A 57,671-nucleotide genomic window follows, 5' to 3' on the forward strand; every position below is an offset into this window, starting at 1 on the left:
TCGTCAAGATTAAATTCCGAAACCCCAATTGCGAAAGCAGTTGGGGTTTTGTTTTGCCCGCAGGAAAGTTCGTACAGCATTCACGGACGCCGTCCGGCTGTCATACCCTGCCGACAATGCTAAGGTTCTGCCTGGCTTTTGTACTTCTCCAAGGAAACCCTTATGCCGGACGCCCAGTCCCTCAACGCTGCATTCATGGTGGTCCAGAGCAATAGCCTGGACGAACTGCGCAGCCTTGTGATCAGCATAATGCGGCGCTACCCACTGGCACCGCTGGAGAACGAAATCGCTCTGGTGCAGAGCAACGGCATTGCTCAATGGCTCAAATTGGCTCTGGCTGAAGATCCAGAGGACGACGACCTCGGAGGTTGCGGCATCGCGGCAGCAATTGATGTGCAACTGCCAGGCAGTTTCATGTGGCAGCTATACCGCATGGTGCTGGGCCGAGATGAAATTCCTCCCAAATCCCTGCTCGATAAGGCCCCGCTGACCTGGCGCCTTATGCGCCTGCTCCCTCAGGTCATTGATCGTCCGCATTTCGAGCCGTTGCAACGTTTCCTCACCCACGACGCCGACCTGCGCAAGCGCTACCAATTGTCCGAACGCTTGGCGGATCTGTTCGACCAATATCAGGTGTACCGGGCCGACTGGCTTGAAGACTGGGCAGAAGGCCGGCATCAATTACGCAATGTGAGGGGGGAAGTAAAACCATTGCCGGCGACCAGTTGCTGGCAGGCAGAATTGTGGCGAGCGCTGCTGGATGACGTGGGCGAACAAGGTATGGCGCAGAGTCGTGCCGGCGTTCATCAACGGTTTATCGAGCGCATTAACAACCTCACCGAAGCGCCTGCGGGATTGCCATCGCGAGTGATCGTTTTCGGGATTTCTTCGCTGCCAGCCCAAGTGCTTGAGGCGCTGGCCGGGCTTGCGCGTTTCAGTCAGGTCCTGCTGTGTGTACACAACCCGTGCCGCCACCACTGGGCCGACATTGTCGCCGACAAGGATCTGCTGCGGCATCAATACAAACGGCAATCGCGCAAGACTGGAATGCCCGCAGTACTGGACCCTGAAACACTGCATCAACATGCCCATCCACTGTTGGCTGCATGGGGCAAACAAGGCCGGGACTACATCAACCTGCTCGACAGTTACGACGATCCCAATAGCTATCGGGCGGCTTTTCGCGATGGCCGCATAGATCTGTTCAGCGAAACTCAACCACGCAATCTGCTCAATCAACTACAGGACGATATCCTGGAGTTGCGTCCACTCAATGAAACACGTGAACACTGGCCCGCCGTCGATCTGGCACAGGATGAGTCGATCCGTTTTCATATTGCCCACAGCGCTCAACGTGAAGTCGAAATACTGCACGACCAGCTCCTGGCACGCTTCAGTGCCAATCCGGATCTGCGTCCCCGCGATGTGATCGTGATGGTGCCTGACGTCGATAGCTACGCGCCGCATATCCGCGCGGTTTTTGGTCAGCTTGATCGCCATGATTCGCGGTTTATCCCCTTCACATTGGCAGACCAGGGACAACGTGGCCGTGATCCACTGCTGATCGCGGTCGAACACCTGCTCAAGCTTCCTGACAGTCGTTTCCCGGTCAGTGAAATTCTCGACCTGCTCGATGTTCCTGCACTCCGCGCTCGCTTTGGTGTAGAGGAGCGCGACCTGCCAACACTGCACCGCTGGATCGAAGGCGCGGGCGTGCGCTGGGGCATGAATGCCGAGCAACGTGCGGGCCTGGGGTTACCCGACGAACTAGAGCAAAACAGCTGGCATTTCGGTCTGCGCCGCATGCTTCTCGGTTACGCCGTTGGCAGCGCCAATGCGTGTGAAGGGATTGAACCCTACGATGAAATCGGCGGACTCGACGCCGCACTGATCGGGCCGTTGGTGGCTCTGCTCGATGCCCTGGAGCTCGCCCACCAGCAGCTCACCCAACCGGCCCAACCCAAGGAATGGGGATACCGGTTGCAGGCGCTGATGCAACTGTTCTTCAAGGCCAGTAACGAGCATGACGACTACCTGTTGACCCAGCTCGAAGAGCTGCGCGAAACCTGGCTGGAAACCTGTGACGCTGTAGGTCTGGCGGATGAGCTACCGCTGACAGTGGTTCGTGAAGCCTGGCTCGCCGGTCTGGACCAGGGGCGTTTGTCTCAGCGTTTTCTGGCCGGTGCCGTGAATTTCTGTACGCTGATGCCCATGCGTGCCATTCCATTCAAACTGGTCTGCCTGCTGGGGATGAACGACGGGGATTATCCCCGCGCGCAGCCGCCGCTGGACTTCGACCTCATGGGCAGCGATTACCGTCCGGGAGATCGCTCGCGGCGTGAAGACGACCGGTATCTTTTACTCGAGGCACTTTTGTCGGCACGCAATCAGCTGTACATCAGCTGGGTGGGGCGCAGCATCCGCGACAACAGTGAGCGACCGGCTTCAGTGTTGATTGGCCAACTGCGCGATCATTTAGCTAGCGGTTGGCGATTACTTGATGAAAACCGCGATCTGCTGAGTGCCATGACCCAAGAGCACCCGCTGCAACCGTTCAGCGCGCGTTATTTTCATGAGGGCGATCAACTCTTCAGCTATGCCAGCGAATGGCAGGTTCTGCATCAACAGCATGAGCCTCAAAACGAAGCGCAGTTACTCACCCCTTATGTGCAAGAAGAGCCGTTGAGTCTGGCGTTGTTGCAGGACTTTTTGCGCAATCCGGTTCGGCACTTTTTCACCCAGCGTCTCAAGGTGTACTTCGAGGCCGCCGAAGCACCGCTGGCTGATGAAGAACCCTTCGTGCTTGACGCATTGCAGCGTTACACGCTCAGCGACAGCCTGCTTGAAGCCGCTCTCAGGCAACCCGAAAATGTCGAACAGGCGCTGACTGCCCAGGCCCGACGTCTGCAGAACAGCGGCCTGTTGCCAATGGCCGGGTTTGGCGAGTGCCTGCAACGAGAGTTGATCGAACCCCTGCCGGATCTGCTGCAGCGTTATCAACAACTGCTGACACTGTGGCCGACCCCGTTGAGCAGTGCGACGCCGATCAACCTTGAGTTGCAGGGCTTGCGCCTTGAAGGCTGGCTCGCCGGTTTGCATCAGCGTGCCGACGGTGGTCTGTTGTCTATCACGACCATTCCCAACAGCATTGGCTCGATCAAAAGCCGTAAATGGCATCGCCTGACCAAACCTTGGGTCAATCATCTGGTGGCCTGCGCCAGCGGACTTTCCCTGAGCACCGCGTTGGTGGCCAGCGATGACACGCTGCTGCTTGAACCGATGGAGCAAGATCGAGCGATACGTTTCCTCAGTGATTTGCTCCTCGCCTGGCAGGCGGGTATGCGCCAGCCACTGCCGATCGCAGTCAAAACCGCCTTTGCGTGGCTCTCTCAGAGCGACCCGCTGAAGGCCGACGCGGCGGCGCGTAAAGCCTATGAAGGTGACGGGCAGACCAGCGAAGGTGAGCGCCGTGAGAGTCCCGCATTGTCGCGGCAATTTGCCGACTTCGAGGCATTGCTCGCCGACGAGACGTTCTCCGGTTGGTGTGACGCTTTGTATCGCCCGTTGTATGAAGCATCTTGGCGTTCGCTGTCCACCGAGGGGGCTCGGGCATGAGTACACAGACACCCCTGGCACTGGCATTCCCGCTACAGGGTAGCCAGTTGATCGAAGCCAGTGCCGGTACCGGTAAAACGTTCACCATCTCGGCTTTGTATCTGCGGCTTATCCTTGGGCACGGTGACGAGGAGAGTGGATTCGGCCGTGAATTGCTGCCACCACAGATTCTCGTGGTGACCTTCACCGATGCCGCGACCAAGGAACTGCGTGAGCGCATACGCACGCGTCTGGCTGAGGCCGCTCGATTTTTTCGTGACGAAACGCCTGCGCCCGATGCACTGATCGCCGAATTACGTGGTCAATTCGACCCCCAACAATGGCCCGGTTGCGCCAACCGCCTCGATGTCGCTGCGCAATGGATGGACGAGGCTGCCGTTTCGACCATCCACAGTTGGTGTCAGCGCATGCTGCGCGAGCACGCGTTCGACAGTGGCAGCTTGTTCACCCAATCCCTGGAAACTGACCACAGCGATTTGCTCGGCGAAGTGCTGCGCGATTACTGGCGACTGTTCTGTTACCCGATGCAGGGCGATGCCTTGAATTGGGTTCGCAGCAATTGGGGGGGGCCGGCGGCGTTGTTGCCTCGTGTGCGCGGCCTGTTCGCCAGTGAGCGTGACAGCGACGAGGGCAAAGCGCCCGCGGAGCTGATCGATGAGTGCCTGCAAGAACGCCGCGCGGCGTTGATCGAACTGAAAATGCCTTGGCGCCAGTGGGCAGACGAGTTGCTCGCCATCTGCCAACAAGGCGTTGCGAGCAAAACCGTCGACGGGCGAAAAATGCAGGCGCGTTACTTCGAACCGTGGTTCGAAAAGCTCAAGGCATGGGCCGAAGACGAGACCCTGGAGCAACTGGATATCGGCACCGGTTTCACCCGACTGACCCCCGACGGTATGGCCGAAGCGTGGAAAGGCCAGGCGCCAGGTCACCCCGGCCTGGACGCGATGCCGAAGCTCAAGTCGAGCCTCGATGCATTGCCGACCCCCGATGCCGCTGTGCTGCAACATGCCGCCAAATGGGTAGGCGCTCGCTTTGAAGAAGAGAAGCGGCGTCGCGCCGAGATGGGCTTCGACGACATGTTGTTGCGCCTGGATGCCGCACTGCAATCCGACGGAGGCGAACGTCTTGCGACGTTGATTCGCGAGCAGTTCCCGGTCGCGCTGATCGATGAGTTTCAGGACACCGACCCGGTGCAGTATCGAATTTTCGAAAGCATCTATCGCATTGAGGAAAACAGTCCCGAGACCGGCCTGTTTCTGATCGGTGATCCGAAGCAGGCGATCTACGCTTTCCGCGGTGCAGACATCTACACCTATCTGCGCGCGCGTCAGGCTACCACTGGCCGACTGCATACGCTGGGCACCAACTTCCGTTCCAGCCACGGCATGGTCAACGCGGTCAATCATGTATTCGCACGCGCCGAGTCCCGAGAGCAGGGCCGCGGCGCGTTTTTGTTCCGCGAGAAAAACGGCGAAAACCCGGTGCCGTTCCTCCCCGTCGAATCCCAGGGGCGCAAGGAACAGCTGCAGGTTTGCGGGCAAGCAGTCGCGGCGTTGAATGTCTGGCACTTGTCCACCGACCAGCCGCTATCGGGCGCGGTCTATCGCCAACAGTTGGCAGCCGCGTGCGCCAGCGAAATCACCGCGTTGCTCAATGGCGGGCAAAACGCTAGCGCAGGTTTCACTCAGGACGGCAAAGACTTCAAAGGCCTGAGGCCGTCCGACATCGCGATTCTCGTGCGCGACGGCAAAGAGGCCCAGGCCGTACGCGGTGAACTCGCCGCCCGTGGCGTGCGCAGCGTTTACCTGTCGGACAAGGATTCGGTATTCGCGGCGCAAGAGGCTCACGACCTGTTGTCCTGGCTCAAGGCCTGTGCCGAGCCGGATGTCGAGCGCTCCCTGAAAGCCGCATTGGCCTGTATCACTCTGAACCTGCCATTGGCCGAACTGGAGCGTCTGAACCAGGATGAACTGGTCTGGGAAACCCGGGTCATGCAGTTCCGTGGCTATCGCGAGCTATGGCGCAAGCAAGGCGTGCTGCCGATGTTGCGCCGCCTGCTGCACGACTTCCATCTGCCGCAAACCTTGATGACACGCACCGATGGCGAGCGTGTCCTGACCAACCTTTTGCACCTGTCGGAATTGATGCAGCAAGCAGCAGCGGAGCTGGACGGTGAACAAGCGCTGATTCGCCATCTGGCTGAACTGCTGGCAGTGTCTGGCCAGGCTGGCGAAGAGCAGATTCTGCGTCTGGAAAGTGATGAGCAACTGGTCAAGGTCGTGACTATCCACAAGTCCAAAGGCCTGGAATATCCATTGGTGTTCTTGCCGTTCATTTGCTCGGCAAAACCCGTGGATGGCAGTCGCTTGCCACTGCATTATCACGACGCCGAGGGCAAGGCTCAGGTGAGCCTGAAGCCAACCGCCGAGCTGATTGAGCAGGCGGATGATGAGCGTCTGGCCGAAGACCTGCGCTTGCTCTACGTTGCGTTGACCCGCGCGCAGCATGCCTGCTGGTTGGGCGTGACGGATCTCAAACGGGGCAATAACAACAGCTCGGTGCTGCACCTTTCGGCGCTGGGCTATCTGCTCGGCGGTGGCGCATCGCTGGGCGAGTCCAGCGAACTGAAACGCTGGCTGCAAGACCTGCAACAAGACTGCCCGGCCATCCACATCGATGAAATGCCCCAACCCACCGACGAGCATTACCAGCCGCCACGCAATGACGCCGTGCTGAGCGCCACACTGTTGCCCAAGCGCAAGGCCAGCGAAAACTGGTGGATCGCCTCCTACAGCGCTCTGCGTATCAGCGACGTATTGAGTGTCGGCAGCGATGAAGCGCCGGACAGCCCGCAAGCGCAAAAGCTGTTTGATGACGAACGCCTCGACCCCGATGCGCCACGGGAAATCATTGCCGGCGGTGCCGATATTCACCGCTTTCCGCGCGGTCCCAATCCCGGAACGTTTCTCCACGGTTTGCTGGAATGGGCCGGTGATGATGGCTTTGCCGTTTCCCGCGAGGCGCTGGAGGATGCGATTGCCCGGCGCTGCAACCTGCGCGGCTGGGAAGGCTGGATCACCACCCTGAGCGATTGGTTGCAGCATCTGCTCACATCGCCATTGCCGATCGCTGGCGGGCAACCGCCGGTTGTTCTTGAGCAACTGAAGCAATATCGGGTCGAGATGGAATTCTGGTTCGCCAGCCATAAAGTCGATGTACTCAAACTCGACGAACTGGTGCGTCAGCACACTCACCGGGGTGTAGCCCGCGTGGCGGCAGAAGCGGTGCAACTCAACGGCATGTTCAAAGGCTTCATCGACCTGACCTTTGAGCACGATGGCCGTTATTACGTGGCGGACTACAAATCCAATTGGCTTGGCGTAGATGACCTGGCCTATACCGAGCAGGCCATGGAGCAGTCGATCCTCGACAACCGTTATGACCTGCAATACGTGTTGTACCTGTTGGCGCTGCATCGCCAGCTCAAGGCACGACTGCCGGATTACGATTACGACCGGCATGTTGGCGGCGCGTTGTACCTGTTCCTGCGCGGCACCCGCGCTGACAGTCGCGGGGTATATTTCGCCCGTCCACCCCGTGAACTGATCGAGCGTCTCGACCGTATGTTTCAAGGAAAACCCGAGCCCAAGTCCGAACCCGCCTGGGAACAGGGAGTCCTGTTATGAGCCGTACCTTTGCCGATCTGCTCCCTACACCGCTGGCAGCCGACAGCCTGTCGAGGCTTGCGCCGCTGACCCGCGCCGATGATCTGTTGATATTGCTCACTCGTTGGGTCGAGCGTGGTTGGTTACGTGCCCTGGACAAAGCATTCGTCGCGTTCCTGCACGAACTTGAGCGTGATACGGATCCGCTGGTGCTGCTCGCTGCCGCCCTGACCAGCCATCAATTGGGCCACGGTCATGTCTGTCTTGATCTGTACGAAACCCTGAAAGCTCCCGACTTCGCGCTGTCGCTGCCCCCTGAAGGTGACGTGCAAGGTGGTGTGCTGTTGCTGCCTTCGCAATTGCTTGAGGCGCTCGACGGTGCTCACTGGTGCAAAGTGCTGGCGGGCAGTTCACTGGTCGCACTCGCGGCGGATACCAGCGATAGCGCACAGCAACGCCCGCTGGTGTTGTCGGGCAAACGCCTCTATCTGCGACGCTACTGGGCCTACGAACGGCGTATTGATACGGCGTTGCGCCAGCGCCTGCAGCAAGTCGAACCAACACCGGACGATCTGCCGCAGCGCTTGAATGAACTGTTCGGATCAGCCAAGGCGGGGGAAGTCATCGACTGGCAGAAACTCGCCTGCGCCCTTGCCACTCGCGGCGCCTTCAGCATCGTCACCGGCGGTCCGGGTACCGGCAAGACCACCACAGTGGTGCGTTTGCTGGCCCTGCTTCAGGCACCTGCAGTCGCTGCCGGTCATCCGCTGCGGATTCGTCTGGCGGCACCGACAGGCAAGGCTGCGGCGCGGTTAACCGAGTCCATCAGCCAGCAAGTGCAGTCGCTGAAAGTTACCGAAGAGGTGCGGGCGAAGATTCCTTGTGACGTCACCACCGTGCATCGCCTGCTGGGCAGCCGACCCGGCACCCGCCATTTCCGCCACCACGCCGGCAATCGCTTGCCACTGGATGTATTGGTGGTCGACGAAGCCTCGATGATCGACCTGGAAATGATGGCCAATCTGCTTGATGCCTTGCCACCCCATGCACGCCTGGTCTTGTTGGGCGACAAGGATCAACTGGCCTCTGTGGAGGCCGGTGCGGTGCTGGGGGATTTGTGTCGTGACGCCGAGGGTGGCTGGTACAGCCCACACACCCGCCAATGGCTGGAGTCGGTCAGCGGTGAGTCGTTGCAGGACAGCGGCTTGCATGCGGACGTCGATGGCGCTCACCCGCTGGCCCAGCAAGTGGTCATGCTGCGTCACTCCCGGCGCTTCGGCGAGGGCAGCGGGATCGGTCAGCTCGCACGTCGGGTCAACCAACAGTTGCCGGATGAGGCGCGCCAGTTACTCACCGCCGGACACTATGACGATGTGTATTCGTTGCCGCTCAAGGGCGAACAGGATCACAAGCTGGAGCGTCTGTTGCTGGAGGGGCATGGCGATGGCCCACAGGGTTACCGGCATTATCTGAGTGTGCTGCGAGATCAGCGTCCACCCTCGGGCCGACCACTCGAGCATCCGGACTGGGTTACTTGGGCCCGCGAAGTCTTGCAGGCATTTGACACTTTCCAGTTGCTGTGCGCCGTGCGCAAGGGGCCTTGGGGTGTCGAAGGCCTGAATCAGCGGATCACCGCCGCATTGCTCAAGGCGCGTCTGATTGAAAACGATCAGCAATGGTACGAAGGCCGTCCTGTCCTGATGACTCGTAACGATTACGGTCTGGGCTTGATGAACGGCGACATCGGGATCGCCCTCAAGCTGCCCGAGCGCGAAGGTCCGGATGCGGGCAAACCGGTATTGCGCGTGGCGTTCCCGCGCAACGATGGCCGGGGCGGCGTGCGCTTCGTATTGCCGAGCCGCCTCAACGACGTCGAAACCGTCTACGCCATGACGGTGCACAAGTCCCAGGGCTCGGAATTTGCCCACACGGCGCTGATTCTGCCGGATGCCTTGAATCCGGTGCTGACCAAAGAATTGATCTACACCGGCATCACCCGGGCCAAGCATTGGTTCACCCTGATTGAATCCCGACCGGGGGTGTTCGAGGAGGCGGTGCAGCGCAAGGTCAAACGCCTGAGCGGGCTGATGCTGGAACTGGAGGAGGGGAGCGCGTCTGCGAGGTGAGAATCCCGACGATTGACGGTGATTACTGACCGACCGGTCAGATGACGCTGTATCGCTGGCGTATCAACGCTGTGCTATCGTTGCGGCATCACTTCGGTACGATCCAAGAGAATCCCTGCATGAAGGTGTCTGTCTGGGCGACAGGGCGCGTAGTTGTCTGCAAGCACGCGTTGCTTGTCGGTCTGCTCTGGTTGTTGACGGGCGCGGCTGTCGCGCAGTCGCAAGCGCCGACGGGCATGGCCGAACAACGGGCCAAATCTGTCACTCAGGTCGTTCTGGGTATTCTCAGCTACGCGCGCTGGCCGGTGGAACCCGCGCAATTGCGTCTGTGCATCGTCGGCCCCACTGAGTACACCGACGATCTGGTCAAAGGCACCACTCAAGCCAGCGGCCGGCCGGTGGCCGTACGCCGTCTGCTGGCCGACAACCCGGCCATCGTCGGCGAGTGCGATGCGGTGTACATCGGCAAGCTCACGGCGGATGAACGCGCTCGCTTGTTCGCTTCGCTGATCGGTCATCCGGTGCTGAGCATCAGCGAAGGTGGCGATCAGTGCACCGTCGGCAGTCTGTTTTGCCTGCGCGTTGGCGATGAGCAAGTGTCCTTTGAAGTCAACCTCGACTCCGTTGCCCGCAGCGGCGTGCGCATTCACCCGAGCGTGCTGCAACTGTCGCGTCGCAAACCGGCGGCGCCATGAAACTGTTCCCAGCGAAAAACCGCCCAACCCTGGGCTCGGTCATTGGTCGAGGGCATTTGACGGTCGCGCTGGTAGGCGTGGCGATGGCCAGTGTTTCGCTGACGTTGCTCGGTGTATTGGCGCTGCGGGTTTATGCCGATCACAACCTGCATTTGATCGCCCGCTCGATCAGCTACACCGTGGAAGCTGCGGTGGTTTTCAACGATAAGACGGCCGCCAACGAATCGCTGGCGCTGATTGCTTCCGCCGAAGAAGTCGCTGATGCCCAGGTGCTGGACAGCCAGGGAAAACTGCTCGCGCATTGGCAACGCCCGGAAAACGGCTTGTTCTCTGAGCTGGAAATGCAGATCACCCGCGCCGTCCTGGAAAAACCCATCAGCCTGCCGATCGAGCATCAGGACCGTGAAATCGGTCGCGTGCTGCTCACCGGCCATGGCGGCAGCCTGATGCGTTTTCTGCTCAGCGGTCTGGCAGGGATCATCCTCTGTACCGCAATCAGCGCCTGGGTCGCGCTCTACCTGGCGCGGCGCCAGCTACGCGGCATCACCGGCCCCCTGCGCAGCCTGGCCGCCGTGGCCCACGCCGCACGCAGCGAACGCGCGCTGGACCGCCGCGTGCCGCCGGCGCAGATCGCCGAACTCGACAACCTCGGCAATGACTTTAACGCCTTGCTCGACGAACTGGAGTCGTGGCAAACCCATCTGCAAAACGAAAACGAAACCCTCGCTCACCAAGCGACTCACGACAGCCTCACCGGTCTGCCAAATCGCGCCTTTTTCGAAGGACGGTTGATCCGCGCGTTGCGCAATGCCGGCAAACACGATGAGCGCGTGGCCGTGTTGTTTCTCGACAGTGATCGCTTCAAAGGCATCAACGACAACTTTGGTCATGCCGCCGGTGATGCGGTGCTGGTGGCCGTGGCCAACCGCGTCCGTGCGCAATTGCGCGAAGAGGATCTGGTGGCGCGGCTGGGCGGTGACGAGTTCGCGGTTCTGCTCACGCCGCTGCACAAGGTCGAAGATGCCGAGCGGATTGCCGACAAGATCCTCGCCAGCATGGACATGCCCATCGCGTTGCCGGGCGACACCAGTGTGGTGACCTCGCTCAGTATCGGCATTGCGGTGTTTCCCGATCATGGTGTCACGCCAGGGGCCTTGCTCGATGCCGCCGACGCGGCGATGTATCAAGCCAAGCGTCTGTCGCGCGGCGCTCAATTCACGGCCGGGGCGGAGCACTCGGTCGATTCCGTTCAAACCAGGAGCTGACTCTCGTGTCCACACTGACCATTCGATCTTTTTACGCTGTGCTGTTGATGGCCGTTCTGGCCCTGACAGGTTGCCAGACCACGCCGCAAAAAGGCCTGAGCCCGGCGCAAGTCGCAGTCCTCAAACAACAGGGCTTTGAGCTGACAGACGAGGGCTGGGAGTTTGGCCTGTCCGGCAAAGTACTGTTTGGCAGCGACGTCGAAAGCCTGAACACGCAAAGCACCGAGATCGTCGAGCGCATCGGCAAGGCATTGCTGGGTGTCGGCATCGAGCGCGTGCGGGTCGATGGTCACACCGATGCATCGGGCAAGGAAACCTACAACCAGCAATTGTCGTTGCGCCGTGCGAAAAGTGTCGCCAACGTCCTGCGCACGGTCGGCATGAAGGACGAGAACATCCAACTGCAGGGTCTGGGCAGCAAAGAGCCGGTGGCGTCCAACGATACGGCGGCCGGTCGCACGGAAAACCGCCGTGTGTCGATTGTGGTCAGCGCCGACTAATCGGCGAACTGCATGTCGCGGGTCTGCCCCATCAACAGACCCTGATTACGCTCGGTCACCTCACGGATGTAATCCCACAACAGGGTGATCCGCTTGAGCTTGCGCAGGTCCTCCCGGCAGTACATCCAGAACTGCCGGGTGATGTCGATGTCCTCCGGCAACACCGGCAGCAGGCGTGGATCCTGCGCGGCGAGGAAGCACGGCAGAATCGCCAGAGAACGCCCTTGCTGCGCCGCGACGAACTGCGCAATCACGCTGGTGCTGCGCAGATGCGCGTTAGCGCCGGGCAGCACGTTCGCCAGGTACAGCAGCTCCGAGCTGAACGCCAGGTCATCCACATAACTGATGAATTGATGCTTGCTCAAATCGGCCGGGCGGCGGATCGGTGGGTGTTTGTCCAGATAGTCCTGGGTCGCGTAGAGCTGCAAACGGTAGTCGCAGAGTTTGCAGCAGACGTACGGCCCATGCTCCGGGCGTTCCAGGGCAATGACGATATCGGCCTCGCGCTTGGACAGGCTGATGAAGTGTGGCAGCGGCAGGATGTCCACCGAGATCGCCGGGTAGGCGTCGACGAAATGGCTCAACTGCGGGGTGATGAAAAAACTGCCGAAGCCTTCGGTGCAGCCCATGCGCACATGCCCGGAGAGTGCCACGCCGGAGCCGGAGACCTGCTCGCAGGCCATGTGCAGCGTGCTTTCGATCGACTCGGCATAACCGAGCAGGCGCTGGCCTTCGCTGGTCAGGACAAAACCACTGGTGCGCGACTTTTCGAACAACAACGTGCCGAGTGCCGCCTCCAGCGAACTGATACGCCGCGACACGGTTGTGTAGTCGACAGCCAGCCGTTTGGCGGCGGTGCTGGCCTTGCGGGTACGGGCGACTTCGAGAAAAAACTTGAGGTCGTCCCAGTTCAGCGAGCCTAGAGAGGTGATGTTTTTTTGCATGATGGACGGGCTTATATGTGCGTTCTTATTAGAAGTTTGCACATCTATACTCCAAAAACAGTCCGACAACCAATTCGTGACACACGCCTCATCTCAAGGCGAACCTTTCGCCTTGGCTCCTACGATAAAAACAAGTTTCGGAGACCAGCATGAACGCATCGCTTACGCCCAACGACACCACGCTGCAAAAGGTCAAACTGTTGATCGACGGCGAATGGGTCGAGTCGCAGACCGCCGAGTGGCACGACATCGTCAACCCGGCGACCCAGCAAGTGCTGGCCAAAGTCCCGTTTGCCACCGCCGCTGAAGTCGATGCCGCCGTCAGCGCCGCCCAGCGCGCTTTCCAGACCTGGAAACTGACTCCGATCGGCGCGCGCATGCGCATCATGCTCAAGCTGCAAGCGCTGATCCGCGAGCACTCCAAACGCATCGCCGTCGTCCTGAGCGCCGAGCAGGGCAAAACCATTGCCGACGCCGAGGGCGATATTTTCCGTGGTCTGGAAGTGGTCGAGCACGCGTGCTCCATCGGCAGCCTGCAAATGGGCGAGTTCGCCGAGAACGTCGCCGGCGGCGTTGATACCTACACCCTGCGTCAGCCAATCGGCGTGTGCGCCGGCATCACCCCGTTCAACTTCCCGGCGATGATTCCGCTGTGGATGTTCCCAATGGCCATCGCTTGCGGCAACACCTTTGTCTTGAAGCCTTCGGAACAGGATCCGCTGTCGACCATGCTGTTGGTCGAGTTGGCAATCGAGGCTGGCGTACCGGCGGGCGTGTTGAACGTGGTTCACGGCGGTAAAGACGTGGTCGATGGCCTGTGCACGCACAAGGACATCAAAGCGGTGTCGTTCGTCGGTTCGACCGCAGTGGGCACTCACGTTTACGACTTGGCTGGTAAACACGGCAAGCGCGTGCAATCGATGATGGGCGCCAAGAACCACGCCGTGGTGCTGCCAGATGCCAATCGCGAGCAAGCGCTGAATGCGCTGGTCGGCGCCGGGTTTGGTGCGGCCGGGCAACGTTGCATGGCCACCTCGGTGGTGGTGCTGGTCGGTGCGGCGAAACAATGGCTGCCGGACCTGAAAGCGCTGGCGCAGAAACTCACCGTCAACGCCGGTAACGAGCCGGGTACCGATGTCGGCCCGGTGATCTCGAAGAAAGCCAAGGCGCGCATTCTCGAGCTGATCGAAAGCGGCATCAAGGAAGGCGCCAAGCTGGAACTGGACGGCCGCGACATCAAGGTGCCGGGCTACGAGCAAGGCAACTTTGTCGGCCCGACCCTGTTCTCGGGCGTGACCACCGACATGCAGATTTACACCCAGGAAATATTCGGCCCGGTGCTGGTGGTGCTGGAAGTCGACACCCTTGATCAGGCAATTGCGCTGGTCAACGCCAACCCGTTCGGCAACGGCACCGGCCTGTTCACCCAGAGCGGTGCGGCGGCGCGTAAATTCCAGACGGAAATCGACGTCGGCCAGGTCGGCATCAACATCCCGATCCCCGTACCGGTACCGTTCTTCAGCTTCACCGGCTCGCGCGGTTCGAAACTCGGCGACCTCGGCCCGTACGGCAAGCAAGTGGTGCAGTTCTACACGCAGACCAAAACGGTCACGGCGCGCTGGTTCGATGACGACAGCGTCAATGACGGCGTAAACACCACCATCAACCTGCGCTGAGGAACTGCCATGAAAATCGCATTTATCGGTCTGGGCAACATGGGCGCGCCGATGGCGCGCAACCTGATCAAGGCCGGCCATTCGCTGAGTCTGGTCGACCTGAACAAAACCGTGCTGGCGGAGCTGGAGCAACTGGGCGGCAGCATTCGTGCTTCGGCGCGTGAGGCTGCCGAGGATGCCGAACTGGTGATCACCATGCTGCCGGCGGCGGTGCATGTGCGCAGCGTCTGGCTCGGTGAGGACGGTGTGTTGGCTGGCATTCGCCAAGGTGTGCCGGCAGTGGATTGCAGCACCATTGATCCGCAGACGGCCCGCGATGTGGCAGCGGCTGCGGCGAAACAAGGCGTGGCCATGGCCGATGCGCCGGTGTCCGGTGGCACTGGCGGTGCAACGGCGGGGACGCTGACCTTCATGGTCGGCGCCACCCCGGAACTGTTCGCCACCCTGCAACCGGTGCTGGCGCAAATGGGCCGCAACATTGTGCATTGCGGTGAAGTCGGCACCGGGCAGATCGCCAAGATCTGCAACAACCTGCTGCTGGCCATCTCGATGGTTGGCGTCAGCGAGGCGATGGCGCTGGGCGATGCACTGGGCATCGACACGACTGTGCTGGCCGGGATTATCAACAGTTCAACCGGGCGCTGCTGGAGTTCGGAGATGTACAACCCGTGGCCGGGCATCGTCGAAACGGCGCCGGCCTCGCGCGGTTATACCGGCGGGTTCGGCGCGGAACTCATGCTGAAGGATTTGGGGCTGGCGACAGAAGCGGCGCGTCAGGCGCACCAACCGGTGGTGCTCGGCGCGGTGGCGCAGCAGTTGTATCAGGCGATGAGCCAGCGCGGCGACGGCGGGAAAGACTTCTCGGCAATCATCAACAGCTATCGCAAGCCTGCAATAGAAGGGCAGCGCTGAACAAACTGTGGGAGCGAGCCTGCTCGCGATGACGGCGGTTGTTTCAACAAGGAAGTGACTGACCGTCCGCTTTCGCGAGCAGGCTCGCTCCCACAGGAGGATTGCGTATATCAGACATTGTTTGCCGGGAAATCACGTCGGGTGATCTCCCGGCTTTTTTGCATCAGGCAAACACGAAATATTTACGCACGGTCTCGACCACTTCCCACGTGCCTTTCATCCCCGGCTCAACCACGAAGATGTCGCCAGCACGCAGGTGGATCGGCGCCATGCCGTCCGGAGTTATCACGCAGTAGCCTTCCTGGAAATGGCAGTACTCCCACTTCACATAATCGACGCGCCATTTGCCCGGTGTGCAGATCCACGTACCCATGATCTTGCTGCCGTCTTCGCTGGTGTAGGCGTTGAGGTTGACGGTGTGCGGGTCGCCTTCGAGTTTTTCCCATTTGCAGGCATCGAGTACCGGCAGCGGATGGGTGTCGCGTAGAACGGTGATAGGGGCGGTCATGTGTCGGCTCCAGACAAGGCGATCAAACGGAAGCTGCACCCTATAGCGCCGTGCTTCTGCCCAGATGTCTGTGCTCGACATGCAGATATCCATAAACGCTGCCAAGTTTTATGGATGGAGGCGTAAACCTTCCAGCAAAATCAATTAACGGCAGTATTGATCTAAAACAAAGGTTATGAAGTTATAACTATTTTACTTGTCTGGTTTTTGCTTTTAGTACGTCGGTTCCGTTGCGTCCTTAGTTACTTCGATAGTCAGCCTGCCTGATAGCGCGGGCGCCCCACCATACCCCGTCTTTGTTAAGTAAATAAGTCGTTCACCGCACCAGGGAGGTGCGGTGTCTGTGGGGTTTTGCAGACTTTTTTCGACTTGTAAAAAAACCTTGAATAGTTCGTTGACTCTCCCCTTAAGGGCAGAGTTTAGATTCCCGCCGCGTAAGAAGTTGCTGTGGGAAAAGTTACTTTTCATAAGCCGAAATCATGAAGTAGTCACGACATATAGGGAGATAGAAATGAACAATCCATTGGACTTGGAACATGTCGTTGCCAGCACTCGCGAAATCCTCGCACAGCTGTTGGTGATGGATGCGAATGACATCGAAGAAAACAGCAGCATCGTCGAAGACCTCGGTGCCGACTCGCTGGACATCGTCGACCTGAGCTTCCAGCTGGGCCGCCAATATGGCTGCACACTGCCGAAAACCAGCGTGCTTGACCACGCGGTGGCGGTTTGCGGTGATGCCAGCGAGTTTCTCGCCAACGGGCGCATCACCGAAAGCGGCAAGCACCTGCTTGAGCAAAGCCTCAGTGCCTACACCCCGGATCAACTGAAGGCGGGCATGCAGCCGGCGCAAGTGTTCGCCGCGACCAGCGTGCTGAACTGGGCCAACCAGTGCCGTAATCTCTTCAACTACCTGCCGGCCACGTGCCCGGATTGCAACGCTCACCAGGCGATTCTGAACGAGCGCCAGCAAGTGGTCTGCGGCGCGTGCAGTGCGCGTCTGGTGCCGACGGATGGTGATGAAGTTTCCCGTCAATTGGTTGAGCAGTTTGTCACCACTCACGCCAAAGAAGCGGTGTAGGAGTTCTCATGCGGGCACGAGAAGTCTATGTGAGCGGGTTCGGTCTGGTGGCGCCCATGGCGCTGGACGCTGCCACGTTGTTCGAGCGGATTTGCCGGAAGCAATCCTGTGTCCGCGAACATCCTCGGTTCAAGGCGCTGGGATTCAACAACAGCGCCGCCGGTTTTATCGATGATACGCAGTGGCAGCGGATCGGGGCCGGTTTCGGTGGCAACGCGGCGCTGCACCCACGGCAAAGTGTGCTGGCCGAATACGTTGCCCGGCAGGCGCTGGAGCACGCCGGTCTGACGCCAGCAGACTTTGCCCACAATCGCAGCGGTCTGTTTCTGGGCGCCAACAAGTACTGTGCCGACAGCCACGACCTGCAGCGACTCAGCCGTTGCATGGATGAGGCCGGACGCGTCGACCTTGATCGTCTGCTGGACAGTCCGGCAGCGTCCAGCGCGCCCTTTGTCCGGCGGGTCGATCAACAGACGCAACACCTGGCCGATCGGCTTGGTATCCGCGATCACATCTCGACCCATTCCGATGCCTGTGCCGCCGGCACCATGGCCATCGGCAGTGCTTACAGGGCCATCGAGCGCGGAGAGATCGATCTGGCTATCTGCGGCGCCGTCGAACTGATGGCCAACGAACTGCCTTATTACATGTTCAACAGCCTCGGCGCGCTCTCTCAGGCCGACTTGCCGGCGAGTGAGCAGAGCCGTCCGTTCATGCCTGACCGTAGCGGTTTTGTCCTCAGCGAAGGTTCGGCGATGATCATTCTCGAATCCGCTGAACACGCCCAGCGCCGCAAGGCTGCGCCACTGGGCCGGGTGTTGGGTTACGCGAATGTCTGCGAGGCGCAGAAAATGACCTCCAGCAGCCGCGACGGCAGTAAATACGAGGAATGCATGGAAGCAGCAATCGAAGATGCCGGGCTGCTGCGCAGCGCAGTGCAACACGTCAACACCCACGGCACCTCCACGCAGGCCAATGACAGTTGTGAAGCGTTGGCACTGCAGCGTCTGTTCGGCGGGTGCCAGGACTTCATGACCTTCACCGCCAACAAGTCCGCCATCGGTCATTCGCTGGCCGGCAGTGGCGCGATCGAAGCGGTGCTGTCGCTGATGAGCCTGCGTGACGGTGTGCTGTTGCCCACCCTGAATTACGACCCCGAGCGTGCCGAATACCCTTCGCTGAAATTCTTGAGCGAGCCGGTGCGACAGCCCATCAGCGTGGTGATGTCCAACTCGTTCGGCTTCGGCGGCATCAACAGCTCGCTGGTTCTGGGGAGGGCATGACATGAACCGAGCCATCTATCTCAATGCCGCTGCGGTGCTGAATGTGGCGGGCAGTGAATGCGCTGACTTGCTCGGCACACCCTGCGCGGCGCAACCGCTGGCCTTTGACGCACAGCGTCAGGCGTTTGCCTTGCCGACGCCGCGACTGGCCAGTGACCTGTTTGATCGCAAGATCCAGCGCAGCGTCGAGCCGCAGGGCTTGCGCCTGTTGCATTGCGCCGCACGGCTGGCGCCAGCATTGGCGGCGCTGCAATTGCCGGCGTCACGCATTGCCCTGACAGCGGCCATTCCCGAAGTCGACGCGCCGAGTCCTTGCTGGGACGCGGTGCAGGCGATCATCGAATAGCCGCAAAAACAATTGGCGCAGTTATTGGCCAACACGCCGCCTCTGCATGCGCTGACCCTGCTCAACAGCAGCGTCATGGCCTATGTGGCTGAAGCATTGAATTGCCACGGGCCAATGGGTGGATTTTGTTCTCAGGACAACGCCGGGCTGGATGCGCTGATCGAAGCTTGCCAGCAGATTGGCGAGCGGCATGCCGACGCCGCGCTGGTGGTCAGCAGCAGCCCGAACCTGACCCCGGCCCTGTACCTGCGTGAACCCGATCAGGCGAGCGAACCGATTTTCGGTGAGGGCGCCGCCGCGCTGCTGCTGGCGTCGACACCAGCGCCGGGTGCGGCATACGCCGTGCGCATTGCCGGATTTGCCCGTGGTTACAGCACCGATCCGCAACGCTCTGTGGCGGTGGGTCGGCGCGTGATCGACCAGGTCCTGAGTGTGGACAAACTGCGGGTCGGTGACGTCGAGCATATCGTCGGCAATTGCGCTGACAGGCAAGTGATGAAGCTACTCGAAGCTTTCCCGCGCGAGATTCGCAGTACCCGCGCCATGACCGGCGAACTGGGCGCCAGCGGCTTGCTGACCGAGGTCGCACTGACCTTGCACCTGAGCCGTGAAGTAGCGGCGACGCCGGGCTACACGCTGCTCGTCAGCCACACGCGCGCCGGTCACTGGGGCGCATTGCTGTTGGCCAGTGAAACCATGGAGAAGCACGCATGAGTGCGACACGGATTGTGATCACCGGATTGGGCGCCGTTACCGGGTTCGGTTTCGAATGGCAGACCCTCTGGGAAAAAATGCTCGGCGCCGAACATTGTGTTCGACCGTGGCAACCCGACGACCTGCAAGAGGCGTCGTTCGCGGTGCGCTACGCGGCACCGGTCGACATGAGCCTGTTGCCGGAAAAACTGCACAACCATCCGGCATGGACGATGCCACTGGAAAAGCGCAGCCGCTTTGGCTGGGTGGCTGCCACGCAGGCAGTGGGTGACAGCGGCTTGCAGCCAGAACAGTTGCGAGGCGCGGCGGTGCTGTGTGCCTCGGGAGCACCGCAGCACATGCTCGCTGACATGCTGCTGACCGAAGCCCCGAATGGCGGCACCCCGAGCTGGTCCTACCTGATGTCGCGGGCCGGGCAAGTGAATGCCGATGGCTCGCTGCGTCAGAGCAACGACCGTCTGGCGCGGGTAATCGCCGACGACCTGGGCTGTGAAGGGCCGGTGATCAATATCAGCAGTGCCTGTGCCGGTGCTTCACAAGCCATTGGCAACGCCTTTCAGATGATTCGTCGCGGAGAAGTCAGCGTTGCGCTGGCGGGAGGCGCCGACTCGGTGCTCAACCTCGACACCATGGCCGCGTTGTATCTGTTGGGTGCCGCGTCGGGCGAGCAACGTTGGGGCGCGGATCTGTGCCGCCCGTTTGATCGTGACCGCAGCGGTCTGATTGCCGGTGAGGGCGGTGGTTTTGTCGTGCTGGAAAGCCTCGAACATGCCTTGGCCCGTGGCGCCACGCCATATGCCGAGGTGTTGGGTTTCGGCAGCAGTCTGGACGCCTACAAAGTCACCGCACCGCAACCGGAAGGACGCGGCGCGGCACTGGCTATGCAGGCCGCGCTGGACGACGCCGGGCTACGGCCGCAGCAGATCGATCTGATCAACGCCCACGGCACCTCTACGCCGCTCAACGACGTGGCCGAAACCCTGGCGATTAAAAGCGTGTTCGCCGAACACAAGCACTATCAAGCCTTGGCTGTCAGCGCCAACAAATCACAGTTCGGTCACCTGATCGCGGCCGCTGGCGCACCGGAATGCATCGTCACCGCGTTGGCCTGCCTCAACGATCTGGTCACGCCAACGGTGAACCTGCATGACGCTGACGAACAGTGCGATCTGGATTATTGCGCCGGGCAAGCGGTCAGCCGCCGAGTGGATTACGCGCTGAGCAATTCCTTCGGCTTCGGTGGCCTCAATACCTCGCTGGCCCTTGGCAAATATCGGGAGCAAGGACTATGACTGACACCTCTGTACGTGTCGCGATCGCCGGCAGCGGTTGTGTCTTGCCCACCGGCTGGGGCGTTGAGGGTTTCTGGTCGGCGGCCCGCGAAGGGCGCAGCGCAATCTCGCCTCTGAACTCATCGCAGTTCCACAGCGAGCGCGTCACCGCGTTCGGGCACATCGCTGATCGAGATCATCAACGTAGCCGTCAGGACGTTGCGCAAAACCTCCAGCGTTACTGCCCGCCGGCAGTGATCTGGGGCGTCAGTGCGGTGCGCCAGGCGCTGGCAGAAGCCGGGCTTGAGCCGGGTCGCGACAACGTGCGTTTTGGCCTGTATTGCTGCCAGGGCGGTTACACCCATCCCTCGCTCGCGTCTTACGGCGAACTGCTGCACGAATGTCAGACCGAGACAGGTGCCGACATGCAGCGTCTGGCCAAACGCGTGTTGCAGGAACGTGCACTCGACCCGTTTCTCGTGCTCAAGAGCCTGAGCAACGGTTTGCTCGGCGTCGTCAGTCTGGCTTTGAAGCTTGAGTGCGAATGCAACGCCTACATGCAAGGCGTGGCCGGTAATCTGGCGGCGCTGCGCGAAGCCTGCGCGGCGTTGCAGAGCGGTCGGATCGACGCGGCCATTGTGGTGGGCGCGGGCAGTGAACTGGATCCGCTGGCGCTCGCCGCACTGGCCGAGGCGGGGGTGATCAGCACCGAAGGGTCGCCAAGCCTGCGTGCCTTTGATCGCCAGGGCAGTGGCGGTATTGCCGGCGAAGGTGCGGCGGCGCTGGTGTTGCGCCGCGCCGATGACCTGCCAGCAGGCCCGCAAACCTGCCTGACCGCTCTGTTCGCACATCCGCGCCTGGACTCGCTGAACCTGCCGGACAAACAGGTGGATCTGCTGATCAGCAGCGCCACTGGCGAGCCGCAAAAAGATTCCGATCTGGCCCGCACGCTGGCACGAACCGGTGCCGCGCACATCACCAGCAGCACGCCGCTGACCGGCATTCTGAGTGGTGCACCGAGTCTGGTTGATCTGATCTTCGCCCGGCAGGCCTTGCAGGCGCAGAGCATCCCGCCGGTCGGTGGTCTGGAGCAACCGCTGGATGCGCACTTGCCGTTCGTGATCGGCGGGCTGCGCGATGCCGTGCTGCACGATTGCCTGGTGATCAACCGTGACGACAACGGTTTCAGCGCCGGTTACCACCTCGAATTTCACGCGGCCGACTGACCGTCGGCACGCAACGAAACGCATCTGATTTTTTACTCAAGGGATAGAACTGTCATGGATTACCGCGATTACGTACGGCCGAAATTCGTTGAATTGATGCAGGCCCTGGGCCTGGAGTGCCAGTTCCACAGAGCGCTGGGCAGTAAATTGTTTTACCGCGACCGCCAGGGTGAAGAGGTGACTGTCACTGACTTCCTCGGCGGTTACGGTGCCGCGCTGTATGGTCACAACGATCCGCAATTTGTCGATCAACTCGTCGACCTGCTGCGCGCCGATGTGCCGTTCAACGCGCAGATGTCGGTGCGCGGTGCGGCCGGTCAGTTGGGGCGTGAACTCAGTGAAGCGTTCAACCGTGAGCTGAACAACAGCGAACGCTACATTTCGACCTTCTCCAACAGCGGCGCCGAGTCGGTGGAAATCGCGGTCAAGCACGCCGAATACCGTCGTCAGAAAAATCTGCAAAAGCAATTCGACGAGCGCGATTTTGCCCTCGCCAATCTGGTTGCCAGCGACAAGGCATACGTCGAACTGGACATCGACGATCTCGATTTGCCCGCCGGTCTGCTGCCGCAGAATCTGTCCTGCGTCACCGTGCGCCAAGTGGCCGAAGCGGTGCGTCAGCACAACCTGGCGCAGTTGCATGTCGAGCCGGTGTTCCTGGCTGTGCGCGGCAGCTTCCACGGCAAACTGGTGAACACCGTTCAGTTGACCTACGGCAAGCAGTACCGCAAACCGTTCGCCCGTTTCGGCCTCAACGTCGAGTTCATCGACCCGCAGCAACCCCAGCAATTGCAAGAGTTGCCGGCCCGTCACGTGCGTCACTGGCTGAGTCTGGAATGGAGCGGCGAAACCCTGCAAGTGCGCCGCGAAGCATTCAGTGCGATCACCGCCGTTTTGCTCGAGCCGATTCAGGGCGAGGGCGGCATCAACGAGTTCGCCAATGAGTTCTATCTGGGCCTGCGGCGCCTGTGCAACGAGCAGCAATGCCCGCTGATCATCGATGAAGTGCAATCGGGTTTCGGCCGCACCGGCACCTTGCTCGGCGCCAGCCATTTCAACTTGCAGGGCGATTACTACTGCCTGTCGAAAGCCTTGGGCGGTGGCCTGATGAAGATTGCCGCGACGGTGATTCGTGCCAGCCACTACGAAAACGATTTCAGCTACATCCACAGTTCGACCTTTGCCGAAGATGATGCGTCCTGCCATATCGCCCTGTCGGCCTTGCGCCGTCTGTTCGAGAACGATAGCGCGATGCTCAAGGACGTGAACAAAAAGGGCGAGTACCTCAAGGCTTCGCTGCTGGAACTCAAGGCGGCCTATCCGGACGTGATCGCCGACGTGCGCGGGCGCGGCTTGCTGCTGGGCTTCGAACTGCACGACCTGACCGGCACCAGTTCACTGGTTCAGGCATCGGCGCAGTACAACGATGCGCTGGGCTACATCATCGCCGGCTACCTGCTGCAATTCGAATCGCTGCGTGTGGCGCCGTCGGGCAGCAACGCCAATGTGATCCGTCTGGAACCGCCGGTGTGCATCACCTTTGCGGAAATTGACGGGTTGATCGCTTCGCTGCAGAAAGTCTGCGACATGTTGCGCCGCCGCGATGCCTTCCCGCTGGCGGCTGGTGTGTGTGCCGACAGCATCGCGCAAGTGCCGGCCCGCGAGGTCAGCTTCAAGGAGGCCGAAACCCGCCCAAAGTCTGACGAGAACGTGCGCGTGGTCGCTCGCGTGGCGTTCATCAACCATCTGATTGATTCGGACATGCTCAGCGACGTCGATCCTTCACTGTCGACCCTGAGCGCTGAACAGAAACGCGAGTTCATCAAACGCATGGCCCCCGAGCGCCGTGCCGCGCCAATCGGCCCGGTGCAGATCCGCTCGAAACTCGGCACTGCCGTGGAGTTCACCTTGTACCCGCTGTGCATGGATTCCGATGCCATGGCGGCGTACATCGCCAGCGGCGATCTGCAAACCATCCGCGAAGAAGTCGGCAATCGCATCAAGGATGCTCGCGCTGATGGCTACACCGTCGCCGGGCTGGGCATGTACACCTCGATCGTCACCAACAACTGCCAGGCCTTGCAGATTCCTGACATGGCGCTGACCTCCGGTAACGCGCTGACCATCGGCATGGGCCTGGAAGCCATCGAGCAAGGCTGCAAGCAGCAAGGCCTGGAGCTGAGCGAGCAGACCGCTGCGGTGGTCGGTGCGGCGGGCAATATTGCCTCGACCTACGCCTCGCTGCTGTCGACCAGCGTCGAGCACCTGATCCTTATCGGTAGCGGCCGCGACGGTTCCTTGCGTCGTCTGGAAAAAACCGCGCAACAGATTTACGCCGAAGCCGCCCGCGCGATCCTCAAGGGTGTCGCCGAACACGATCGCCTCGCCCGTCGCCTGCAGCAAATTGATGGAATCGATGCGCTGTTGCAGGCCCACGGAAGCAGTGCCGATCTGGGGCTGCGCGTAGCGAAACTGGTCGAAGAACGCCTGGGCGCCAATGCCTTCATCACCGTCAGCAACGATCTTGAAGTGCTGAAACAGGCACGCATCGTGCTCTGCGCGGCGAACGCACCGCAGCCGTTTCTCTTTGCCGAGCACTTCGCCGAAAACAGCGTGATCTGCGACATCGCCGTGCCGCTGAACGTCGACCAGAACCTCGCCAGCCAACGCTCCGACGTGCTCTACATGCACGGCGGCATCGTGCAGACGCCGCTGGGCGATGGCCTGGTGAAAAACGTTCGGGCCTATCTCAAGCAAGGTCAGTTGTACGCGTGCATGGCCGAGTCGGTGCTGATGGGCCTGTCCGGTATGAAACAGCACTACTCCTACGGCGACATCAGCCGCGAGCAAGTGCAGCAGATTCGAGCACTGGCCGCGACCCACGGCTTCAGCCTCGCGCAATTCAAAACCGATAACTCGCTTTAAGGAACGGTCATGCCGAATAAAGTAGCAGTGGTGACCGGTGGCAGTCGTGGCATCGGTCGGGCGATTGTCCAGACCCTGGCCGGGGCGGGTTATCAGATCGCGTTCAGTTACGTACGCGATGAAGTCGCGGCGATGGCCTTGCGCGATGAGGTACAGGCGTCGGGGATCGATTGCCTGGCGTTGCAGTGCGATGTCAGCAGCGGCGACAGCATCAAGGCGTTTTTCGAGCGGGTCGATCAGCATTTTCAGCGTATCGATCTGTTGGTCAATAACGCCGGCATCACCCGCGATGGTTTGCTGGCGACGATGTCAGCGCGCGACCTGGTCGAGGTGATCCAGACCAACCTGATCGGCACGATGCTCTGCTGTCAGCAGGTGGTGCCGGGCATGTTGCGCCAGCGTAGCGGTTGCATCGTCAACATCAGTTCGGTGGCGGCACAGAAGCCCGGCAAAGGCCAAAGCAACTATGCCGCTGCCAAGGGCGGGGTCGAATCCTTGACCCGTGCCTTGGCGGTGGAGCTGGCGCCGCGCAACATTCGCGTCAACGCGGTCGCCCCGGGCATCGTCAAGACCGAGATGAGTACGGCGCTGATCGGCAGTCAGGAAGAAGAAATCCAGTCGCGTCTACTGATCAAACGCTACGCCGAACCGGAGGAAATTGCCGAAGCGGTGCTGTACCTCGCCGATCGCGGTTTGTACCTGACCGGGGAGGTCCTGTCGGTCAACGGCGGGTTGAAAATGCCATGAGCCGGACCATTCTGATCACCGGTGCGGCCAAAGGCATCGGCCGCGCGGTTGCCGAGAACTTTGCCGCCGACGCCGACAATCGCTTGATCCTGCTGGATCTCGATCTGGCCGAACTGCAGCGCTGGGTCGACGAGCGACAGGAGCAGATCAAGGCGCGGGTCGAAACCCATGCGGCGAACATTGCCGACCTGCCGGCCATGCAAGCGTTCTTTAAAACCCTCGGATCGCAAGTCGAATACGTCGATGTGCTGGTCAACAGCGCCGGCATCTGCAACGAGAACGAGCCGGAAGACCTGCACAACTGGCACAAGGTGATTTCGGTCAACCTCAACGGCACGTTCTACGTGACCTCGCTGTGTCTGGCGCTGATGCCGGACCGTGGGCGAATCATCAACATGTCGTCGATCCTCGGCCGTGCCGGCAAGGTGCGCAACACCGCGTATTGCGCCTCCAAGCACGGCATCGTCGGCATGACCAAGGCGCTGGCGCTGGATCTCGCTTCGCGGCAGATCACCGTCAATGCGATTCTGCCGGCGTGGATCGATACGCCGATGTTGCAGGGTGAACTGGCGACGCAAGCGGCAATTGCCGGTTTGACTCAGGAGCAGATCGTACGCAACGCGAAGAAGAAACTGCCGATGCGCCGTTTCATCCAGAGCGAAGAAGTGGCGGCGATGGTGCGTTACCTGGCCAGCCCCGAGGCTGGCGGAGTGACCGCCCAGAGTCTGGTGATTGATGGCGGTGTCGGGTTGGGAATGTAGCGATGCCTCGATTTCACAACAGTCACATCGTGGGTGCGGTGTGGGCGTGCATGGCTGCGCCCACCGCGATGGCCGAGTTTACCGTCGCTGATCTGAAGCCCGATTACGCCGACGGTGAAGTTGGCGTAGCCACGGCCGTTCGCCTGCATGGCGACGATCAGGTCACACAAAAAGCCGTGTATTTCAAAGCCAACCTGGAAGACAACTGGGAGGGCGGTTACTACAAGGCCAAGGGCCGCGTGCGTTACGACGCACGCTACGACGGCAACAATCCGTACAGCGAGCGGGCGCGGGACAAGTACCGTTTCGACGCCGATTGGCGGCACCTCTACGTCGGCCATTCGCTGGGTGACGGAGAGGTGACGGTGGGCTGGCAGCAAGTGGTCTGGGGCCGCGCGGATGAATTGCGCGTGCTCGATCAGATCAACCCGCTGGACTATCGCGACGGTTTGACGCCGCTGCTGGAAGACAGCCGCATCGCCGTGCCGATGGTGCGTTTTGCGCAACCGGTGGGCGAGTGGGAACTGGAGGCGCTGTGGATCACTGACTTCGTGAAAAACCGGGCGCCGGTAGAGGGCAGTGAATTTGCCGCGCCACTGTTTGCTACGCCGGACCCGCAGTATTTCCTGCTCGATTCCAAACCCGGCTATGACGGCGACAAAGGCTATTCCTATGGCCTGAGCGCCAACGGCCGGATCGGTGCGGTGGACACCAGTTTTGTTGCCTTGAGCGCCCGTCAGCAAGACCCGGTGTACGCGGTCGAAGGCCTCGCCGATGACGGCCGTACGCGGCTGGAACGGCAGTTTCCCCGTTACACCATGGGCGGTGCCGGGCTGGCGATCGACGCCGGGCACAGCATCGTCGTGCGCAGCGAGGTCGCGTATTTCGACAACTGGCGCGTGACTAATCCGACCCGCGCCCACGGCGCCGACAGCACGCCGATGGTCAAGTCGTTGCTGGGCGTCGACTACCTGTTGCGCGACTGGCTGATTTCCGCGCAGTGGCAGGAACAAGTGCTGCTCGACTGGCAGGACGGCATGTTGCAGGACAAACACGAACCGCTGTTCACCCTGTCGGCCGAAGGCACCCATTGGCAGGATCGGCTCAAGAGTCGTCTGGTGGTCGCTGGCTCACCGCCGTTTCAGGACGACGCCTTGCTGCAAGGCATCTTCACCTACAAGCCGGTCGACTACATCAAGCTCGGGCTGGAAGTCGACGTGTTCTTCGGCAAGCCCGAGAAGACTTTCGGCGAGTACAGCAAGCGCGATCAAGTGCGGCTGTCGGCCGGTTATCTGTTCTGACCCATCACGCCTGCCGCTTTCGTGCGCAGGTGCATTCATCCAACGAAAAGGAAGTTGTCATGTTGCCGTTTTTGAAAAGTCTGACCACCGCCGCATTGATCCTCGGCAGCGCCTGCGCCAGTGCCGCCGAGGCTGGCAATGCCGATGAGATCATCCGTCAGGTACGCGATCGCAATGACGGGAACAGCTTCATGTCCCAGGTTTCGCTGATCCTGCATGACAAGAAAGGCAATACCCGCGTTCGCGAGTTCACCTACCTGCAAAAGGATTACCCGGACAGCGACAAATTCAGCATGTACTTTTCCGCGCCGACTGACGTCCGTGACGTTGCCTTCCACATCGAAAACCCGCACGAAACTCTCGGCCTGGAAGACAGCCAGTGGATGTACTTGCCGGTCAGCCGCCAGACCCGCCGCATCTCCACCACCGACAAGCGCGGCTCGTTCATGGGCAGCGAGTACTCGTACGCCGATCTGGACAAGATCCGCGTTAAAGACTACTCGCAGAAACTCGTCGGCGAAGAACAGATCAAGGGCCGCGACTGCTACGTGATCGAGCGCGAACCGGCGTCTCCCGAGGTGCTGGCCAAGACCGGTTACAACAAGCTGAAGGTGTGGATCGACAAGCAGAATTTCCTGGTCATGCGTCAGGATTTCTTCGACGTCAAAGGCGTGTTGATCAAGCAGATGCGCACGCAGAAAGTCGCGACCATCGATTCGATCGACAGCATCGTGCTCAGTGAAACCGAGCACTTCATCGACGGCACGCGTTCGGAAATGCGCTTCAACCAGTTGCAGTACAACGTCTCTCTGGAAGACCGCCTCTTCACCCAGACCGCCATCAAGCGCGGGCTGAAAACCGGTGACCTGCCGGAATTTGCCGTGTCTGCCCGCTAAGCGCCGACCCCGACCACCTGGAACCGCATGATCATGGAAAGATATCTGAATTTCGTCGAGCGCTATGCGCGGGCGATTGTTTTCCTGCTGGTGGCGATTACGGCGTATTTCACCTATACGCTGGGCGCGCTGGTGTCCGACACCAACCCTTATCTGCTCAAGGAAAGCCACCCGGCGCGCAAGACCATCATCGATTTGCAGGGTGAGTTCACCGGCACGTTCGACTCGGTGATGGTGGCGCTGAACAACCCACAAACGGTGTTCAACAAATCGACGCTCAACGCGCTGTTTTCGATGTCGCAGTCGGTGCGCAAGATGATTCTGGCCAACGATACCGACAAGGAGCAATTGGCGCAGATCGTTGCCCGGCATGCAGACGACAGCCGTGCGCAGTTGTTGACCCGGGACATTCTTGAGGGCGGTTTTTCGCAGAACGATTACGCCAACGCCAAGGCATTGCGTGATCATGCCCAAAGCCAGAACTGGGACGCTCATGATCAGCTGTTCCTGACCTTTCTCGCCGAGCGGATCAACCCGATCCGCGAAATGGCCTCGATGGGCGACCTGGAAAATATCGTCCTGACCGACGACGGCGAATTGTTGATCCACAAAACCCTGAATGCCTATGACATGGACCCGGCGCTGGTCGAGTCGCAGATCATGGGCAACGAATTGATGGTCGACGGGGTGGTCTCCAAGGACAAGAAAGTCGCGATGCTGGTGGCCGAGCTTGGCACCAAGCAGGACGACGCCCAGGCGCAATTGCGCGCCTATCAGATTGTGCGCGGCATCGTCGCGCAATATCAGGCCGAGCATCCGGAGTACAAGGACGAAATCTTCATTGCCGGCATGCCGATCTTTATCGCCGCGCAGCAGGAGATCATCGATCACGACTTGGCCGTGCTGTTCCCGATCGTGTTTTTGCTGATTACCTTGCTGCTGATTTTCTTCTTCCGCAAACCACTGGGCGTGCTGTTGCCGCTGTTCAACATTCTGTTCTGCACCATCTGGACCTTGGGTCTGATGGCGCTGTTGCGGGTGCCGTTCGACCTGCTGACCAGTGTGCTACCGGTGTTCCTGTTCACCATTTGCTGCTCGGATGCGATCCACGTGATGGCTGAATATTACGAGCAGAAAAACGCGGGCAAGAGCAATCGCGAGGCCAACCGAGAAACCCAGCGCTTGATGGTGGTGCCGGTGGTGTTGACGACCGTGACGACCATCGCCACGTTCATGATTTCCACCACCAACAACATTGTCAGCATCCGCAATTTCGGCGTGTTCATGTCGATCGGCCTGACGGCGGCGCTGATTATTTCGCTGTTGCTGATTCCGGCGTGGATTTCCATCTGGGGCAAGGATCAGCCGCAGCAGGCCAAGGCTGAGGTGCACAAGGAATCGATCATCTCGCGGTATCTGGTCGCGTTCTGTGCCTGGATGATCCGCTTTCGCAAACCGATCCTGATGGTCATGCTGCCGCTGCTCGCGCTGGCCACCGTGTTTACCTTCCGCGTCGATATCGAAGACTCCGGCATTGCTTACTTCAAGCCTGAGAGCCACATTCGCGTGTCCGATCAGTTCATCAACCACGCCAAAGTGGCGGGCACGGCGCCGGGATGGATCGCGATCGACAGCAAAGAGCCGCGCGGCGTGCTGACCACCGAAGTGGTGCAGTTCATCGACAAACTCGACCACTTCATCAAGCAGCAACCGAACGTCAGTTACGGCTATTCGCTGGCCACTTACGTCAAGCGCATGAACCTGGTGCTCAATGACATGAACCCGGAGTATCTGCGGGTTCCGAATGCTCTGGAGAAAGTGACATCAGTCAATGACGACGGGCAGATCGAGCGTTTTGAGGTGCCGGGCAATTCGCTGATCGAGCAGCACGTGATGCTGTTCGAAAACGGTGGCGGCTCGGACCTGAACAACGTGCTCAATGCCGATTTTTCAAAAGCCTTGACCCTGTACACCATGACCTCGTCGGTCGCCAGCGACTATCAGGGCATGCTCGACCGCCTCGATGCCTGGCTGCTGGTGAACAAACCGGCCAACCTTGAGGTGACGCACGCTGGCACGCCGTTGATCTGGACGGGCGTGCTGCAGGAAATCACTCAGGGTCAGGTACTGAGTTTTTCCCTGGCCTTGCTGGTCGTTACGCTGATGATGATGTACTGGCTCAAATCGGTCCGCCTCGGTGTGCTCGGCATGTTGACCTTGCTGACCACCTCGGTGACGGTCTACGGCTTCATGTTCCTGTTCGGTATCGAGCTGAACATCGGCACGACTCTGGTGACGTTCCTGGTGGTCGGTGTGGTGGATTACGCGGTGCACCTGCTGTCGCGCATCAAATTGCTGGTGCAGCAGGGCATTGAGATCGACGCGGCTATTTTGCAGGCGATGCACAGCGTCGGCCGCTCTACGGTGATCAACGTGGTGATCTTCTCCGTGGGCTTCATGGCGCTGCTGTTTTCCGACTTCAAGCCGATTGTCGATCTGGGTGCACTGGTGGCGATGGCGCTGTTTTCCAGCGGAGTCATGACCATTGTCCTGGTGACGCTGGTATCGCCGTGGTTCTTTGCGGCGATAGCACCGGTGCATGCGCCGGTTCAAGCGCTGCGCACAGAAGGGGAGGCGGTACCGGGCTGATTCGCCAACGACCGGGCGCGCCTGCCCTGAGACGACAGGCGAACCCGGTCATGCGGCGCAGCAGGGTTTTCAGTTCAGTGTATTGACCGGGTTTTTTTCGCCATAGCGGGCGATGCGTTCGAACTGACATTCCTGGCGGGCGTCGTTGAGGTTGTGTTCAAACGCCTCAAGGCCATCATGCAATTGCTGCAAATCGCCGATCTGGGTCACCAGTTCGGCTTTTTTTTCGGCAATGGCTCGTTGCGCCATGTCCCACGGGAATTCGTCGCCGCGGTAGTTGTTGAGGATCACCTGCAGCTCTTTGAGCTTGAAGCCCAGTTGCTGGGCGCACTTGATGAACGTCAACACCTCGACACTTTGCTGGCTGTAGATGCGGTATTTGCCTTCACGCTTGGGTTCGGGCAACAGGCCGATTTCTTCGTAATGGCGAATGCTTTTGACTGTGGTGCCCGACAGCTGGGCGGCTTTGCCGATATACATAAGGTCCGTCTCGATGATCAAACATAGCGTAGCGCGATCGGGCGTCATGCCGGATCGGCGGCGATTATATGTCCAATACCATCTGAAAATTGCAACTGCGCGTAAATCACGTGCACAGGCGACGGACGGGCTCGTGAACGAAGCCCGAAAAGGCACTGACGGCGGCGGGTGCGCCGTCAGCTGAGGCGGCTGGATAGCCTTAGACGGCGGCGGTCACGCGCGCCTGTTCCAGCCAGGCATCGCGCTGGTTTGGCTTGGAGCCGAGGATCGGCCCGAAGGTCAGCGTCTTCAGTGGCTTGATGCCGCAGAATTCCAGCGTGGTCTTGCGCATCTGATTCAGCCCCGGCATCCCATAGATCCATTTGTAGTACCAGTACGGCGTGTCCATGGTCACCAGCAAATGCGCGGTACGGCCCTTGAGCAGCTTGTCGGGGAAGGCTTTGCCTTCGCGATATTTGAAGGCGAAACCCGGCAGGAAAATCCGGTCGACGAAGCCTTTCAACAGTGCCGGAATCCCGCCCCACCAGATCGGATAGACGAATGTCAGGTGCTCGGCCCAGGTGATATCGGCCTGGGCTTGCAGCAGGTCCGGCTCCAGCGGCTGCACCTTGTTGTAGCCTTCGTGCAGGACCGGGTCGAACTCCAGCGCATCCAGACGCAGCAGCCGAACGTCATGCCCGGCATCCTTGGCGGCCTGAACGTAAGTCTCACTCAATGCCCCGCAAAAGCTGTCGGTGGAGGGGTGACCCAGTATCACGAGCATTCGTTTGCTCATTGTGTGTACTCCTGAAATGAAGCTCACAGGATAGAGTCTACCCCTAGCGGTAGAGTCAAGGCACCAGCGCATCAAACAAGGCCCGGGCGTAACCGGGCAGGTGGTCGAAGTCCCGCGCGCACAGTTGCAAGGTGCGATGCGCCCAGACTTCGTCCAGCGGCCGGCACGTTACCGAGTGCACCGCCGCCCAGCGCTCGATGGCCACCTTGGGCACGATGGCCAGCCCCGCACCTCGCGCCACCATGCGCATGACCCCCTCGAAGCCATCGGCGCGGATTCGGATCGACATGCGCTGGCCGATATGCAGCGCTTGTTCCTCCAGATGAATTGCCAGCGCGCTGTGGCTGCCAAGCGCTACATAGTCGTGCGCCAGGGTTTCACCAAACGTCAGCGACGGCCGACTCGCCAGAGCATGGTCGGGGGGCAGGATCAGTACTAATGGATCGTCGCGAAAGGGCCAAGTTTGCAGGCCGTGGGTGTCGACCGCATCGGACACAATCCCCAGGTCCGCCGCACCCTGACGCAAGGCGTGAGTGATGCGTGCGCTGGGCAGTTCCTGCAAATCGATATCGAGATTGGGGTGATCGCGCAGGAAGTCCGCGAGTACTTCCGGCAGGTATTCGGTGATCGCTGTGGTGTTGCACAGTAGCCGTACCTGACCTTTGACGCCTTGGGCATAGTCGGCCAAATCCTGCTGCAGGCGTTCGGCTTGTTGCAGGAGGATGCGCGCGTGCTGGGCGAGGGCTTTTCCGGCGGCCGTGGGCGTGACGCCACGGCGGCCACGCTGAAGAAAGTCGACGCCAAGCGAGGCTTCCATGGCGCGGATTCTGGCGCTGGCGGCGGCCAGGGATAAATGGCTGCGGGCGGCGCCGGCGGTGATGTTGCCGGTGTCGAGGATGTGCAGGTAGAGGCGCAGGTCGGTGAGGTCGAAGTGCATGGCTGGCAGCCTCTGGTTTTTGTGGTGTCTGGGCGGGCCTCATCGCTGGCAAGCCAGCTTGTACACAGGTTTCAGTGTTGATCTGAAAATGTTTGAACAACAAAAATACTGTGGGAGCTGGCTTGCCAGCAATGGGGCCAGAGGCTTCAAAGAAAATATCAGCCTCTTGTATGGGCAGAGGCAGCCTCAGTATATGGCAGATTTTCCGCCAACCCCGACTGGCGCACAGTAGCGCCATGAACGCACTCACGGATTTCTACCAACACCTCGGTTTGGCTCTGTCTTTGCTGGTCATCGCGACCTTCATCCTCGCCGGCCTGATCAAAGGCGTGATCGGCCTCGGCCTGCCCACCGTCGCCATGGGCTTGCTCGGTCTGGCTATGGCGCCGTCGCAGGCAGCCGCTTTGCTGATCATCCCGGCAACCCTGACCAATGTCTGGCAACTGGCATTCGGCGGGCATTTGAAAGTACTGATCAAACGCCTCTGGCCAATGCTGCTGATGATCTTCATCGGCACCGCAATCGGCACGTTATCGATCGGCATGGCGGGCGGGCATTGGGTGGTTCGCGGGTTGGGCGCGGCGTTGGTGCTCTATGCGTTGAGCGGACTGTTTTTACCAACGCTGCGCATTAACCCGCGCCATGAAACCTGGCTCGGCCCAGTGTGCGGTTTGATCACCGGCGTAATCACCTCGGCTACCGGCGTCTTCGTGATTCCGGCGGTGCCGTACCTGCAAGCACTGGGCTTGAATCGCGATCAACTGGTGCAGGCGCTGGGCCTGTCATTCACCGTTTCGACGCTGGCGTTGGCCGCAGGATTGCTCTGGCGTGGCGCCCTCGGTGGCGGCGAACTGAGTGCTTCGCTGCTGGCGCTGATTCCGGCCATTCTCGGCATGTTGCTTGGCCAATGGCTGCGCGAACGGATCAGCGCCGTGCTGTTCAAGCGGGTGTTCTTTGTCGGCGTGGGCGCGCTCGGCGCTCATTTGTTGATCAGCGGTTAGCCGAGGCTTCGCTGAGCATGTCTATCTGGCGGATATCAAAATCGCGCTCCAGATAATCCATGCGCCGTTCAAAGAATGCCTTCATATGCGGCAGATTCGAATGCACATCCAGATGCGCCTGGGAGGCCCAGATCTCGTAGAAGATGAACAGCGTCGGATCTTCTTTGTCGCGCAGCATGTGGTACTCGATGCAACCCGGCTCCGCGCGGCTCGGCTCAACGTAGGCACGAAACAGCGCTTCGAAAGCCTCGGCCATATCCTGGCGGGTCTTGGCGTGCAGGATAAAACCCAAGCGTTCACTCATCACAACGACTCCTCACATTCAGAATGCCGCCGATGTTATTGCAACAATCAGTGATGGATTCGTGCTTTTTGTTCAAATGTATTTTGCGCAATCAGGCCTTATTCCGCGCGAGGCGGATCGTTAATCTGCCGCCATTCCAGTTTCCCTTCTCCATCCAGCCCAATGGCTGCGCCGAGGCTTTCTCATGAAAAAAGTGCTGTTGCTCAATGGCGGCAAGAAATTCGCTCACTCCGACGGTCGCTACAACACCACCCTGCACGAAGCCGCACTGAGCGTGCTCGATCGCGGCGGTGTCGACGTCAAGACCACGTTCATCGACGAGGGCTACGACGTTGTTGAAGAAGTCGCCAAATTCCTCTGGGCCGACGTGATCATTTACCAGATGCCAGGCTGGTGGATGGGCGCGCCATGGACGGTGAAAAAGTACCTCGACGAAGTCTTCACCGAAGGTCATGGCAGCCTCTACGCCAGCGACGGCCGCACCCGTTCCGATGCGTCGCAGAAGTACGGCAGCGGCGGTCTGATTCAGGGCAAGCAATACATGCTGTCGCTGACCTGGAACGCACCGCAGCAAGCCTTCGATGATCCGACTGATTTCTTTGAGGCCAAAGGTGTCGACGCGGTGTACTTTCCGTTTCACAAGGCCAATGAGTTTCTGGGCATGACCGCGTTGCCGACGTTCCTCTGTGTCGACGTGATGAAGCGGCCGAATATCGAGGCTGATGTGGCGCGCTACGAGCAGCATTTGACTCAGGTGTTTGGCCTCAAGGCTTGAGTGTTTCAAGCTACTATCGGTGGTAACAGCAAAAGATCGCAGCCTTCGGCAGCGCCTACAGGAACCCATTTCCATGTAGGCGCTGCCGAAGGCTGCGATCTTGGCGATCTCAAAGAGGACACCCGTGAAAGCCAGATCCGATGAGTTGCAGATTTTCGTCTGCGTGATCGAATGCGGTTCGATTTCCGCCGCCGCCGAACAGGTCGGGCAAACGCCGTCGGCGGTCAGCCGCACGTTGTCGAAGCTGGAAGCCAAGCTCGACACCACGCTGATCAACCGCACCACGCGGCGCATGGACCTGACCGAGGAGGGCAAGTATTTCTTCGAACAGGCCAAGCTGATTCTCGATCAGATGGATCAACTCGAAGAACGCCTGTCCTCACGCCAGCAGACCCCGTCCGGACGCTTGCGGATCAACGCCGCGTCACCGTTCATGCTCCACGCGGTCGTCCCTTATATCGACGAATTCCGCCGTCTCTATCCGGACATCCAGCTCGAACTCAACAGCAATGACCTGATCATTGACCTGCTGGAACAAAGCACCGACATCGCCATCCGCATCGGCACCCTTGCCGATTCGACGCTGCACGCGCGCTCGCTCGGTTGCAGTCCGCTGCTGATCGTCGCCAGCCCCGCGTATCTGGAAAAGCACGGCGCGCCGCAGCAAGTCGCGGACTTGAGCGAACACGCCTTGCTCGGCTTCACCCAGAACGAAGGCCTCAACCAATGGCCGCTGCGCTATGTGCACGGTGACCGCTGGCCGATCACCCCGGCGATCAGCGCCTCCAGCGGCGAGACCGTGCGCCACCTGGCGCTGGAAGGGCAGGGCATCGCCTGTCTGTCGCACTTTATGACCATCGATGACATTCGGGCCGGGCGCCTGAAAGTCCTGCTCGGTGAATTCAACAGCGGTTATCGCCAGCCGATCAACGCGGTGTACTACCGGAACTCGCAACTGGCGTTGCGCATTCAGTGTTTCCTCGACTTTATCCAGAGCAAACTCGCCGCTTACGCCAGCGCCGATTTCAAGGGTTGATTCGTGACCTCTGCGCAACAGTGATTTGGCCGAGGGCGGGTTTTTCCGTCGGATCCACAGGCCGATACTCGTCCCATCACTTATTCCCGCAGGGAGTTTCTCCATGAACGTCTTCGTCACCGGCGCTGCCGGTTTTATCGGCGGCTCCATCGCTAGTGGCCTGGTCAAGGCCGGGCATCAAGTCACTGGTCTGGTGCGCAACCCTGAGCAAGCGGCTGAGCTCAAAGCACTCGGCATGACCCCGGTCATCGGCACCCTCGACGACAACGCACTGCTCGCCGAACAGGCCCGTGCTGCCGACGCGGTGATCAACGCCGCCAGCAGCGACCATCGCGGCGCGGTCGAAGCGTTGCTCGATGCCTTGCGCGGTTCCAACAAAGTGTTCCTGCACACCAGTGGTTCGAGCATCGTCGGCGATGCGTCGGGCGGCAAATCCAGCGACGTCATCTACTACGAAGACAGCCTGCCGGAACCGACCGTGGACAAAGCCGCGCGCGTGGCCATCGACAACCTGATCCTCGCGGCGGCGCAGGACGGGGTGAACTCCGCCGTCATCTGCAACACGCTGATTTACGGCCACAGCCTGGGCGTCATCCGCGACAGCGTGCAATTGCCGCGTCTGCTCAAGCAGGCCCGTAAAAGCGGCGTCGTGCGCCACGTCGGCACTGGCCAGAACATCTGGTCCAACGTGCACATCGAAGACGTCGTTGCCCTGTATCTGCTGGCCCTGACCAAGAACGTACCGGGTACTTTCTACTTCGTTGAAAGCGGCGAAGCATCGTTCACCGACATGACCACTGCCATGGCCGAAGCGCTGAATCTGGGCCAACCGCAAGACTGGCCATTGCAAGACGCCGAAGCCGAATGGGGCTACGAAATGGCCAATTACGGCCTCGGCTCTAACAGCCGAGTGCGCGGCAAACACGCCCGCGAACTGCTGGGGTGGGCACCAAAGCGCACGTCGGTGGTGGAATGGATTCGTAACGAAATGGTGTGATCCGTACGCTACGTCCCACAGGTTTTGCGCATCCTGTCTGGAAGAATGCGATCAAAACTGTGGGAGCGAGCCTGCTCGCGAAAGCGCTGGATCAGTCGGCAAAGATGTTGAATGTGAAGCCGCCTTCGCGAGCAGGCTCGCTCCCACATTGGTTTCTCGTTCATCGAAAAGCCATGTAAATCCCGGCCTACGATTTTCATTAATCACGACAAGACATACCCATCAGCGACACGCCTTGCCTCTCCACGAAAATTACTTTCATACGGTTTGAAATCTCGATCTCGAAATGATTTATGAGTTTCACAACCCATTCGAACGTGACCCTTTCGAGGAGTACCGCATGACGCCTTCCTTCGGCTATTGGCTGCTGGTCTATGCCGCCGTCGCCATCATTGCGCTGATCGTGTTGATCGCCCGTTACCGGCTCAACCCGTTCATTGTCATCACCCTGATTTCCATCGGCCTGGCACTGGTCGCGGGGATGCCGCCGTCGGGGGTAGTGGGGGCGTATGAGGCCGGGGTGGGCAAGACGCTGGGGCATATTGCGCTGGTGGTCGCGTTGGGGACGATGCTCGGCAAGATGATGGCCGAGTCCGGTGGCGCCGAGCAGATGGCGCGCACGTTGATCGATAAATTCGGCGAGAAGAACGCGCATTGGGCGATGGTCTGCATCGCCTTTCTGGTCGGCCTGCCGTTGTTCTTCGAAGTCGGTTTTGTCTTGCTGGTGCCGATTGCCTTTACCGTGGCGCGACGCGTCGGCGTGTCGATTCTGATGGTCGGTTTGCCGATGGTCGCCGGCCTGTCGGTGGTGCATGCATTGGTGCCGCCGCACCCGGCGGCGATGCTGGCAGTGCAGGCCTATCAGGCGTCGGTCGGGCAGACCTTGCTGTATGCGATCGCCATCGGCATTCCCACCGCGATCATTGCCGGGCCGTTGTACGCCAAATTCATCGTGCCGCGCATTCAATTGCCGGCGGATAACCCGCTGGAAAAGCAATTCCTCGACCGCGAACCCCGCGACAAACTGCCGGGTTTCGGCATCACCATGGCGACCATTCTGTTGCCGGTGGTGCTGATGCTGATCGGCGGCTGGGCCAACCTGATTTCCACGCCGGGCAGCAGCTTCAACCAGTTCCTGTTGTTCATCGGCAACTCGGTGATCGCCTTGCTGCTGGCGACCTTGCTGAGCTTCTGGACGCTGGGTATCGCCCAGGGTTTCAACCGTGAATCGATTCTGAAATTCACCAACGAATGCCTGGCGCCGACCGCCAGTATCACTCTGCTGGTGGGCGCTGGCGGTGGCTTGAACCGCATTCTGGTCGACGCTGGCGTCACCGATCAGATTGTTGGCCTCGCCCACGAATTTCACCTGTCGCCGCTGCTCATGGGCTGGTTGTTCGCGGCGTTGATGCGCGTCGCCACCGGTTCCGCCACCGTGGCCATGACCACTGCGTCCGGCGTGGTCGCGCCGGTGGCCATTGGTCTGGGTTATCCACATCCTGAGTTGCTAGTGCTGGCGACCGGCGCCGGCTCGGTTATCTTTTCCCACGTCAACGACGGCGGCTTCTGGTTGATCAAGGAATACTTCAACATGACCGTCGCGCAGACGTTCAAGACCTGGACCGTGCTCGAGACGCTGATCTCGATAGTCGCGTTCGGCCTGACCGTCGGCCTTTCTTACCTGCTGTAACCGGAGCCCGCCGCCCATGGACATCCTCTACCAGATCCGTGCCCGCCAGGATTCCTTCAGCGCCGGCGAAGGTCGCATCGCCCGGCTGATGCTCGATGACGTCGGTTTTGCCGCCAGCGCCAGCCTCGAAGACCTCGCGCAACGCGCCGAAGTCAGCACCGCCACGTTGTCGCGTTTCGCCCGCACGGTGGGCTGCCGCGACCTGCGTGATCTGCGCCTGCAGCTGGCTCAGGCGAGCGGCGTCGGCAGCCGTTTTCTCGATCCGGCGGGCACGCCTGAACAGTCGGCGTTTTACGGGCAGATCGTCGGCGACATCGAAACCACGCTGCGCCAGCATCTGGCCGGATTCGACGAATCGCGCTTTGCCGATGCGGTGAAAATGCTCGGTCAGGCGCGGATGATTCACGCCTTCGGCATGGGCGGTTGCTCGACCCTGTGCAGCGACGAGTTGCAGGTACGCCTGGTGCGCCTCGGCTACCCGATCGCCGTGTGTCATGACGCGGTGATGATGCGCGTCACCGCCGCCAGCCTGAATGCCGAGCAAGTGCTCATCGTCTGTTCGCTGACCGGCATCACCCCGGAGTTGCTGGAGACTGTCGAACTGGCGCGCAACTACGGCGCACGCATTCTGGCGATCACCCGCGCCGATTCGCCGCTGGCGCAACTGGCCGACATCGTCCTGCCGCTGCAAGGCGCAGAAACCTCGTTCATCTACAAACCGACGGCGGCGCGCTACGGCATGCTGCTCGCCATCGACGTGCTCGCCACCGAGCTGGCGCTGGCCAGTCCTGAAGACAATCAAGAACGTCTGCGGCGGATCAAGCTCGCCCTCGACGAATACCGTGGCGGCAACGATCACCTGCCGCTGGGAGACTGACATGCTGTACGACACGCTGATTCGCAACGCCCTGATCATCGATGGCAGCAACGTGCCCGGTTACCGCGCCGACGTGGCGATTCGCGAGGGCCGCATCGAGCGTATCGGTGACTTGCACGACGCCACGGCAACCGAAGAAATCGACGCCGCCAGTCGCGTGCTGGCGCCGGGTTTTATCGACGTACATACCCACGACGACACCGTGGTGATTCGTCAGCCAGAGATGCTGCCCAAGCTCAGCCAGGGCGTGACCACGGTGATTGTCGGCAACTGCGGGATCAGTGCGTCGCCAGTGAGTCTGAAAGGCAATCCGCCGGATCCGATGAACCTGCTCGGCACGGCAGCGGCATTCGTTTACCCACGCTTCAGCGATTACCGCGCCGCAGTCGAAGCGGCGAATACCACGTTGAACGTTGCCGCACTGGTTGGCCACACGGCGCTGCGCAGCAATCACCTCGATGACTTGCTTCGCACCGCGACGCCGGACGAAATCGCCGCGATGCGTGAACAACTGCGCGAAAGTCTGGAGCACGGCGCCTTGGGTTTATCCACAGGCCTGGCGTATGCGAGTGCCTTCAACGCCTCCACCGATGAAGTGAAGCAACTAACCGAAGAACTGACCGCGTTCGGCGCGGTGTACACCACGCACCTGCGCAGTGAGTTCGAGCCGGTGCTGGAGGCGATGGAAGAAGCGTTCAGCATCGGCCGTCACTCGCGGTCGCCGGTGATCATTTCCCACCTCAAATGTGCCGGCGTCGGCAACTGGGGGCGCAGTCCGCAATTGCTCGCCTCATTGGAGGAGGCAGCAAAAACCCACCCGGTTGGCTGCGATTGCTACCCGTATGCAGCGAGCTCTTCGACGCTGGATCTCAAGCAAGTCACCGACGCCCACCGCATCACCATCACTTGGTCGACGCCGCACCCGGAAGTCAGCGGCCGCGACCTGATCGACATCGCTGCCGAATGGGATCTGCCGCTACTTGATGCCGCCAAACGCCTGCAACCGGCGGGCGCGGTGTATTACGGCATGGACGAGGCGGATGTACGAAGAATCCTCGCCCATCCGTTATCGATGGTCGGCTCTGACGGATTGCCGGAAGACCCGTTCCCGCATCCACGTCTGTGGGGCGCTTTCCCACGGGTGCTCGGACATTTCAGTCGTGACGTCGGACTGTTTCCGCTGCACACCGCCGTGCACAAGATGACCGGTCTGTCGGCGGCGCGATTTGGCTTGAAGGAACGCGGCGAGATTCGTGAAGGCTATTGGGCGGATCTGGTGTTGTTCGATCCGGCGACTGTGCGTGATGTGGCCGACTTTCACGACCCGCAACGTGCGGCGTTGGGCATCGACGGTGTTTGGATCAACGGTGTTCTGAGCTATCTCGACGGGCAGGCGAATGGGCGTAGGGAAGGGCGGTTTCTCGCACGCGATGGGAATTTACGCGACGGGTTTAAGTGATTCTGCTGACGTCAAAAGATCGCAGCCTTCGGCAGCTCCTACATGGGAATGCGACCTTCTGTAGGAGCTGCCGAAGGCTGCGATCTTTTGATCTATGTCCCATAGTGGCACTGTGCGATTAAAGAAACGCCAGCCCAAGCCGAATTGCTGACATCCACCCCGTCTACACTGTGGGGCCAATCAGTCAGGGAGCACCCCATGAGCTTCGGCAAAACCACCCCGATCCTGCGGATCTTCGATGAAGCCAAAGCTGTCGAGTTCTACGTCGATTTTCTGGGTTTCAAGATCGACTGGCAGCATCGCTTCGAGGCGAATTTTCCGTTGTATCTGCAGGTGTCGCGGGGCGAGTGCGTGCTGCATCTGTCTGAGCATCATGGCGATGCGACGCCGGGTTCGGCGCTGCGCATCGAGACCGATGAGCTGGAGGCGTTTCAGCAGCAGTTGATGGCCAAGGATTACAAGTTCTCTCACCCGGGGATTCAGGCGATGCCGTGGGGGAGTCAGGACATGACGATCGTTGATCCGTTTGGTAATCGGTTGGTGTTTACCAACGCGATCTGCCTCTGAAGCGAAAAGCCCCTCACCCTAGCCCTCTCCCAGAGGGAGAGGGGACCGATCCGGGGATGCTTGAGAGATACACCGACCTGAACCTGCTCGGTCGAATCCATAATCGACTCGGTCATTCAGGTCGATGTCTAGCGCCAGACACCTCGGTCGGCCCCCTCTCCCTCCGGGAGAGGGCTGGGGTGAGGGTAAATGGCACACCGCAAAAAGAAGCCCGCCACCTAACCATCACAGTTAGCGTCGCGGGCTTTTTCGTTACTCGGTCGGCACTAACCTGTCCAACACACGATTCACGGCCATTTCCGCCACCATCACCACTTGCGCAATACCCTGCAGTGTTTTGCGGTGAGTGCCTTCAACCTGCGCGGCATGGTTGTTGAGCATGACGGTCGCTGAGCCAAGAGTTTCGCTGGCGTCGGCTAACAGGGATTCGGTGTCGGCTTGGGGATTGGCCATGTATAGCGTGTTTGGGGAGTAGGGCGTGGCCATGAGGTCGGCGTTCGTCGGACCGAGGTAGTGCTCGAGGGCGCGTTCGGCGGCTTCGTGGAATTTCTTCGAATCGGCGGATTCGTAGGGGGAGGCCGGGTCGGTGACCGGCGGATTTGGCGTTACTTTGAACATGGGAGCGTACCTTTTAAAGCCGCATCCATTTCGCCGCTAAGCAAAAGGGAGGCAGCTGTGCGCAAGTTAGCGGACCGGTCGCATCCCACCCCGGCGCACCCGAAGGTGCCATGCGCACAGCCACCATTAAGCGCAGGCAAATACCTGACTGGATGATATTCGTGCAGCGGGGAGCGAATGTAGCCGAGCCGCTAAGCTCGATCACTGGGAATCAGTGACGCAATCAAGTTACGCAGCATGCTCAGGGCGCACAAGCCGGCGGATTCTGGCGCAGGCGTAGGCAGTGGCGCAAGGGTTTGTGGGTTGTTTCGCGTAACGCTGAGTGTCTTTAAACACCTGTGGTGCGGGATGTTTATTACGCTCAAGTATCGAAGATTTGCCTGTGGGAATTGTTGGCTGCCACTGACGCCATCGCTGGCAAGCCAGCTCCCACAGGTTTATGTGCAAGCAATCGATTTAGTGGACGACTCGGACACTGTGGGAGCTGGCTTGCCAGCGATGAGGCCGGAACAATCACCCCCGATGCATCTGCCGAAACTCCCCCGGCGGCATCCCGCGTCGACTCTTGAACGTGCGGTGAAACGAGCGCGGTTCGGTAAACCCCAGGTACTGCGCAATGTCCTGAATCGGCAGCGTGCTGTTGAGCAGATAATGTTCAGCCAGCTCCTGACGCAAATCATCGAGAATCTGCTGATACGACGTCCCCGCCTGATGCAACTGTCGCTGCAACGTCCGCACGGAAACAGCGAGCTGTTCGGCGACCTGTTCCTTGCGCGGCAACCCCTCCTTGAGCAACTGCCGCAGAATGTTCTTCACCTGCTGTTCCAGCGACGCATCCTCCAGTGTCGCCATCAAGCCCAGCGCATGTTCTTCCAGCGTCCGCAGCAACTGCGCATCGGCCTGACGCAACGGCAACTGCAAATAAGCCAGCGGCACGACCAGCGCCGAATACGGCTGATCGAACAACACCGGGCAATCAAAAAACGCTTCGTACTGCGCCGGCGTGGCTTCGACCGGGCACGCATGTTCGAGCCAGACCGCGGCCGGCGACATCTGCGTATCAGCGATCCAGCGCGCATAGTGCAGCCACGAACCGAGGACGTTTTCCACCAGATGCCGGCGGATTCGCGGGCGCTGATAACGGCAGGTCCAGATCAAATGTACGTGGCCGTCCTGCACCTCGGCGCGGCTGACGCCCATGTCGCCAACCAGTTTTTCGAACGGCATGATCCGGCTCATCGCATCACCGAGGGTCGCGCAGTTCATGGTGATGTAACCGAGCACACTCCACGAATTGGGCAGGACGAAATTCGCCGCGTTGAGGCCGAACAGCGGATCACCCGAGTGTTCGCAAAAATAATCCAGCAAGCGTTCATGCGCCTCACCGGGCAAACGCAGGGTGTTGTCGCTCAACTGCTGCGCCTGCAAACCCGCCGCCGCCAACGCAGGCTCGATGGCCATGCCCAGTTGTTCGGCATGGCGCAGGTACTTGAGCAGAGGCGGAACCGAGGTGAAGCCGAGCGATTGCATGATCCCTTCCTTTGATCGACGGCCGCGTGGGCGGATGAAAGCCTGAAAGGTAATTTGAAACCCCGACTAAAGTAAATGGCTGACGCTTGCGCGACGTTTGACTCAATTGGCTACATGAACTGGCCGGATGCGACCGTGACACCTGGCGGCCGCTGGCTAGTATGGAGGCCTGAAATATCACTGATCTGACGGTTAGAAGGACACACGCATGCGACGCTGGAATGGCTGGGGAGATGCAAGCACGGTGGTCGAACTGCCGGCCCAAGGCGCGGAGTTTCTTCATGAAAGACTGGGCGAGGGGCGCGCGCTGCCCGATGCCACGCTGGAATCCGCATTGGTCCGCGTGCCGGCCTCGCGATTGCCGGCGCACACCTTGTACAGCGTCGATGCCCATGACCGCTTGCTGCATGCGCGAGGGCAGAGCCTGCCGGACTGGCTGGCGTTGCGCGAAGGTGCGCTGGGCAATTATCCCGATGCGGTGGCGTTTCCCGAGACCGCCGAACACATCCGCCAGTTGCTGGCGCTCGCTCACGAACAGGACCTGTGCCTGATCCCCTATGGCGGCGGCACGTCGGTGGCCGGGCACATCAATCCAGCAAATTCTGCGCGGCCAGTGGTGACGGTTTCACTGGCGCGGATGAATCGCCTGATCGACCTCGATGAACAAAGCCTGCTGGCGACGTTCGGCCCCGGCGCGAGCGGGCCGCAGGTCGAGAGCCAGTTGCGTGCGAAAGGCTACACGCTGGGGCATTTCCCGCAGTCGTGGGAGCTGTCGACGCTGGGTGGTTGGGTCGCCAGTCGTTCCAGCGGCCAGCAGTCGCTGCGCTATGGCCGCATCGAGCAATTGTTTGCGGGCGGAACCCTGGAAACCTTCGTCGGGCCGCTGGAGATTCCAACCTTCCCGGCCTCTGCCGCCGGGCCCGATCTGCGCGAAGTGGTGCTCGGTTGCGAGGGCCGTTTCGGGATCATTTCCGAGGTCAAGGTGCGGATCAGCGCATTGCCTGCTGATGAGCGTTTCTACGGCGTGTTTCTACCCGACTGGCCGCAAGCGCTAAGGGCGATCCGCCAATTGGCCCAGGCACGCGTGCCGCTGTCGATGCTGCGCCTGTCCAACGCGGTGGAAACCGAAACGCAGCTGGCGTTGGCCGGTCATCCGCAACAAATCGCCTGGCTGGAAAAGTATTTGAAGCTAAGGGGGGCGGCAGAGGGCAAATGCCTGCTGACCTTCGGCGTGACCGGCAATCGTCGACAAAACGCACTGTCGCTGAAACAGGCGCGACAACACCTCAAGGCCTTTGGCGGCGTATTCACCGGCACCTTGCTCGGCAAGAAGTGGGCGCAGAACCGCTTCCGTTTCCCCTACTTGCGCGAGAACCTGTGGAACGCCGGTTACGTGGTCGACACCCTCGAAACCGCCACCGACTGGAGCAATGTCGACCACCTGCTCAACCTCGTTGAAAACAGCCTGCGCGAGGCTTTGGCCGTTGAGGGCGAGCGCGTGCATGTGTTCACCCACCTGTCCCACGTCTACGGCGAAGGTTCGAGCATCTACACCACCTACGTGTTTCGCCCAGCAGCGGATTACCCCGCGACGCTGGCGCGCTGGCAAGCGCTCAAACACGCGGCCAGCCAGACCATCGTCGACAACCACGGCACCATCAGTCACCAGCACGGTGTCGGCAAGGATCACGCGCCGTACCTGTTGCGTGAGAAGGGCGCACTGGCGATGGACACCTTGCAGGCGCTGAGCAAGCATTTCGATCCGGCCGGGCGCCTCAACCCCGGCACGCTGCTGCCGGAGTGACGGCCATGAGTCAGCACTGGAACGCCGCGTGGCGCCGGCAAATTCTGCCGACGCTGGCCGAGGAAACCTGGGATCTGATCGTCATCGGCGGCGGCATCAGCGGCGCCGGCATCCTGCGTGAAGCCGCGCGCCGAGGCTGGCGCTGTCTGCTGCTGGAACAGCGCGATTTTGCCTGGGGCACCTCCAGTCGATCGTCGAAAATGGTCCATGGCGGTTTGCGCTACATCGCCAAAGGCCAGTGGCGCCTGACCCGCGATTCGGTGCGCGAGCGTCAGCGCTTGCTCGACGAAGCGCCGGGGCTGGTCGAGCCGATGAGTTTCCTGATGCCGCACTATCGCGGCGGCTTTCCCGGGCCACGAGTGTTGGGTGGTTTGCTGAGCGTTTACGACGCTTTGGCGGGCCGGCGCAACCATCGATTTCATGATGCGCAACAGCTTCGATATCTGGCGCCGGGGGTGAAGGAAAACGACTTGCTCGGTGGCACCTGTTTTGTCGATGCGCTGACCGATGATGCGCGGCTGGTGATGCGTGTGTTGAGCGAAGCGCGGGCTGATGGCGCTGTCGTGGTCAATGGTGTGCGCGTCGAACATTTGCTGCGAGAAAACGGCCGAGTGTGTGGCGTTCAGGTCGAGGATTGCGAGGCCGGTTCGTCATTGCAATTGCGCTGCGGCGTGCTTGCTGTCGCCACCGGAGCCTGGGCTGAACGCTTGCGCCCGCCAGAGGCACCACGGCAATTGCGACCGTTGCGCGGCAGTCATTTGTTGCTGCCGGGTTGGCGATTGCCGGTGGCGCAGGCATTCACCTTTCTGCATCAGCGCGATCGGCGTCCGGTGTTTGTTTTTCCGTGGGAGGGCGCGACGGTGGTCGGCACTACGGACCTCGATCATCGCGACGATCTGGATCAGAGCGCGAGCATCAGCGGCGAAGAGCTCGACTATCTGCTGGCCGCCTGTACGCAACAGTTTCCCGGCGCCGAAGTGAGCGCGGCGGATGTGTTGTCGACCTGGTCCGGTGTGCGTCCGGTGGTGAGCAGCGCAGGTGCGACTCAAGACAAACCGTCGAACGAAACCCGCGAGCATGTGCTGTGGCAGGAACCCGGTTGCGTGACACTGGCCGGCGGCAAACTGACCACGTTTCGCCCGCAAGCCATCGAAGTGCTCAAGGCCTGCGCGAGCCTGCTGGGTCGTGCCTTTGTCGATGACGCCGCGCCCGTGTTTGCCGCTGTACCTGCGTTGCCGATCCCGACACTCAACAGCCATCAGTGGCGACGTCTGGCCGGACGGCATGGCCGAAATCTGCCGAGGCTGGCGCAACTGATCAAAGATGTCGGCCACGAAACTGTCGGCGCTACGGACACGTTATGGGCGGAATTGGCGTTCGCCTGCGAGAGTGAAATGGTTTTGCACCTGGATGATTTACTGCTGCGCCGCACGCGTCTCGGTCTGCTGTTACCGCGCGGTGGCGAAGAATATTTCACCGCCATCCGCCAACTCTGCCAGCCTCGACTGGCCTGGAGCGACGACCACTGGCAGCAGGAAGTGCAGCGTTATCAGGCGTTGTGGCAACGCCATCACGGTTTACCGGATGCCACGCCATGATGCCCCTTGAAGAGAGCTCCATGGATAACCACCCGAACAAGCGTTACCTGCTGGCCATCGACAACGGCACCCAGAGCGTGCGCGCGCTGCTCTTCGATTTGCAGGGCAATCTGCTTGGCAAAGGCAAGGTCGAGTTGCAGGCGTATTACTCGGCGCAACCGGGCTGGGCCGAGCAGGATCCGGAGTATTACTGGGCAAAACTCGGCGAGGCGTGCCAGCAGGTCTGGCAGCAGACGGGGATTGATCGCGCGCAGATTGCCGGCGTTTCCCTGACGACTCAGCGCGGCACGGTGATCAACGTCGATGCTGAGGGCAAGCCATTGCGCCCGGCGATTCTGTGGCTCGATCAACGGCAGAGCGAAGTCCAAGGCGGGATCAAAGGACCGTGGGGCTGGCTGTTCAAACTGGTCGGGGCCCAGGCCACCGTGGATTATTTTCGTGCTCAGGCCGAGGCTAACTGGATCGCTCAGCATCAGCCGGAAGTCTGGGCGGCAACAGACAAGTTTTTGCTGCTGTCCGGTTTTCTCACCCATCGCCTGTGCGGGCGTTTTGTCGACTCTGTGGGTTGCTGCGTCGGCTATCTGCCGTTCGACTTCAAACGCTTGAAATGGGCTGCGCCGAGTGACTGGAAATGGCAGGCGCTGGCAGTGCGCCCCGAGCAATTGCCGAGCCTGCACAAACCCGGTGAAACCCTTGGCTACATCACCGCTGAAGCCGCTCGCCACACCGGTATTCCCGAAGGCTTGCCGCTGATTGCGGCCGGCGCCGACAAGGCCTGCGAAGTGGTCGGTTCCGGCGTGATCGATGCGAGCACGGTGTGCCTGTCCTACGGCACCACGGCGACGATCACCAGCACCCGCTCGCGCTATCTGGAAATCGTCCCGTTGATCCCGCCATATCCATCGGCGGTGCCGGATCAGTACAACTGCGAGGTGATGATTTATCGCGGTTACTGGATGGTCAGTTGGTTCAAGAACGAGTTCGGTTTGCGCGAGATGCAGCAAGCGAAAGAGCAGGGCATCGAGCCGGAGCAACTGTTCGATGCCTTGGTCAATGCGGTGCCGCCAGGGTCGATGGGCCTGATGCTGCAACCGTACTGGTCGCCGGGGATTCGCGAGCCGGGTGTCGAGGCGAAAGGCGCGATGATCGGCTTCGGTGATGTGCACACCCGTGCGCATATTTACCGGGCGATTCTGGAAGGGCTGGCGTACGCGTTGCGCCAGGGAATGGAAAACATCGAGCGGCGTTCGAAGGTCTCGGTCAAGCGTTTGCGCGTGGCCGGTGGCGGCTCGCAGAGTGATGCGGCGATGCAGCTCACGGCGAATATTTTCGGCCTGCCGGCGGAGCGTCCGCATGTGTATGAAGCGTCCGGTCTGGGCGCGGCGATTTGCTGTGCGGTGGGGTTGGGATTGCATGCGGATTTCCCCACGGCCATCGCGGCGATGACCCGGGTCGGCGCGGTTTTCACACCGCAGCCCGAGGCGCAGAAAATCTATGAGCAACTGTACAAGGACGTGTACCTGCGCATGTACCGCCAGCTCAAACCGCTGTATCAGAGCATCCGCAAAATCACCGGTTACCCCGCCTAGCAGACCACCACAAATCCCCTGTAGGAGCTGCCGAAGGCTGCGATCTTTTGATCTTGTTTTTTAATCAAAGTCAAAAGATCGCAGCCTTCGGCAGCTCCTACAGGGACCGTATTGCGATTCGATGTGGCGCCATCGGAGAACTTTTCTGGTGAGATCGGACAGTGTCAGCGGCGGGGTCGGTTGTTAGGCTCATCCCCCTCGGCACCGCCAATAAGAACGACAAGCAATGAAGCTGACCTTCCTCCTGTTGCTGCTTTGTGCAACGGCCCCGAGCGCCTGGGGCTGGTCGAACCATACGGTGGGCAGCTATCTGGCGTTGCAGGATCTGCCGGCGTTGCGCGATGCGCCAGCGGTCGAAGTCGAGCCACTGGAGCGTTTTCTCAGCGAGCAATACCCGGCCGTGCTGGCGCTGCTGGAGCAACAGGAAACCTTCGCCCGCGCGCACTTCGCTCAGTACCCGCCACGCCCCGATAACCTGAAATTGCCGGCGGTGCCGAGTGACAATCTGCGCCACGATTTCCTCACCGCGTTGCGCATCAATCCCGAGATTCATCTGGCGATGGTCATTCAGCCGCTGCCCGGTAAAGACCTGCCCGAACGTGAGCATTTGCAGGCCAATCAAGTCATGGTCGAGCAAACCCTGTCACCGTGGAGTCGCCAGCGTTTCATCGTTATCACCGAGCACGAAAAAGTCGCGCCTCTCGCCGTGCTCGCCAGCGCCGCTGATGAGCCGGATTACGGCCACGACATCAATCTGTTCAGTGACAACCCTGGCGAGGTCGGCGCGCTGTACGGTTTCGGCCCGCAACCGTTCGGCGATGCGCGTTTCCAGTACAGCTCGCAGGCGCCGTTCCACATGGGCTTCTTCCACGAAAGCGCGGTGGTGTACGCGGCTGCCGGTTTCCTTGAGCGCAGTTGGCCGGACTGGCGCGCGTATCAATACATGGGCCTGGCGCGATTGGCGTTTGCCAGCGGCCATCCGTATTGGGGTTATCGCTTTCTCGGCTGGGGCCTGCACCACATTCAGGACCTGACCCAGCCGTATCACGCCAAGCCATTGCCGGGCGTCGACCTTGCCAGTCTGCTGTTGCTGGAAGGCAAGGCCATCGTCGGTTTCGCTGAGGACAAACAAGCCTCCATCGAACGCGTCGCGACCCGGCATATGGAAGTGGAGAAGTACCAGTCGACCTGGCTGCGCCGCCTGCTGCGTGCCGGTCAGCCGCATCCGATGCTCGCGGCTTACGCCGATTTGCCCCAGGACAAAACCTACCCGCCGTACTCGGTCGACTACCTGCGCGAAGTGGTCAGCGCCGAAGCCGTCAACGACTCCGCAGCCTTCGACGAGGCCATCGGCCAGTGGCTGGAAACGGCGCCCGTCAGCAGTGATTTCAGCAGCGGCAATCAACTTCATAGCGAAGATTTCGACCACCCGGCACTTAACCAGCAGCTGTTCAGGTTACTCGGACATTTCGGCGCGCACAGCCGGATTTACGTCAGCGCGGGATTGGCGCCGTAGTGCGCGGCAACGCACACCACAACAATAAAAAACAGGGAAGGAGGAACAGATGATCAACACTCGATTGCGCCTGACGGGCGCCGCGCTCCCCGGTGTCGGCCTGGCAGGGCTGCTGCAGTTGTGCGCAGTCGATGCGGCGCACGCGGTGGAGTTCAGCCTGATGGACAAGCAGGTCACCGGCTCCCTCGACACGACGTTGTCTTACGGCCGTTTGTGGCGGGTGCAGGGCCGCGACAAGACTAACGATGACGTCAACACCAACGACGGCAATCGCAACTTCGACACCGGGCTGGTTTCCGAGGTGTACAAGATCACCTCCGAGCTTGAGGCCAATTATCAGAACTACGGCGTGTTCGTGCGTGGCACCGCGTTCTACGACACGCAACTGATGGACAAGCGCAACGACTACTTCGACAACAACAGTCCTTCGCAGCCGAGCCAGAGTTACCCGCAGGACGACCATTTCACCGGGCAGACCCGCGACATCGCCGGCAGTCGCATCGAGATGCTCGACGCCTATGTGCACGGCAGTTGGGACGTTGCGCAGATGCCGGTGACCGCGCGCGTCGGTCGGCAAGTGTTCAACTGGGGCGAGGGGATTTTCTATCGCGGCGGGATCAACACCACCAACCCGGTGGACGCCGCCAAGTACCGCTTGCCCGGCGCCGAGGTCAAGGAAGTGCTGGTGCCGGTCGAGGCGCTGAGCTTTAACATCGGCCTGACCGACTCGCTGACCCTGGAGAGTTTCTACCAGACCAACTGGAAGGAAACCCGCATCGACCCGGTCGGCACCTTCTACTCGCAAACCGATCTGTTCGCCGATGGCGGCAACACCGGTTACAACAATTTCAGCGGCACGGCGCTCGACACGCCGGTGCCGGGGTTTGGCAACGTCATCGGTTTGTACAGCGCGCTGGGCAACAACCCGTTGCTGAGTCCCGCCCTGCAAACCACTGGCCTGTACGCCAACGGCGTCACTCCGGCCTACGGCAACACGCTGAAAGTGGCGAGCATCGGCAAGGACTACAACGCGCGCAACGATGGCCAGTTCGGCTTCGCCTTTCGCTACATCGCCGAGCAGCTCAACAGCACCGAGTTCGGGTTGTACATGGTCAATTACCACGCCAAGGAACCGACCATCGCGGCGGATCTGGGCGGCTACAACGGCATCGACATGGATGCGCTGACCAATCTGCTGGCGGGCGTCGCTGGCAGTCAGGCCGGGGCGCTGGCCAACGGTCTGGCGACGGCGGATGTGATGGGCAATATCCAGGCGCATCGCCGCTACGCCGAAGACATCCGCATGTACGGCTTCAGCTTCAACACCACGTTGGGCGAGGCGTCGGTGTTTGGTGAGATTGCTTATCGGCCGAACCTGCCAATTGGCGTTGCAGCCACCAACGATTTGATTGGCGACCTGGCCAACGGTGCGGCTGTGGCGGTGACGGGGCGGTCGATCAACGTCGGCGGGCAGATGGTGACGCTCGACAGCCAGATCAATAACGCCGAGCGCGTCGAAGCGTTCAACACCTCGCTGGGGACCATCTACAACTTCGGCCCGACGGCTTCGTTCGACTCGCTGTTCGGCATCTTCGAACTGGCCTCCGAACACTTGCGCGGCAGCAGTCTGCAATACACCGCGTATGACGGCAGCCGTCGCTTCTACGCCGGCACCGGTAACTATTCCTATGTGTCGGGCGGTGATCGTGACGATCAGGTCAACCGCAATTCCTACAGCTACACGGCCATGCTCAACGGCACCTGGAACGACGTTTACGCCGGGGTCAACGTCTCGCCCTACATCGTTTACAAGGATGATTTCGAGGGCAATAGCTATCAGGCCGGCAACACCATTGAAGGTCGCAAGGCCTACACGCTGGGGATCAAGGCCAACTACCAGAACAAGCTCGAAGCCGAACTGCAATACACCGAGTTCTACGGCGGCGGGCAGAACAACGGTATTCGCGACCGCGACAACGTCGGGTTCAACCTGAAGTATTTCTTGTGATTGCCTAGAGCAAATCTTGCGGTACCCCGTTCCCCTGTGGGAGCGGGCTTGCCCGCGATGACGGCAGCACATTCGACATCAATGGTGGATGACCCTCCGCAATCGCTGGCAAGCCAGCTCCCACAGGTTTTTGTACTTTGGAGAAGATCATGGTTCGCACTTCAAGATTGACCAAGGCTTCGCTAGGGCTGGTATTGGGCCTGGCCGCCGGCACCGCTCTGGCCGCCATCACCCCGCAACAAGCCGAACAACTGAAAACCACCCTGACCCCCATGGGCGCCGAGCGCGCCGGCAACGCCGCCGGCACCATCCCTGCGTGGACCGGTGGCATCACTCAAGCCCCGGCCGGTTACAAACCGGGTCAGCATCACCCGGATCCTTTTGCTGCAGACAAACCGCTGTTCACCATCACCAAAGCCAATCTCGACCAGTACAAAGGGCACCTCAGCCCCGGCCAGATCGCGCTGTTCAACAGCTACCCCGACACCTTCCAGATGCCGGTCTATCCGTCCCGCCGCTCCGGCTCGGCGCCGCAATGGCTGTATGACAACACTCTCAAGAATGCGACCTCGGCCAAATTGCTCGAAGGCGGCAGCGGCTTCTCGGATGCCTACGGCGGCGTACCGTTCCCGGTGCCCAAGGACGGCGTTGAAGTGTTGTGGAACCACATCACTCGCTATCGCGGCATCTACGTCGTGCGCCGCGCCTCCGAGGCGCCGGTGCAGCGCAACGGCAGCTTCGCGCTGGTGACGTCGCAGCAGGAAGCGCTGTTCAACTTCTACCGCCCGAACGGCCAGTTCGCCGATCTGAAAAACATCCTGTTCTACTACCTCGCCTTCGTGAAAAGCCCAGCGCGCCTGGCCGGCGGGGCTGCACTCGTGCACGAAACCCTCGATCAGCTCAAGGACGCGCGCCAGGCCTGGATCTACGATGCCGGCCAACGCCGCGTACGCCGTGCACCGAACCTTGCCTACGACACACCAATCGCATCCTCCGATGGCCTGCGCACCGCCGATGACACTGACCTGTTCAACGGCTCACCGGACCGCTACGAGTGGAAGCTCAAGGGCAAACAGGAAATCTACATCCCCTATAACAACTACAAAGTCAGCAGCCCCGACGTGAAGTACGCGCAACTGCTCACCCCGGGCCACCTCAACCCGCAATACACCCGCTACGAGCTGCACCGGGTCTGGGTGGTCGAAGGCAACCTGAAACCGGGCGCACGGCACATCTACTCCAAACGTGTACTGTTTCTCGATGAAGACAGCTGGGGCGCCGCGCTGGTTGATCAATACGATGGGCGAGGGGAGTTGTGGCGGGTGTCGATGGCCTACCTGAAAAACTTCTACGACCTGCCGACGACGTGGAGTGCGCTGGATGTTTTCCACGATTTGCAGGCGCGCCGCTACTACGTGCAGAACCTTGATAACGAAGAAGCGGAGACAGTCGATTTCGCTCAACCGGTGCCGGAGGATGCGTACTTCATGCCGTCGGCGTTGCGCCAGCGTGGGACTCGTTAAGCGGGATACCGTTCGTAAAGTCGCCGAGTTTTGATAGTTGAAGATGTGCTAGCCTGCAATCAGTGATTTCATTGATTGCAGGGGGCGTCGTGGCCAGCATTACAATTCGAAACCTTGATGAAAAGCTCAAGGAACAGCTACGCATCACCGCGGCTCACAATGGGCATTCCATGGAGGAAGAAGCTCGACTCATTTTAGGCAGGGCTCTGACGACGGTTGACCGTGCCGGTGGTCTCGGCAGCCGAATCCGCAACAGATTCAGTGCTGTCGGCGGAATAGACCTCGATTTGCCGGAGCGTTCAGAGAAAGCCACTGCGGTGGATTTCTCTGAATGATAGTGCTTGATACCAACGTTCTATCAGAGTTCATGCGAATCGAGCCTGAGACCCGGGTGCTCGCCTGGGTTGATGCACAGCCTGCGTTGGAACTGGCTGTGAGTGCCGTGACCGTGGCAGAAATACTCCACGGCATCGCACGGCTGCCTTCCGGTAAGCGCAAACAGAAACTTGAGGCTCATGCCATGGCGATGTTCGAAGAGGACTTCGCCGGGCGCATTTTTCCGTTCGATGCTCATGCCGCTGTCGAATACGCAACGCTGGTCGCTGAGTGCGAGTCGAAGGGCCGTGCGGCTTCGATGGCTGATGCGCAAATTGCTGCTATCTGCCGAACGCATGGTGTTCCCATAGCCACCCGTAACGTGAAGGATTTTCAGTTCAGTGGTGTCGAGGTGATTAATCCTTGGCAGAGCTGAGTCACTTCATAGTTAACAAAATCATAAGAAAAAGGTGATCGCATGAAGCGTAAAAAGGTTGAAGCCAGCAGGCTGGACTCCTTTATGGTTGATGATTTTCCCGTTCTTGACGTTCTAGCGAACCCGATAAAAAACGACAATGACTTGCAAGTGCGAATGGCCCTGATTGATGAGCTTTATTCCCACGCGAACACCGAGGATCATGCTGCGGCACGGTTTGCGGAGTTTGTGGCTGATCGGGTTTATGAGTACGAAAATGAAACGGTGTTGATTGCTTATTCGTCCCAATCTGAAGCGCTGGCGTTTCTGCTGTCGGAAAGAGGCGTTAAACAGAAGGACTTGTCTGAGATCGCAACTCAGAGTGCTGTTTCAGAGATATTGAATAACAAGCGAAAAATGACCGTTGCCCAGATAAAGGGATTCGCTGAGTTCTTTAAAGTGCCGGTCGAGTTTTTTATGCACGGTGTGGTTTGACGTGAAGCGGTGAAAGGCCATAACACAATCGCGGGCAAGCCCGCTCCCACACGTCATGAGTCGAACACAACATCTGTGAACGACTCCAAACCCTGTGGGAGCGGGCTTGCCCGCGATTGGTTTTTTGCTTCAGCGCGAGATCAAGATCAAACGCGGAAGTGGCTGACCATCTGCTGCAACTGACCACCCAGACGCGCCAGTTCAACACTCGACGCGGCGGTCTCGTCGCTCGCTGCGGCGGTCTGTTCCGACACGTCGCGTACGTTGATGATGCTGCGGCTGATCTCTTCAGCCACTGCACTTTGCTGTTCAGCCGCCGCAGCGATCTGCTGGTTCATCGACTGAATATTCGACACCGTACGGGTGATGTTTTCCAGCGATGCACCGGCCTTGCGGGTCAGGGCGACGCTGCTGTCGGTCAGGGCGCGGCTGTTGCTCATCACCGCCGAAACCTGCTGGGTGCCGTTCTGCAGACCGGCGACCAGGCCTTCGATTTCTTCGGTGGATTTCTGTGTGCGCTGAGCCAGGCCACGAACTTCATCAGCGACCACGGCAAAACCACGACCGGCTTCACCGGCACGGGCGGCTTCGATCGCGGCGTTGAGGGCGAGCAGGTTGGTTTGTTCGGCCACGGCTTTGATGACGTCCATCACGCTGCCGATCTTGTCGCTTTCCTGTTGCAACACGCTCATGGCTTCGGTCGAACGCACCACTTCGCTGGCCAGACGCTCGATCTGCGCAATGGCTTCGTTGACCACTTTGTCGCCTTCACGGGCTTCGCCGTCAGCGGCGGCAGCGGCTTGCGAGGCTTCTTCGGCGTTGCGCGCGACTTCCTGCACGGTGGCGGTCATCTCGTGCATGGCGGTGGCGACCTGATCGGTCTCGACCTTCTGGCTGTTCACGCCGGCGCTGGTCTGCTCGGTCACGGCCGAGAGTTCTTCGGCGGCGCTGGCGATCTGGGTCACGCCGTCGCGGATGCCGCTGATCAAGTCGCGCAGGGTTACGCCCATGCGCGCGATGCCTTGTTGCAGCACGCCGAGTTCGTCGCGGCGGGTGACGGTGACGTTCTGGGTCAGGTCGCCGCTGGCAATGCGTTCGACCACGGCCAGGGTTTCTTGCAGCGGACGGGTGATCTGACGGGTGATGATCACCGCAGCAATCACGCCGACCAACAGCGCCAGCAGGGTGCTGATCAACTGGAAGGTGCGTGCCTGGGCGCTTTCAGCGTCACGGCGATCGAGCTGGATCTGATACAGCTGCTCGCTCAGGGCGACGATGGTGCTGCCCTGGTCGGTCATTTCCTTACGCGCCTGCACAGCATCGGTGTTGGCGTTCTTGTACGCCATCAACGCACTGCGATAGCTGGTCAACGCGGATTCCAATTGGCGCAAGGCATCTTGCTGCGTCGCAGCAAATTGCGCATTCAAAGACTTGAGGCTGGCGATGGCCGCGTCGATCTGGCGGACGGCTTTCTGCTCGGTTTCGGCGTTGCTGGTGGCGGTGTAGCCGCGCACTTCGTAGCGCGCGAGGATGAACGCTTCCTTGGCGGCGGTGATCGCCTGGAACTGTTCGAAACGCTGCTCGCTCATGTCCATCTGCTGCACGCGTTTGCTGATCGATTCGATCTGGTTGTACGCGGTCTCGGCACTCACGCTCATGCTGTCGCGGGCGCTGTTGCCGGTGCGATAGGCGTTGCGCATTTTGTTCAGCGAGGTCTGGTATTCAGCGATGGTCGCTGCCTGCTCCTTGAGCAGTTTGACGTTTTCCGGGCTCTTGAAACTGTTGATCAGCTTCTGCTGTTGCGCGGCGAAGCTTTCAAGGGTGGTTTGCACGTTCTGCGCGGCGGTTTCATCGCCATTGGTCAGCATGTATTGCAGGCGCACCACGCGCAGTTTGGTCAAACCCGCATTGAGCTGGGTGATGTCGCTCATCCAGTTGCTGCGGTCGATCAGGCCACCGAGGCTGGTCCAGCCCGTCAGGGCCAATACGCAGGTCAGGGCCAGCACGAGGCCGAAGCCCAGGCCCAATTTCATGTTCACGCTGATGTTGCCGAACCAGCTATTCATCAAAAATCCTCCAGAAACGTTGGGTTTCTTGTCGTCGGTTAGGCTGGAAGATTGTTGTTTTTTTGAGCCAGCAAGGGTGTTAGCAGGTCTGTATCGGCCGCATTTCCCAGAGCTGAAAGGATTTTGTCCTACGGAATTTGTAACAACGGATCCCAAGACTTTTTTCACATGGGTTTCACTGGCTGCCCAC

44 protein-coding genes and 2 pseudogenes are annotated in these 57,671 nt (G+C 60.4%); 36 read left to right on the top strand and 10 right to left on the bottom strand.

Annotated elements, in window-relative coordinates; all coding sequences use genetic code 11:
- Nucleotides 1–162: 162 nt before the first annotated feature.
- From recC to yfiB, 6 genes are all read left to right on the top strand, one after another.
- Nucleotides 163–3,615 carry an exodeoxyribonuclease V subunit gamma gene (recC, locus tag M9827_RS21255; protein ID WP_250607020.1) on the top strand — a complete coding sequence of 1,151 codons (3,453 nt, stop codon included), beginning with the start codon at nucleotides 163–165 and terminating at the stop codon, nucleotides 3,613–3,615.
- Nucleotides 3,612–7,301 (top strand): exodeoxyribonuclease V subunit beta, encoded by a 3,690-nt coding sequence (gene recB / locus M9827_RS21260; protein WP_250607021.1) that lies wholly within the window; start codon nucleotides 3,612–3,614, stop codon nucleotides 7,299–7,301. The genes recC and recB overlap by 4 nt, the downstream gene beginning before the upstream one ends.
- Nucleotides 7,298–9,406 (top strand): exodeoxyribonuclease V subunit alpha, encoded by a 2,109-nt coding sequence (gene recD / locus M9827_RS21265; protein ID WP_250607022.1) that lies wholly within the window; start codon nucleotides 7,298–7,300, stop codon nucleotides 9,404–9,406. The genes recB and recD overlap by 4 nt, the downstream gene beginning before the upstream one ends.
- A 119-nt stretch (nucleotides 9,407–9,525) precedes the next feature.
- On the top strand, nucleotides 9,526–10,101 hold the full coding sequence (gene yfiR, locus M9827_RS21270) for a regulatory sequestration protein YfiR (protein ID WP_250607023.1): 576 nt from the start codon (nucleotides 9,526–9,528) through the stop codon (nucleotides 10,099–10,101).
- Nucleotides 10,098–11,366, top strand: a complete 1,269-nt coding sequence (gene dgcN / locus M9827_RS21275; protein WP_250607024.1) for a diguanylate cyclase DgcN/YfiN — start codon at nucleotides 10,098–10,100, stop codon at nucleotides 11,364–11,366. The genes yfiR and dgcN overlap by 4 nt, the downstream gene beginning before the upstream one ends.
- A 14-nt stretch (nucleotides 11,367–11,380) precedes the next feature.
- On the top strand, nucleotides 11,381–11,866 hold the full coding sequence (gene yfiB / locus M9827_RS21280; protein WP_502943464.1) for an outer membrane lipoprotein YfiB: 486 nt from the start codon (nucleotides 11,381–11,383) through the stop codon (nucleotides 11,864–11,866).
- Here the strand turns inward: yfiB and M9827_RS21285 are convergent.
- Complete coding sequence (locus M9827_RS21285; RefSeq protein WP_250607025.1) at nucleotides 11,863–12,810, bottom strand: LysR family transcriptional regulator; 948 nt, start codon at nucleotides 12,808–12,810, stop codon at nucleotides 11,863–11,865. The genes yfiB and M9827_RS21285 overlap by 4 nt on opposite strands.
- A gap of 149 nt (nucleotides 12,811–12,959) precedes the next feature.
- Between M9827_RS21285 and M9827_RS21290 the strand changes: the two genes are divergently transcribed.
- Both M9827_RS21290 and mmsB read left to right on the top strand, forming a co-directional pair.
- Nucleotides 12,960–14,486, top strand: coding sequence for a CoA-acylating methylmalonate-semialdehyde dehydrogenase (locus tag M9827_RS21290; RefSeq protein ID WP_250607026.1), 1,527 nt, complete (start codon nucleotides 12,960–12,962; stop codon nucleotides 14,484–14,486).
- A gap of 9 nt (nucleotides 14,487–14,495) precedes the next feature.
- On the top strand, nucleotides 14,496–15,398 hold the full coding sequence (mmsB, locus tag M9827_RS21295; protein WP_007911617.1) for a 3-hydroxyisobutyrate dehydrogenase: 903 nt from the start codon (nucleotides 14,496–14,498) through the stop codon (nucleotides 15,396–15,398).
- A 163-nt stretch (nucleotides 15,399–15,561) separates the two neighbouring features.
- Here the strand turns inward: mmsB and M9827_RS21300 are convergent, their stop codons facing one another.
- Nucleotides 15,562–15,906: a cupin domain-containing protein gene (locus M9827_RS21300; RefSeq protein WP_003177747.1), complete on the bottom strand. Its 345-nt coding sequence runs from the start codon at nucleotides 15,904–15,906 to the stop codon at nucleotides 15,562–15,564.
- 511 nt (nucleotides 15,907–16,417) lie between these two features.
- On the opposite strand from M9827_RS21300, the gene M9827_RS21305 reads away from it, so the two are divergent.
- From M9827_RS21305 to M9827_RS21355, 11 genes and pseudogenes are all read left to right on the top strand, one after another.
- On the top strand, nucleotides 16,418–16,987 hold the full coding sequence (locus tag M9827_RS21305) for an acyl carrier protein (RefSeq protein WP_250607027.1): 570 nt from the start codon (nucleotides 16,418–16,420) through the stop codon (nucleotides 16,985–16,987).
- Nucleotides 16,988–16,995: 8 nt separating this feature from the next.
- Complete coding sequence (locus M9827_RS21310; protein ID WP_250607028.1) at nucleotides 16,996–18,270, top strand: beta-ketoacyl-[acyl-carrier-protein] synthase family protein; 1,275 nt, start codon at nucleotides 16,996–16,998, stop codon at nucleotides 18,268–18,270.
- 1 nt (nucleotide 18,271) lies between these two features.
- Nucleotides 18,272–19,330 (top strand): annotated as a pseudogene (locus M9827_RS21315) (beta-ketoacyl synthase).
- Nucleotides 19,327–20,622, top strand: a complete 1,296-nt coding sequence (locus M9827_RS21320; protein WP_250607029.1) for a beta-ketoacyl-[acyl-carrier-protein] synthase family protein — start codon at nucleotides 19,327–19,329, stop codon at nucleotides 20,620–20,622. The pseudogene M9827_RS21315 and the gene M9827_RS21320 overlap by 4 nt, the downstream one beginning before the upstream one ends.
- A complete protein-coding gene (locus M9827_RS21325) occupies nucleotides 20,619–21,827 on the top strand; it encodes a beta-ketoacyl synthase N-terminal-like domain-containing protein (protein WP_250607030.1) in 1,209 nt (402 codons plus the stop codon). Before M9827_RS21320 ends, M9827_RS21325 begins: the two co-directional genes overlap by 4 nt.
- A 54-nt stretch (nucleotides 21,828–21,881) precedes the next feature.
- A complete protein-coding gene (locus tag M9827_RS21330) occupies nucleotides 21,882–24,752 on the top strand; it encodes an aminotransferase class III-fold pyridoxal phosphate-dependent enzyme (protein WP_250607031.1) in 2,871 nt (956 codons plus the stop codon).
- Nucleotides 24,753–24,761: 9 nt separating this feature from the next.
- Nucleotides 24,762–25,499 (top strand): 3-oxoacyl-ACP reductase family protein, encoded by a 738-nt coding sequence (locus tag M9827_RS21335; RefSeq protein WP_007911596.1) that lies wholly within the window; start codon nucleotides 24,762–24,764, stop codon nucleotides 25,497–25,499.
- On the top strand, nucleotides 25,496–26,260 hold the full coding sequence (locus M9827_RS21340) for an SDR family NAD(P)-dependent oxidoreductase (RefSeq protein WP_077570926.1): 765 nt from the start codon (nucleotides 25,496–25,498) through the stop codon (nucleotides 26,258–26,260). The genes M9827_RS21335 and M9827_RS21340 overlap by 4 nt, the downstream gene beginning before the upstream one ends.
- 2 nt (nucleotides 26,261–26,262) lie before the next feature.
- Nucleotides 26,263–27,561 carry a DUF1302 family protein gene (locus tag M9827_RS21345; protein ID WP_442967391.1) on the top strand — a complete coding sequence of 433 codons (1,299 nt, stop codon included), beginning with the start codon at nucleotides 26,263–26,265 and terminating at the stop codon, nucleotides 27,559–27,561.
- Nucleotides 27,562–27,620: 59 nt separating this feature from the next.
- Nucleotides 27,621–28,457, top strand: a complete 837-nt coding sequence (locus M9827_RS21350) for an outer membrane lipoprotein-sorting protein (protein WP_095119577.1) — start codon at nucleotides 27,621–27,623, stop codon at nucleotides 28,455–28,457.
- Between the two features lie 33 nt (nucleotides 28,458–28,490).
- The gene (locus M9827_RS21355; protein WP_250607032.1) at nucleotides 28,491–31,106 is read left to right on the top strand and encodes an efflux RND transporter permease subunit; all 2,616 of its coding nucleotides are present in this window, start codon (nucleotides 28,491–28,493) and stop codon (nucleotides 31,104–31,106) included.
- Between the two features lie 69 nt (nucleotides 31,107–31,175).
- Here M9827_RS21355 and M9827_RS21360 read toward each other — a convergent pair whose 3' ends face one another.
- The 3 genes from M9827_RS21360 to M9827_RS21370 form a co-directional block, all read right to left on the bottom strand.
- A complete protein-coding gene (locus M9827_RS21360; RefSeq protein WP_034154373.1) occupies nucleotides 31,176–31,586 on the bottom strand; it encodes a MerR family transcriptional regulator in 411 nt (136 codons plus the stop codon).
- Nucleotides 31,587–31,785: 199 nt separating this feature from the next.
- Nucleotides 31,786–32,361 (bottom strand): NAD(P)H-dependent oxidoreductase, encoded by a 576-nt coding sequence (locus tag M9827_RS21365; protein WP_095051034.1) that lies wholly within the window; start codon nucleotides 32,359–32,361, stop codon nucleotides 31,786–31,788.
- 55 nt (nucleotides 32,362–32,416) lie between these two features.
- Nucleotides 32,417–33,298 carry a LysR substrate-binding domain-containing protein gene (locus tag M9827_RS21370; RefSeq protein ID WP_250607033.1) on the bottom strand — a complete coding sequence of 294 codons (882 nt, stop codon included), beginning with the start codon at nucleotides 33,296–33,298 and terminating at the stop codon, nucleotides 32,417–32,419.
- Nucleotides 33,299–33,534: 236 nt separating this feature from the next.
- On the opposite strand from M9827_RS21370, the gene M9827_RS21375 reads away from it, so the two are divergent.
- Complete coding sequence (locus M9827_RS21375) at nucleotides 33,535–34,299, top strand: sulfite exporter TauE/SafE family protein (protein WP_250607034.1); 765 nt, start codon at nucleotides 33,535–33,537, stop codon at nucleotides 34,297–34,299.
- Here M9827_RS21375 and M9827_RS21380 read toward each other — a convergent pair.
- Nucleotides 34,289–34,603 (bottom strand): putative quinol monooxygenase, encoded by a 315-nt coding sequence (locus tag M9827_RS21380; RefSeq protein ID WP_250607035.1) that lies wholly within the window; start codon nucleotides 34,601–34,603, stop codon nucleotides 34,289–34,291. The genes M9827_RS21375 and M9827_RS21380 overlap by 11 nt on opposite strands.
- A gap of 184 nt (nucleotides 34,604–34,787) precedes the next feature.
- Here M9827_RS21380 and mdaB point away from each other — a divergent pair, with 184 nt between their 5' ends.
- From mdaB to M9827_RS21415, 7 genes are all read left to right on the top strand, one after another.
- A complete protein-coding gene (gene mdaB / locus M9827_RS21385; protein WP_250607036.1) occupies nucleotides 34,788–35,378 on the top strand; it encodes an NADPH:quinone oxidoreductase MdaB in 591 nt (196 codons plus the stop codon).
- Between the two features lie 124 nt (nucleotides 35,379–35,502).
- Nucleotides 35,503–36,414, top strand: coding sequence for a LysR substrate-binding domain-containing protein (locus M9827_RS21390; RefSeq protein ID WP_250607037.1), 912 nt, complete (start codon nucleotides 35,503–35,505; stop codon nucleotides 36,412–36,414).
- 103 nt (nucleotides 36,415–36,517) lie between these two features.
- A complete protein-coding gene (locus M9827_RS21395) occupies nucleotides 36,518–37,411 on the top strand; it encodes an NAD-dependent epimerase/dehydratase family protein (protein WP_250607038.1) in 894 nt (297 codons plus the stop codon).
- 340 nt (nucleotides 37,412–37,751) lie between these two features.
- Nucleotides 37,752–39,101, top strand: a complete 1,350-nt coding sequence (locus M9827_RS21400) for a GntP family permease (RefSeq protein WP_250607039.1) — start codon at nucleotides 37,752–37,754, stop codon at nucleotides 39,099–39,101.
- A gap of 16 nt (nucleotides 39,102–39,117) precedes the next feature.
- Nucleotides 39,118–39,978: a MurR/RpiR family transcriptional regulator gene (locus M9827_RS21405; RefSeq protein WP_250607040.1), complete on the top strand. Its 861-nt coding sequence runs from the start codon at nucleotides 39,118–39,120 to the stop codon at nucleotides 39,976–39,978.
- 1 nt (nucleotide 39,979) lies between these two features.
- A complete protein-coding gene (locus tag M9827_RS21410; protein WP_250607041.1) occupies nucleotides 39,980–41,437 on the top strand; it encodes an N-acyl-D-amino-acid deacylase family protein in 1,458 nt (485 codons plus the stop codon).
- Between the two features lie 198 nt (nucleotides 41,438–41,635).
- The gene (locus tag M9827_RS21415) at nucleotides 41,636–42,004 is read left to right on the top strand and encodes a glyoxalase superfamily protein (protein ID WP_250607042.1); all 369 of its coding nucleotides are present in this window, start codon (nucleotides 41,636–41,638) and stop codon (nucleotides 42,002–42,004) included.
- Nucleotides 42,005–42,256: 252 nt separating this feature from the next.
- Here M9827_RS21415 and M9827_RS21420 read toward each other — a convergent pair whose 3' ends face one another.
- Together M9827_RS21420 and gliR are read right to left on the bottom strand one after the other, a co-directional pair.
- Complete coding sequence (locus tag M9827_RS21420) at nucleotides 42,257–42,622, bottom strand: DUF6124 family protein (protein WP_250607043.1); 366 nt, start codon at nucleotides 42,620–42,622, stop codon at nucleotides 42,257–42,259.
- A gap of 513 nt (nucleotides 42,623–43,135) precedes the next feature.
- Nucleotides 43,136–44,152: an AraC family transcriptional regulator GliR gene (gene gliR / locus M9827_RS21425; RefSeq protein WP_250607044.1), complete on the bottom strand. Its 1,017-nt coding sequence runs from the start codon at nucleotides 44,150–44,152 to the stop codon at nucleotides 43,136–43,138.
- Between the two features lie 208 nt (nucleotides 44,153–44,360).
- On the opposite strand from gliR, the gene M9827_RS21430 reads away from it, so the two are divergent.
- The 9 genes from M9827_RS21430 to M9827_RS21470 all read left to right on the top strand — a co-directional run bounded on the left by M9827_RS21430 (nucleotide 44,361) and on the right by M9827_RS21470 (nucleotide 55,415).
- On the top strand, nucleotides 44,361–45,956 hold the full coding sequence (locus M9827_RS21430) for an FAD-binding oxidoreductase (protein WP_250607045.1): 1,596 nt from the start codon (nucleotides 44,361–44,363) through the stop codon (nucleotides 45,954–45,956).
- 5 nt (nucleotides 45,957–45,961) lie between these two features.
- Complete coding sequence (locus tag M9827_RS21435) at nucleotides 45,962–47,554, top strand: glycerol-3-phosphate dehydrogenase/oxidase (RefSeq protein WP_250607046.1); 1,593 nt, start codon at nucleotides 45,962–45,964, stop codon at nucleotides 47,552–47,554.
- A 20-nt stretch (nucleotides 47,555–47,574) separates the two neighbouring features.
- Nucleotides 47,575–49,143 (top strand): FGGY-family carbohydrate kinase, encoded by a 1,569-nt coding sequence (locus M9827_RS21440; RefSeq protein WP_250607047.1) that lies wholly within the window; start codon nucleotides 47,575–47,577, stop codon nucleotides 49,141–49,143.
- Nucleotides 49,144–49,369: 226 nt separating this feature from the next.
- On the top strand, nucleotides 49,370–50,659 hold the full coding sequence (locus tag M9827_RS21445) for a phospholipase C/P1 nuclease family protein (RefSeq protein WP_250607048.1): 1,290 nt from the start codon (nucleotides 49,370–49,372) through the stop codon (nucleotides 50,657–50,659).
- Nucleotides 50,660–50,708: 49 nt separating this feature from the next.
- Entirely contained in the window at nucleotides 50,709–52,667 is a 1,959-nt protein-coding gene (locus M9827_RS21450; RefSeq protein WP_250607049.1) for a DUF1302 domain-containing protein, read from the top strand.
- 149 nt (nucleotides 52,668–52,816) lie between these two features.
- Entirely contained in the window at nucleotides 52,817–54,190 is a 1,374-nt protein-coding gene (locus M9827_RS21455) for a DUF1329 domain-containing protein (protein ID WP_250607050.1), read from the top strand.
- Between the two features lie 89 nt (nucleotides 54,191–54,279).
- Nucleotides 54,280–54,525 carry a FitA-like ribbon-helix-helix domain-containing protein gene (locus tag M9827_RS21460; protein ID WP_034154589.1) on the top strand — a complete coding sequence of 82 codons (246 nt, stop codon included), beginning with the start codon at nucleotides 54,280–54,282 and terminating at the stop codon, nucleotides 54,523–54,525.
- On the top strand, nucleotides 54,522–54,941 hold the full coding sequence (locus tag M9827_RS21465) for a type II toxin-antitoxin system VapC family toxin (protein WP_250607051.1): 420 nt from the start codon (nucleotides 54,522–54,524) through the stop codon (nucleotides 54,939–54,941). The genes M9827_RS21460 and M9827_RS21465 overlap by 4 nt, the downstream gene beginning before the upstream one ends.
- A gap of 42 nt (nucleotides 54,942–54,983) precedes the next feature.
- Nucleotides 54,984–55,415, top strand: a complete 432-nt coding sequence (locus M9827_RS21470) for a helix-turn-helix domain-containing protein (RefSeq protein ID WP_250607052.1) — start codon at nucleotides 54,984–54,986, stop codon at nucleotides 55,413–55,415.
- 146 nt (nucleotides 55,416–55,561) lie between these two features.
- On the opposite strand, the gene M9827_RS28055 is transcribed toward M9827_RS21470, so the two are convergent.
- Complete coding sequence (locus M9827_RS28055) at nucleotides 55,562–56,425, bottom strand: methyl-accepting chemotaxis protein (RefSeq protein ID WP_371748303.1); 864 nt, start codon at nucleotides 56,423–56,425, stop codon at nucleotides 55,562–55,564.
- Nucleotides 56,420–57,481 (bottom strand): annotated as a pseudogene (locus M9827_RS28060) (methyl-accepting chemotaxis protein); the annotation flags it as partial. The pseudogene M9827_RS28060 and the gene M9827_RS28055, both read right to left, overlap by 6 nt.
- Nucleotides 57,482–57,671: the final 190 nt, after the last annotated feature.

Source organism: Pseudomonas sp. AKS31 (assembly GCF_023634765.1).
Classification (GTDB): Bacteria; Pseudomonadota; Gammaproteobacteria; order Pseudomonadales; family Pseudomonadaceae; genus Aquipseudomonas.

Excerpts from the sequence above, each read along its gene's own strand:
- M9827_RS21355 (WP_250607032.1), top strand. The coding sequence starts at position 28,491 with ATGGAAAGATATCTGAATTTCGTCGAGCGCTATGCGCGGGCGATTGTT.
- M9827_RS21410 (WP_250607041.1), top strand. The coding sequence starts at position 39,980 with ATGCTGTACGACACGCTGATTCGCAACGCCCTGATCATCGATGGCAGC.
- M9827_RS21450 (WP_250607049.1), top strand. The coding sequence starts at position 50,709 with ATGATCAACACTCGATTGCGCCTGACGGGCGCCGCGCTCCCCGGTGTC.
- recD (WP_250607022.1), top strand. The coding sequence starts at position 7,298 with ATGAGCCGTACCTTTGCCGATCTGCTCCCTACACCGCTGGCAGCCGAC.
- M9827_RS21365 (WP_095051034.1), bottom strand. The coding sequence starts at position 32,361 with ATGAGCAAACGAATGCTCGTGATACTGGGTCACCCCTCCACCGACAGC.
- M9827_RS21360 (WP_034154373.1), bottom strand. The coding sequence starts at position 31,586 with ATGTATATCGGCAAAGCCGCCCAGCTGTCGGGCACCACAGTCAAAAGC.
- M9827_RS21290 (WP_250607026.1), top strand. The coding sequence starts at position 12,960 with ATGAACGCATCGCTTACGCCCAACGACACCACGCTGCAAAAGGTCAAA.
- recB (WP_250607021.1), top strand. The coding sequence starts at position 3,612 with ATGAGTACACAGACACCCCTGGCACTGGCATTCCCGCTACAGGGTAGC.
- M9827_RS21325 (WP_250607030.1), top strand. The coding sequence starts at position 20,619 with ATGACTGACACCTCTGTACGTGTCGCGATCGCCGGCAGCGGTTGTGTC.
- yfiR (WP_250607023.1), top strand. The coding sequence starts at position 9,526 with ATGAAGGTGTCTGTCTGGGCGACAGGGCGCGTAGTTGTCTGCAAGCAC.
- M9827_RS21305 (WP_250607027.1), top strand. The coding sequence starts at position 16,418 with ATGAACAATCCATTGGACTTGGAACATGTCGTTGCCAGCACTCGCGAA.
- M9827_RS28055 (WP_371748303.1), bottom strand. The coding sequence starts at position 56,425 with ATGGGCGTAACCCTGCGCGACTTGATCAGCGGCATCCGCGACGGCGTG.
- M9827_RS21335 (WP_007911596.1), top strand. The coding sequence starts at position 24,762 with ATGCCGAATAAAGTAGCAGTGGTGACCGGTGGCAGTCGTGGCATCGGT.
- M9827_RS21345 (WP_442967391.1), top strand. The coding sequence starts at position 26,263 with ATGCCTCGATTTCACAACAGTCACATCGTGGGTGCGGTGTGGGCGTGC.
- M9827_RS21375 (WP_250607034.1), top strand. The coding sequence starts at position 33,535 with ATGAACGCACTCACGGATTTCTACCAACACCTCGGTTTGGCTCTGTCT.
- M9827_RS21350 (WP_095119577.1), top strand. The coding sequence starts at position 27,621 with ATGTTGCCGTTTTTGAAAAGTCTGACCACCGCCGCATTGATCCTCGGC.
- M9827_RS21400 (WP_250607039.1), top strand. The coding sequence starts at position 37,752 with ATGACGCCTTCCTTCGGCTATTGGCTGCTGGTCTATGCCGCCGTCGCC.
- M9827_RS21370 (WP_250607033.1), bottom strand. The coding sequence starts at position 33,298 with ATGCACTTCGACCTCACCGACCTGCGCCTCTACCTGCACATCCTCGAC.
- M9827_RS21430 (WP_250607045.1), top strand. The coding sequence starts at position 44,361 with ATGCGACGCTGGAATGGCTGGGGAGATGCAAGCACGGTGGTCGAACTG.
- M9827_RS21330 (WP_250607031.1), top strand. The coding sequence starts at position 21,882 with ATGGATTACCGCGATTACGTACGGCCGAAATTCGTTGAATTGATGCAG.
- dgcN (WP_250607024.1), top strand. The coding sequence starts at position 10,098 with ATGAAACTGTTCCCAGCGAAAAACCGCCCAACCCTGGGCTCGGTCATT.
- M9827_RS21320 (WP_250607029.1), top strand. The coding sequence starts at position 19,327 with ATGAGTGCGACACGGATTGTGATCACCGGATTGGGCGCCGTTACCGGG.
- M9827_RS21440 (WP_250607047.1), top strand. The coding sequence starts at position 47,575 with ATGGATAACCACCCGAACAAGCGTTACCTGCTGGCCATCGACAACGGC.
- M9827_RS21420 (WP_250607043.1), bottom strand. The coding sequence starts at position 42,622 with ATGTTCAAAGTAACGCCAAATCCGCCGGTCACCGACCCGGCCTCCCCC.
- gliR (WP_250607044.1), bottom strand. The coding sequence starts at position 44,152 with ATGCAATCGCTCGGCTTCACCTCGGTTCCGCCTCTGCTCAAGTACCTG.
- M9827_RS21340 (WP_077570926.1), top strand. The coding sequence starts at position 25,496 with ATGAGCCGGACCATTCTGATCACCGGTGCGGCCAAAGGCATCGGCCGC.
- M9827_RS21380 (WP_250607035.1), bottom strand. The coding sequence starts at position 34,603 with ATGAGTGAACGCTTGGGTTTTATCCTGCACGCCAAGACCCGCCAGGAT.
- M9827_RS21470 (WP_250607052.1), top strand. The coding sequence starts at position 54,984 with ATGAAGCGTAAAAAGGTTGAAGCCAGCAGGCTGGACTCCTTTATGGTT.
- M9827_RS21435 (WP_250607046.1), top strand. The coding sequence starts at position 45,962 with ATGAGTCAGCACTGGAACGCCGCGTGGCGCCGGCAAATTCTGCCGACG.
- M9827_RS21395 (WP_250607038.1), top strand. The coding sequence starts at position 36,518 with ATGAACGTCTTCGTCACCGGCGCTGCCGGTTTTATCGGCGGCTCCATC.
- recC (WP_250607020.1), top strand. The coding sequence starts at position 163 with ATGCCGGACGCCCAGTCCCTCAACGCTGCATTCATGGTGGTCCAGAGC.
- M9827_RS21415 (WP_250607042.1), top strand. The coding sequence starts at position 41,636 with ATGAGCTTCGGCAAAACCACCCCGATCCTGCGGATCTTCGATGAAGCC.
- M9827_RS21445 (WP_250607048.1), top strand. The coding sequence starts at position 49,370 with ATGAAGCTGACCTTCCTCCTGTTGCTGCTTTGTGCAACGGCCCCGAGC.
- M9827_RS21455 (WP_250607050.1), top strand. The coding sequence starts at position 52,817 with ATGGTTCGCACTTCAAGATTGACCAAGGCTTCGCTAGGGCTGGTATTG.
- mmsB (WP_007911617.1), top strand. The coding sequence starts at position 14,496 with ATGAAAATCGCATTTATCGGTCTGGGCAACATGGGCGCGCCGATGGCG.
- mdaB (WP_250607036.1), top strand. The coding sequence starts at position 34,788 with ATGAAAAAAGTGCTGTTGCTCAATGGCGGCAAGAAATTCGCTCACTCC.
- M9827_RS21300 (WP_003177747.1), bottom strand. The coding sequence starts at position 15,906 with ATGACCGCCCCTATCACCGTTCTACGCGACACCCATCCGCTGCCGGTA.
- M9827_RS21285 (WP_250607025.1), bottom strand. The coding sequence starts at position 12,810 with ATGCAAAAAAACATCACCTCTCTAGGCTCGCTGAACTGGGACGACCTC.
- M9827_RS21405 (WP_250607040.1), top strand. The coding sequence starts at position 39,118 with ATGGACATCCTCTACCAGATCCGTGCCCGCCAGGATTCCTTCAGCGCC.
- M9827_RS21465 (WP_250607051.1), top strand. The coding sequence starts at position 54,522 with ATGATAGTGCTTGATACCAACGTTCTATCAGAGTTCATGCGAATCGAG.
- M9827_RS21310 (WP_250607028.1), top strand. The coding sequence starts at position 16,996 with ATGCGGGCACGAGAAGTCTATGTGAGCGGGTTCGGTCTGGTGGCGCCC.